The organism is Sandaracinobacteroides sayramensis, assembly GCF_022014495.1.
Lineage (GTDB): Bacteria > Pseudomonadota > Alphaproteobacteria > Sphingomonadales > Sphingomonadaceae > Sandaracinobacteroides > Sandaracinobacteroides sayramense.
On sequence record NZ_JAKLSQ010000017.1, the window covers coordinates 1 to 56,528 of the forward strand.

The window sequence follows — 56,528 nt, forward strand, 5'->3', positions numbered from 1 at the left end:
ACCGCGGACAGGCTCAACACCGCCGTCAGCACGGCGAGGCTGCAGCCGTGCCGCCACATGTGTTTCCTGAACTTCAAAACCTTCACCCCCCGCCGAAAACGCCGCCTCGGCCATGAACCGGACGGCGAACGGTCACACTCGTCGCTAGGTGGACGCATGAGCAGCCAAGGCTGCAACGCAGCGTCCCGATGACCCGACTTGCAATCGGCGACGACGAAGATTCGATCAAGTTTAATTGGGGGTCGAAACGAGATCGGATGCGTTTTGGCCGGGTTTGACCAAAAAGAATTACGCTTCTGTTACGATAATTTGGATTGAATGTCAGAACTCAACTGAGCATATGATGAAAATGACTGACACAGTTACAATCAAAGAAGTTGATTCGGAAAGGGTATTTATTGCGCAAAGCCATATTATTCGCACCATCTACTGATAGTGAGACCATCTATATTTGTGCAAGGGGATGCAGCGTCATGCGCTGCCGGGTCCTACTCCGCCAGTTGCACCGCCCTCGCTCTCGTCTGACTGGGGGATTCCCCATAACGCCGCAGATAGCCGCGCGAGAAACCGGCCGTGTCCGCGAACCCTGCCGCATGGGCGAGATCGGCGACCGAGCGGCTCTCGCGTACGCTTGCGAGCCGCTCGCGCGCCCAGGTGAGGCGCACGTTGCGGATATATTCCTTGACCGTGATGCCCAGGCAGGCCCGGAATCCCTTGCGCAGCGTTCCGCCCGTCACGCCGACCATCGCGGCGAGGCTCTCAACATCGAACGTCCGGCAATGATCGCTGCGGATCAGACGCATCGCATCGCCCACCGCCCGCACCGGCTGGACAATGGCCTCCCGTTCCGGGCTGGCCGCAATGCGCTGCGCCAGCGCCTGGTAGAACGCCGCCTCGGCCGCGAAGCTTGCGGCGCCATGCAACGGAAAGCCGTGGCCGCACAGCACCCCGATCCGGTCGATCGCGCGCTCGAGCTGACGGCAATCGTCCACCGGCGGCAGCAGATTGGCAGCCGCGCCGAGGCGGCGCCCATCGTCGAGCAGCGTGCTGGCAGCGGCATTCAGATCGTCGCGCTTCAGATAGACGATAAGCGCGACCGTGCCGGCCCGCCATGCAACGCTCAGCCGTTCCTGGCCGGCGCACAGAAAGGGCGTCTCGGCCCGGCAGGTCAGTGTTTCCTCGCCCATGGCAAGTCCCGCCGGTCCGTTGAACGACACCAGAAGAAGCGCCCGTGCGCGGGGGATGAGCAGGTCGGTGGTCGTTTCTTTCGCGAAATAGCGCAGGTCGGCGATCAGTTCGCCGACATGGATGCGATAGCGCAACAGGCCGCGGCCGCTGGCGGCGCTGACAACGGAGGCGCGCAAGTTGGCGCCGGACGCGGCGCCGAGGGGCTCGCGCACGAGGACAAGATCGCGCGAGGCCTCCCGTTCCGGCCGCAACGCGAGCGGCGCGGACAGCCTCTGCCTGACCGCGGAACCGTCTTCCCTATAAGCGCCCGACCCGAAATCCATCTCATGCCCCTTCATCTTGAGAGACACCGGCCGCGCAAATCGACGCGACGATTTTCGCATTTTTTCCCGGGCGCGATCACAAACTGCGGAAATTCCGGCGTTTTTGGCGATGACCCGAATAGGTCACGGGAATGACGCAATAGATGTCATTGATCATGACCTTCTCCAGACCGTCCTTTTTCCCGGACCGCGCCTTCGGCCTGTGCTGTTCGCTGGCAATTCATGCCGCGCTCGGCCTGGCCCTGATCTGGCCGTTCACCGGGCCGACGGCCCAGCGCCGGAACGCCGCGCGCGGGGAGAATGTCGTGGTGGTCGAACTGCTTCCCCTGCCGTCCGGCGAGACGGCCAATGCGGGCGGTGACCGGAAAACCATGATGCCGCAGGACAAGCCAAGCAGCACCGCGCTGCCGTCGGACGGGCGCCACGGCCGGGATCGGCAAACCCCGCCCGTCGGCGGGGCATCGCCGGAGAGCGGCCAAACCCCCGGCCAGGGATCCGCTCGCGAGACCGCCGCCCGCGAAGCGACCGAAGGCGTAGCGGCCATGTCGGGCACCTCGCTCCAGTCCTTCCGCTCGCGGCTCCTGCGTCATATCGAGCGCCACCGCCGCTATCCGCCGCAAGCCCAGCTCGCCGAGATCGAGGGCGTCGTTCAGGTTCATTTCGTGATGAACCACAAAGGCGAGGTGCTCGACATCTGGATCGAGATGAGTTCCGGATCGAAGCTGCTCGACGACGAGGCGATCGCCGCGGTCATGCGCGCGCGGCTCCTGCCGCCACCGCCCGCCGATTGGCCCGGCAGCTTCGGCGTGACCCTCCCGATCGGGTTCTCCCTGAAATGAGCGCCCGCGGCGCCAGCATCGACCATGGTCGCCCGGTTGCCGCACCGAGGCCGGTATCGGCGCCGCGCCGGCGCCTGCCGGCAATTGTCGCGCCGTTCCTCGCCCTGCTCTTCATCGCACCCGCGGCCGCCAATGACGACGGATCGCCGGCGGACGTGCAGCGCTACGACATTCCCGCCCAGCAACTCGGCTCCGCGCTCAGCCGCTACACGGCGACCAGCGGCGTCGATTTCGTGCTGGACGAGAGACAGTCCGAAGGCCGCCAGTCATCAGAGGTGATCGGAACCTACACGCCGCCCCAGGCGCTCCATATTCTCCTTCAGGGAACCGGCCTCGTGGCCCGGTTCACCAGCCGCAAATCGGCGGTCATCATGCCGGTCGCCCGCGCCCACGATCCGCTGCCGCCCGCTCCGAACACCGGCGGCATTGGCGCCGGCAACGTGGTCATGCTCGATATGATGCGCGTCACGGCGCCGCGGCTGATCGGCTCGGAAGACCCGTCAGCCAATCTCCGGTTCGTTCAGAGGGTCGCCGCGACAATCCATGCGGCCATCCTCGATGCCGGCCTCGCCGAGCGCGGGGCTGGCGCCAGCCTTCGGATACAGACGCGGATTTCCGAGGACGGCACCCTTCACGATGTCCGGATCGCCAGAGCGAGCGCCGACCCGAAGCGCGACGCCAGCATCGTGGCGCTCCTCGAGGGAAAGCGGCTCGATCTTGTTCCGCCCGCGCGGATGCGCCAACCCCTGCTGTTCGACGTGGCGGGCCGATGAGCGTCGTGACGGCCGCGGCCAACCCCTTTACGCGCGGAGCCGGGCGATGACCGGTTCGACGCGCTCCCATTTGCGCCAGGTGCTCGCCGAGCAGTATCGCCTGTTGCTTCAACGCCTCTCGCAGCGGCTCGGCTCTGACAGCCTTGCCGAAGAAGCGCTGCACGAGACCTGGATCCGTCTCGGGCAGGGCAAGGACATCGATTCCGTTTCCAACGAGCGGGGCTATGTGTTCCGCGCCGCGATGAACGCAGCATTGAACTTGCGGCGTTCCCGCGAGCGGCGCCATCGGGACGAAACGCTCGACATCGCCGAAGAGCAGGCCGACGAAGCCCCGGACGCCGAACGGCACGCGATCGGGAAAGAGGAAATCGCTGCGATCCTGCGCGCGCTCGATGAGCTGTCCGCCCGCCAGCGCGACATCTTCCTGTCCTGCCTTATGGACGGTGAGGAGACCGAACTGGTCGCCAGACGGCACAAGATCAGCGTGCGAACGGTGCAGAGCGACCTGCGAGGCGCCCTCGCGCACTGCGCCATCCGGCTCGGGCGAGGCGATATTCTCGCGGATCGCGGGTTCAAAGTGTCTAGGAAGTAGGAGCAGAGATTTCGTGGCAGGATTGCAGAAGACCATAGCGAATGGGGCAGGATGATCGTGGTTTCGCGTGACGGCATGAATCCTGATTTCGAGCCGGTCCGGTTCGAGGCGCTCGATTGGGCGTCGCGCTTCGCGATCGGCCCGGTCAGCGATGCGGACCGCCTTGAATTCGACGACTGGCGCGCCGCCAGTCCCGCCCATGCCGAAGCGTTCGAAGCGGCCGCGCAGTTCATCGAAGACCTGCGGGCGGCCGATCTGCCGCGCGATCGTGCCCGTTTCGCCAACGACAATGTATCGACAGCCGATGGTGGGGAGGCACGCCTCAACCGCCGGGCATTTCTTGGCGGCAGCGCGGTCGCCGCGAGCATCGCCGCCGGCGTGATCGCAGCGCAATCGCCTCTTGGTCTATGGCCGACGCTGGCAGAACTCCTGGCCGAAGAGCGGACCGGCATGGGCGAGCGCCGCCGTCTCACGCCGATGGCCGGCGTCGAGATCGAGATGAACGCCCGCTCCAGCCTCTCGCACCTCGACAATGGCGTGCGGCTGATCGCCGGCGAGATCTTCGTGGCAGTCGCGGAGCAAGGCGGCCCGTTCCGGGTCGAGGCGAACGGGATGACCTCAATCGCCCGCTCGGCGCAGTTCAACGTCAATGTGCTGGACCATGAGCTTTGCGTGACGTGTCTGGATGGCAGGCTGTCGGCGGAACGGGCCGGGACGAACGTCCGGCTTCAGGCGGGCGAAGCCGTCACCTTCCTGGCCGACGGCACCTTGCAGCAGGCCAAAGCGGATCGCGAGGCTGTCACCGGATGGCGGAGCGGCCTCCTCATGTTCAAGGGCACGCCGCTTGCGTCCGCAATTGGGGAGATCAATCGCTACTATCCCGGACGTCTCGTCCTGCGGGGCAGCACGCTTAACAATTTCCCCATCACAGGCGTGTTCCGGGTGAACCAGATCGAACTGGCGGTGGTCCAGGTTCAGCAATTGACCGGCGTCAGCGCGACCCGGCTTCCCGGCGGGGTCGTGCTCCTGGGCTGAAGCGGCCCGATACAGAAAGCGCGTCAACCGCGAACGTCAGACTAGGCCGCGCGCGCGCTCGGCCCGATGGCGGACGGGACCGTCCTCAATGTCCGCCTTTGCGCGCATGGCTGCCTTTCGCTTGCCGACGTTCGAGCGCGCAGGGGCGAGTGCCGTCCAGCCACGTTACAAGAATATTTCACTTTTTCGCGCCGCGCTGCGGGTCAGCATGTCTCTTGAACGACAGGTAAATGCATGAGGGGCAATTGTGTGCGTTCCGAGCAACGCCGCGCAGCGCCCCTTCGAACGAAGACCAGGGCTGGGGAGCCGGCGCACCGAACGATCACCGACCATTTTCGTGTCGATGTCTCTCAGCGCCATATGGGGGCACCAAAATCTGAATGAGCGGTGCAATTTGGGGCATATGCCGCCAGAATAGCCCGATTATTGGCGATCTTGCGCGTATGCCCCCGAAAGGTTCGGAGCCATTTTTCCCAGATTTCCTTGGTTTCTTCAACCGTTAGCGAACATCTGCGAACGGGAAAATGGTGCCCAGAAGAGGACTCGAACCTCCACGACCTTGCGATCGCCAGCACCTGAAGCTGGTGCGTCTACCAATTCCGCCATCTGGGCACGGGGTAGGCGCGCGTCGTTATGGGGCATCGGCCCGCTTGTCAATGTGAAGTTTGCGCGCAACCCCGAAAATCCGCCCGCCGGCCGCCCTCACGCGCATTGTCAATCGACACCCCCTGCGGCTAGGAGAGCGGCATGCCCATCGCCCCCTCCTCCCAGCCGCGCCTGGTGGCGCTCATCGGCGGCTCCGGCTTCATCGGCACCGCCCTTACCGAAGCCTTCGCCGCCCTCGGCTGGCGAGTCCTCGCCGTCTGCCGCAACCCGGAGAATGCGCGCCACCTGAAGCCGCTGGGCGACCTCGGCCAGATCGGCGCCCGCGCCGGAGACGTGCGCGACGAAGCCGGCCTGCGCACGGCCCTGTCGGGCGCGGACGCGGTCGTGAACCTCGTCGGCATCCTGGAAGAGAAAGGCGGCCAGCGCTTTGCCGACATCCATGTGCGGGGCGCGGCCAATGCCGCCAACGCCGCACTTGCGGCCGGCGCCCGCGCCTTCGTGCAGCTTTCCGCCATCGGCGCCAGCCCGCAAAGCCCGTCGGCCTATTACCGCACCAAGGCCGAGGGAGAGGCAGCCGTCCGCGCCGTCCTGCCCGATGCCGCCATCGTCCGCCCCAGCCTCGTCTTCGGCGCAGGCGACAGCTTCACCAACCGCTTCGCCAGCCTGATCGCCGCGGCGCCGGCAGTCCCGGTCATCGCGCCCGAGACCCGCTTCCAGCCCGTCTATGTGAACGACGTCGCCGCCGCGATCGTCGCCATCGTCGAGCGCCAGTTCATCGGCAACGCCGGCAAGCTGTGGGAACTGGGCGGCCCCGAAATCCTGCGCATGCGCGACCTCGTCGCCTTCATCGCCGAGGCGACGGGCCAGGAAAAGCCGCTGGTCGACACGCCGGACTTCGGCGCCCGCCTGCTTTCCAGCTTCGGCTTCCTGCCCGGCGCGCCGCTGACGCAGGACCAGTATCTGATGCTGAAGGCCGACAACATCCTCTCCGGCCAATATCCCGGCCTCGGCGATCTCGGCATCCCCGGCACGCCGCTGGCGGCGGTGGCCGGGCAGTGGCTCGGCCGCTACCGCACCGGCGGGCGCTTCGCCGTCGCCTGAGCGGGCGCCCTCAGCCAACCGCCGCGCCGCGGCCTCATATCCAGGGATCAAAGATGGACCCGATCGCCATCCTACAGGCCTTCCTGCTCGGCCTGCTCGAAGGGCTCACCGAGTTCCTGCCCGTCTCCTCCACGGGCCACCTCATCCTCGCATCCGAGCTGATGGGCTTCACCGGCGACGGTTCCGTCGCCTTCAAGATCGCCATCCAGCTCGGCGCGATCCTCGCCGTGCTGGTCGCCTATCGGCAGCGTTTCGCCCATATCGCCGCCGGCCTCGTCCGCCGCGATTCCGGCGCCATCGCCTTCACCCGCAACATATTGCTCGGCTTCCTGCCGGCGATGGTGGTGGGCTTCTTCGCCTATTCCAGCATCCGCCAGCTGATCGAAAGCCCGATGACGGTGGCGATCGCCCTCATCGTCGGCGGCATCGCCATCCTGCTGATCGAGAAGCTGGTGCCGCCGCGCATCGAAGGGCAGGTGGAAACCATGCCCTGGCGTACGGCGCTCGGTGTCGGGGTGGTGCAGTGCATCGCCATGGTCCCCGGCGTCTCGCGCTCGGGCGCCACCATCATGGGCGGGCTGCTGATGGGGCTGGATCGCAAGACCGCGGCCGAGTTCAGCTTCTTCCTCGCCGTTCCCACCATGGCCGCCGCCACCGTCTACTCGCTCTACAAGGAACGGCACCTGCTCGACGCCGACGACCTCGGCCTCATCGCCATCGGTTTCGTCACCGCCTTCGTCTCGGCGTTGATGGTGGTGCGCTGGCTGGTGGGCTTCGTCGGCCGGCACGGCTTCGCCCCCTTCGCCTGGTATCGGATCGCGCTCGGGTCTATCGCCCTTGTCTGGCTTCTGCTCAGATAGTCGCAAATCGGAACCATATTTTCACTATTGAGACGCATCTGCAAAAACTGTCGGCCAAAAAAGCAAAATAAAGGTCAGTATTACTGACCAATGCCCTCGCCAGAGGCTTTTCGGCCTGATAATTCCGCCGCGAAATGACTCGCGAACGGGGATAATCCAGTGGCCGGCTCACGCATGCTCAGCTTCATCCATCTCGACCAGGCCTTCCCCGCGAAGCGCCCGGCCCAGGATCGCGCGCAGGATTTCGACGAGATCAGCACCAGCTTCCTCACCGCCAAGGCCGAGGAGCAGGCGTCCCGCTGCTCGCAGTGCGGCGTGCCCTTCTGCCAGGTGCACTGCCCGCTGGAAAACCACATCCCCGACTGGCTGAAGCTCGCCGCCGAAGGCCGCCTGCGCGACGCCTATGAGCTCTCCGCCTCCACCTCCACCATGCCCGAGATCTGCGGCCGCATCTGCCCGCAGGACCGTCTGTGCGAGGGAAGCTGCGTCATCGAGCAGTCCGGCCATGGCTCGGTCACCATCGGCTCGGTGGAAAAGTTTCTCACCGACACCGCCTGGAAGGAAGGCTGGGTCGAGCCGCTGCAACCGCTGGCGGACCGCTCCGGGCAATCGGTCGGGATCATCGGCGCCGGCCCCGCCGGTCTCACCGCCGCCGAGCTTCTGCGCCGTCGTGGCTACAGCGTGCATGTCTACGACCGCCACGACCGCGCCGGCGGCCTCCTCATCTACGGCATCCCCGGCTTCAAGCTGGAGAAGCCGGTCGTCGAGCGCCGGGTGAAGCGGCTGGCGGACGGCGGGGTGAACTTCCACCTCTCCACCGAGATCGGCCGCGACATCTCCTTTGCCGAGCTCCGCCGCCGCCACGACGCGATCCTCGTCGCCACCGGAGTCTATAAGCCCCGCCCGCTCGGCCTTGCGGGCGCGGAGCTGCCCGGCGTGGTGAAGGCGCTCGACTATCTGATCGCCTCCAACCGCGTCGGTCTCGGCGACCAGGTGCCGGCCTATGAGTCGGGCGAGCTGAACGCGCTCGGCCGGCATGTGGTGGTGATCGGCGGCGGCGACACGGCGATGGACTGCGTCCGCACCGCCGTCCGCCAGGGCGCGGCCTCCGTCACCTGCCTCTACCGGCGGGACAAGGCGAACATGCCCGGCTCGGCGCGCGAAGTGCAGAACGCCGAGGAAGAGGGCGTCGAATTCCAGTGGCTGGCCGCCCCCGCCGCCTTCGAGCCCGGCGCCAACGGCCATGTCGCCTCGGTCCGCGCGCTCCGGATGCGCCTCGGCGCGCCGGACGCTTCCGGCCGCCGCGCCCCGGAACCCGAGCCCGGCTCGGACTTCCATCTGCAAGCCGACCTCGTCGTCGAAGCGCTGGGCTTCGACCCCGAGGACCTTCCCGCCGCCTTCCAGCAGCCGGACCTCGCCGTCACCCGCTGGGGCACCTTGAAGGCGCAGGCGGAACGGCTGTCCACCAGCCTTCCGGGTGTGTTCGCCGCAGGAGACATCGTGCGCGGCGCCAGCCTCGTGGTATGGGCGATGCGCGAGGGCCGCGACGTGGCCCGCGCGATGCACGCCTGGCTGCAAGCCCAGGCCCCCGAAACGGCGGCGCAGCCGCACGCGAAGGCCCTGAAGGAACCCGCATGACACGCTTCCAATCCACCCTGAAGGCAGGCACTCTCCCCCTCGCCGCCCTCCTCCTCTCCGCCAGCCTGGCGCTGCCGGCGCAGGCGCAAAGCGCCGAGGCGACGAAGGCGGCGACCGCGCTTGTCGAGGTGCTGATGCCCGCCGCCGCCGCCAAGGCCCAGCTCGACCGGCAGATCCAGCAGATGCGCAGCGGCGCCGGGCTTCGCGCCATGCTGTCGAACGACCCCCGGCTGAAGGCGGAGCTGGCGAAGAACAGCCCGGCCACCACCGCCGGCCTCGCCCGCATCGGCGCCATGCAGGCGGACACCGTCGCCCCCATCATGCGCGAGATGCAGGCGTCGGCCCGGCAGGAGCAGATCGCCTCCTTCGCCCGCAACTTCACCGCCGAGGAGCTGACGCAGATCGCCGCCTTCTACCGCACGCCGGCCGGCGCCAAATTCCTCTCCACCCAGGGCACGGTGGCGCAGGAAGTCGCCAAGGCCAATGCGCAGAAGTTCGGCCCGCGCCTGCAGGCGGCCGAAAAGTCCGTCGCCCCCAAGCTCGACGCGGAGCTTCGCAAGCTGTTCCCGGCGCAGGCGGGCGGCAAATAGCATGCTGCGCACCGCGCTCCTTCTCGGCCTCCTCGCCGCCGCCACTCCGGCGGCGGCGCAGGCCCCGGCTCCCCCGGCCCCCCAGACCGCAGACCCGGAGGCCGCCTTCAACGCCCTGCCCGAGGCCGAGCGGACGGCGAGGCTGGAAGCGGCCGGGCGGATGATGGCATCCGCCGACATGCAGGCGCAGATCCGCAAGTCGCTCGACAGCACCGTCGGCTATCTGATGCCGGTCTTCATGCGCGGCAACGAAGGCAAGCAGGGCGAGGTGGCGGCGATCGTCACCGAGGAGTTCCTCGCCGAGGCGAACAGGATGGTGCCGATGCTGGCCGAACAGGTCCGCCGCCGCCACGCCGAGATCTTCACCGCGGCCGAGCTGGACCAGCTCACCGCTTTCTACAGCTCCCCCATCGGCCGCAAGTTCACCGCCGTCTCGCCCGAGCTTCAGGCCCGGCTGATGCGCGACGGCGGCCCGGTGGGCGAAGCGGCGGCGCGGGCCGCGCTGCCGCGAATCATCGCCCGGCTGAAGGCCGCGCACCTCAACACCCCCACCCGCTCCTGAGCCCCCCGCTCCCAAGCCGCAACGGATACGCTGATGCTGAACCACCCCGCCAACATCCCCTCGCCCGGCGACCGTGAACGCGCCCGCATGGCGGCCGAAGGCCTTTACCGGCCGGAAAGCGAATCGGATGCCTGCGGCGTCGGCCTCGTCGCCGCCATCGACGGCCGGCCCAGCCGGCGGGTGGTGGAAGCGGGCGTGGCGGCGCTGAAGGCGGTCTGGCACCGGGGCGCGGTGGACGCCGACGGCAAGACCGGCGACGGCGCCGGAATCCACCTCGACCTTCCCGTCAGCTTCTTCCACGACTGCATCGACCGGGCCGGCCACACCCCGCGCCCCAACCTGCTGGCGGTCGGCATGGTCTTCCTGCCCCGCACCGATCTCGCGGCGCAGGAAAGCTGCCGCACCATCGTCGAATCCGAAATCATCGCCTTTGGCCACTTCATCTACGGCTGGCGGCAGGTGCCGGTCGACGTCTCGGTGATCGGCGAGAAGGCCGCCAGCCTCCGCCCGGAAATCGAGCAGATCATGATCGCCGGCCCGGAAGACACCTCCGAGGAAAGCCGCGCCGCCTTCGAGAAGGACCTCTACATCCTGCGCCGCCGCATCGAGAAGAAGGTGATCGAAGCCCAGATCCAGGGCTTCTACATCTGCTCGCTCTCCTGCCGCTCGATCATCTACAAGGGCCTGTTCCTGGCCGAGAGCCTGTCCGTCTTCTACCCGGATCTGAGGGACCCGCGCTTCGAAAGCCGCTTCGCCATCTACCACCAGCGCTATTCCACCAACACCTTCCCGCAATGGTGGCTGGCGCAGCCCTTCCGCTGCCTCGCCCACAATGGCGAGATCAACACCATCCGCGGCAACCAGAACTGGATGAAGAGCCACGAGATCAAGATGGCCGCCACCGCCTTCGGCGAGCATTCGGAGGACATCAAGCCGCTGATCCCGGCCGGCAGTTCCGACACGGCAGCGCTCGATGCGGTGTTCGAAGCCATCGTCCGCTCGGGCCGCGACGCGCCGACCGCCAAGACCATGCTCGTGCCCGAAGCCTGGTCGAAAGACGCGGACATGCCGCCCGCCCACAAGGCGATGTATGCCTATTTCGCCAGCGTCATGGAGCCGTGGGACGGCCCGGCCGCCCTCGCCATGACGGACGGCCGCTGGGTCGTCGCCGGCATGGACCGGAACGCGCTGCGCCCGATGCGCTACACGCAGACGGCGGACGGCCTCCTCATCGTCGGCTCGGAATCCGGCATGGTGCAGGTGAACGAGGAAACGGTCACCGCCAAGGGCCGGCTCGGGCCGGGCGAGATGATCGCCGTAGACCTTTCGGAAGGCCGCCTCTACCGCGACCGGGCGCTGAAGGACCTGCTCTCGTCCGCCCAGCCCTATGAGGGCCGCGCCGGCCAGTTCACCACCCTTGCCGACATCGCCGTGCCGGCGAACCTGCCGCCAGCCCCCATCGGCGCCGGCCTCCGCCGCCTGCAGATCGCCGCCGGCCTCACCATGGAGGATATGGAGCTGATCCTCTCCCCCATGGTCGACGACGCGAAAGAGGCGATCGGCTCCATGGGCGACGACACGCCGCTCGCCGTCATCTCCCGCAACGCGCGGTGCATGAGCCATTTCTTCCGGCAGAACTTCAGCCAGGTGACGAACCCGCCCATCGACAGCCTGCGCGAAAGCCGGGTGATGAGCCTGAAGACCCGCTTCGGCAACCATGGCAACATCCTCGATTCCGACGAGACGCAGCAGGGCGTGATGGTGCTGGAAAGCCCGCTCCTCTCCAACACCGAATGGCGCAGCCTGCAGGCGCATTTCCAGCATTCGGCCGCCGAGATCGACTGCACCTTCGACCTCGCCGAAGGCGCGGAAGGGCTGAAAACCGCCATCGCCCGCATCCGCGCCGAGTCCGAGGCCGCCGTCCGCCAGGGCAAGTCGCAGCTTTTCCTGACCGACGAGCACCAGTCGCCGGCGCGCTGCGGCGTCACCATGATCCTCGCCGCCGCCGGCGTGCACACGCATCTGGTGAGGAAGGGCCTGCGCACCTTCGCCTCCATCAACGTCCGCTCGGCCGAATGCCTCGACACCCATTATGTCGCGGTTCTGGTCGGCGCCGGCGCCACCACCGTCAACGCCTGGCTGGCAGAGGCCTCCATCGCCGACCGCCACGCCCGCGGCCTGTTCGGCGACCGGCCGCTCGCCGACTGCATCGCCCGCTACCGGAAGTCGATCGACGACGGGCTGCTGAAGATCATGGCGAAGATGGGCATCTCCGTCCTCTCCAGCTATCGCGGCGGCTATAATTTCGAAGCCGTCGGCCTCTCCCGCGCGCTGGTGGCCGATTTCTTCCCCGGCATGCCGTCGCGCATCTCGGGCGAGGGCTACACCTCGCTTTTCGAGGCCGCGCGCCAGCGCCACGACCGCGCCTTCGATCCCGAAGGCCGGCTCTCGGGCGCCGCCGCGCTCCCCATCGGCGGCTTCTACCGCTACCGCGCCGGCGGCGAGCCGCACGCCTGGGAAGGCCAGCTCATCCACACGCTGCAGGAAGCGGTGGCGACCGACAGCTACGGCCTCTACAAGCGCTTTTCCGAAGGCGTCCGCCGCCTTGCCCCCATCTACCTGCGCGACCTCCTGGAACTGAACTACGCCGCCGAGCCGCTGCCGGTGGAGGAAGTCGAGAGCATCGCCGAAATCCGCAAGCGCTTCGTGACGCCGGGCATGTCCTTGGGCGCCCTCAGCCCGGAAGCGCATGAGACGCTGGCCATCGCCATGAACCGCATCGGCGCCAAGGCCGTCTCCGGCGAAGGCGGCGAGGATTCGATCCGCTTCAAGCCCTATCCCAATGGCGACAACGCCAATTCCAGCATCAAGCAGATCGCGTCGGGCCGCTTCGGGGTAACGGCGGAATATCTCAATGCCTGCAACGAGATAGAGATCAAGGTGGCGCAGGGCGCCAAGCCCGGCGAAGGCGGCCAGCTTCCCGGCTTCAAGGTCACGGAAATGATCGCCCGCCTGCGCCACGCGACGCCGGGCGTCACCCTCATCTCGCCGCCGCCGCACCACGACATCTACTCGATCGAGGATCTGGCCCAGCTCATCTACGACCTGAAGCAGATCAACCCGGAAGCCAAGGTCTGCGTGAAGCTGGTCTCCTCGTCCGGCATCGGCACGGTGGCGGCCGGGGTCGCGAAGGCGCATGCCGACGTGATCCTCGTCTCCGGCAATGTCGGCGGCACCGGCGCCTCGCCGCAGACCAGCATCAAGTTCGCCGGCGCTCCGTGGGAAATGGGCCTCAGCGAAGTCAACCAGGTGCTGACTCTGAACGGCCTCCGGCAGAAGGTGAAGCTGCGCACCGACGGCGGGCTGAAGACCGGCCGCGACATCGTCATCGCCGCCATCCTCGGCGCCGAGGAATATGGCATCGGCACCTTGAGCCTCGTCGCCATGGGCTGCATCATGGTCCGCCAGTGCCATTCCAACACCTGCCCGATCGGCGTCTGCACGCAGGACGAGGCGCTCAGGCAGAAGTTCAGCGGCAGCCCGGAAAAGGTCATCAACCTGATGACCTTCATCGCCGAGGAAACCCGCGACATCCTCGCCCGCCTCGGCGTCCGTTCGCTCGACGAAGTGATCGGCCGCACCGAGCTTCTGCGCCAGGTCAGCCGCGGCGCCGAGCATCTGGACGACCTCGACCTGAACCCGCTGCTGGCCAAGGTCGACGCGCCCGATCACATGCGCCGGTCGGCGAAGGACGCGCCCCGCAACCCGGTCCCCGACAGCCTCGACGCCGAAATCCTGCGCGACGCCGGCCCGGTCTTCGACCATGGCGAGAAGATGCAGCTCACCTATTCGGTGCGCAACACCCACCGCGCCGTCGGCACCCGGCTCTCCGCCAAGATCACCCGCCGCTTCGGCATGCGGGGGCTGGCGCCCGGCCATGTGCATGTCCGCCTGCGCGGCTCCGCCGGCCAGTCGCTCGGCGCCTTCGCGGTGCAGGGCGTCCGCCTCGAAGTCTTCGGCGACGCCAACGACTATGTCGGCAAGGGCCTTTCCGGCGCCATCATCAGCGTCCGGCCGATGGTCTCCTCGCCGCTCGCCAGCCAGCGGAACGCCATCATCGGCAACACCTGCCTCTACGGCGCCACCTCGGGCGAGCTCTACGCGGCGGGTCAGGCCGGCGAGCGCTTCGCCGTGCGCAACTCCGGCGCCACCACCGTCATCGAGGGCTGCGGCGCCAACGGCTGCGAATATATGACCGGCGGCACGGCGGTCATCCTCGGCCCCGTGGGCGACAATTTCGCCGCCGGCATGACGGGCGGCATGGCCTTCGTCCACGATCCGGACGGCCATTTCGAGCGCAAGGCGAATCCGGAAACGGTCGTCTGGCAGCGCATCGAGACCGACCATTGGAGCGACGTCTGCCGCACCCTCATCGAGCGCCACGTCGAGCTCACCGGCAGCGCCTGGGCGCAATCCCTCCTCGCCGACTGGGACCGCACCCGCGCGCGCATCTGGCAGGTCTGCCCGAAGGAAATGCTGACCCGCCTGGCCAACCCGATCACCCAACCGGCCCTGGAGGCCGCCGAGTAACAAACACCCCACCCCTCCTCGTCACCCCGGGCTTGACCCGGGGTCCAGCTTTCCCCTGCCACAGCACCGGAGAGAAACAGCCGGACCCCGGGTCAAGCCCGGGGTGACGAGATTGCGGAGTTGCGCAGGAATCCCCTTGCACGCAGCGGTCGAGGTGGGACCGAACCACCTCTCCGCACCCCCACACCCCACAACCGCTTGACGGCCCTCCCCGCAACCGCCACCCATCGCCGATGCTGCCGATCAACCCGCATCTGGAAGTCCCGCTGCTGGCGCAGCTCATCCAGCTTTCCATCGCGCCGGTCTTCCTGCTGACGGCGATCGGCGCCTTCCTCTCGGCCATTACCACCCGCCTCGGCCGGGTGATAGACCGCGCCCGCGCGCTCGAAACCATCATCGCCAGCGAGGGCGTGGAAAACAACGACACCGCGCTCGCCGAACTCGCCAGCCTCGACAGGCGGATGCTGCTCGCCAACCGCGCCGTCGCGCTTTCGGTTTCCTCGGCGCTCACCGTCTGCGCCCTCATCATCGTGCTCTTCGTCTCGGCGGTCAGCCCGATTCATCTGGAGCAGGTGGTGCCGATCCTCTTCATTCTGGCGCTGCTGCTGCTGACGGCCTCGCTCACCGCCTTCGCGCTGGAAATCCGCATCTCCATCCGCACCGTCCGGGTCCGCGCGGAACTGATCCGCCACATGCCGCAGCCGCGCTTCCCCTTCCCGCGCTGACGCTCACCCCAGAAGCTGCGCCACCGCCTCGACGATCGCATCGGCGTCCAGCCGATATTCGCGGTAAAGGTCGTCCAAAGATCCGGTCTGCCCGAAGCGGTCGGTGCCCAGCGGGTTCACCCGCTGCCCGCGGACGCCGCCCAGCCAGGAAAGCGCCGCCGGCGCCCCGTCGAGCAGCGTCACCAGCCCTGTCCCCGGCGCCAATCCGCCCAGCAGCGTCTCGATGTGCGAAGCCCCTGCCTCGCCCTTCCACCGCCCGGCCCTTGCCCGCGACCAGTCCCGGTGCAGCCTCGCCGGCGATGTCACCTGCAACAGCCCCAGCCCCGGCATATCCTCGGAAAGCTGCGCGTGCGCCTCCAGCGCCTCGGGCATCAGCGCCCCCATCGCCACCAGCGCCACCGGCTCGGCGGCGGCCGGCGCGATCCGCCAATAAGCGCCCTTCAGGCACCCCTCTTTCCAGCCGTCGTCCGCCCGCACCGGCTGCGCAAGGCTCCGCGTCGACAGCCGCAGATACAGGCTGTCGCCGTCCACCGCCTGCATCGCCCGGAAGGCTTCCTCCATCAGCAGCGCCAGCTCGTCGGCATAGGCCGGCTCGTAATGCGTCAGCCCCGGCTGCCCCATGGCGATCAGCGGCGGGTTGATGGACTGGTGCGCCCCGCCTTCCGCCCCCAGCGTCAGGCCGGAAGGGGTGGCCACCAGCAGGAAGCGCGCGTCCTGGTAACAGGCGTAGTTCAGCGCATCGAGCCCGCGGGCGATGAAGGGGTCGTAGACGGTGCCGACCGGGAACAGCCGCTCGCCGAACAGCGGCGCCGCCAGCCCGGCGGCCGCCAGCATCAGGAACAGATTATGCTCGGCGATCCCCAGCTCCACATGCTGGCCGGCGGGATTGCCCTTCCATTTCTGCGGGCTGGGGATTCGCGCGTCGCGGAACACGTCGGGCAGGTCCTGCCGGCGGAACAGCCCGCGCTGGTTCACGAACGCCCCCAGATTGGTGCTGACGGTGACGTCGGGCGAAGTCGTCAGGATTCGCGCCGCCAGCGCGCTGTCGCCCTTGGCCAGCTCGAACAATATCTTCCCGAAGGCCGCCTGCGTCGACTGCTCCGCCCCTTCCGGCACCGGAATCGCCGGCACGGCGACGGCCGCCGCCGGCCGGTCCCCGCCCTTGCGGGCGATGGGGCTCGCCTCCACGAAGGCCTTCAGTTCGGCCGCCGCATTCGCCCCCAGCCCGCCATAAGGCGCCCACTCGGCCCCCTCGGCAATGCCAAGGCTCCGGCGCAACCCGTCGATCTGCGCCGGAGTCATCAGCCCGGCGTGGTTGTCCTTGTGCCCGGCCAGCGGCAGGCCCTGCCCCTTGATGGTATAGGCGATGAACAGCGTGTTGCGCTCGTCCTTCGCGGAGTCGAACGCCTGCGTCAGCGTCTCCAGGCAATGGCCGCCAAGCGTGGTCATCAGCCGCTGCAAACCGTCGTCGTCGTGCGCGGCGACCAGCTTCAGCGCCCGGGCGTCGCCGGCCAGATCGGCGTTCAGCCGCTCGCGCCAGGCGGCCCCGCCCTTGTAGGTCAGCGCGGCATAGTCGGCGTTGGGGCAGGTCTCGATCCAGTCGGCGATCGCCTGCCCGCCGGGCCGGGCGAAGGTCTCGCGCTGCAACCGGCCATGCTTCAGCGTCACCACCCGCCAGCCGCAGGTCTCGAAGATGTCGTCGAAGCGGCGGAACATCCGGTCCGCCGTCGTCGCGTCGAGCGACTGGCGGTTGTAGTCGACGATCCACCAGCAATTGCGGATGTCGTGCTTATAGGCCTCGATCAGCGCTTCGTAGATATTGCCTTCGTCCAGCTCGGCGTCGCCCATCAGCGCGATCATCCGCCCGGCCTCGCCGGCATCCAGCGCACCATGGGCGATCAGCCAGTCCTGCACCAGGCTGGCGAAGGCGGTCACCGCCACCCCCAGCCCCACCGAGCCGGTGGAGAAATCCACCGGAATCCGGTCCTTGGTGCGGCTGGGATAGCTTTGCGCCCCGCCGAAGCCGCGAAAGGCCTGCAACGCCTCCAGGCTCTGCCCGCCCAGCAGATAATGGATGGCGTGCAGCACCGGCCCGGCATGCGGCTTCACCGCCACCCGGTCGTTGGGGCCGAGCGCGTGGAAGTAGAGCGCCGTCATGATGGCGGTGATCGAGGCGCAACTGGCCTGATGCCCGCCCACCTTGATCCCGTCGGCATTCGGGCGGAGATGGTTGGCGTTGTGGATGGTCCAGGCGGACAGCCAGCGCAGCCGCGTGTCCAGCGCTTCGAGAAGGGCGATATCCTGCCCGGCGGAAAGGGTTCGGGTGGCCATGGCCGGATATTAGGCCATGTCCGGCCCGGAGGAAATCGCCCCGATCGCGCCAGCCGCCCGCTTGCCGGCGGGGCGGGGCAGGGCCATAAGCTCGCGCCCATGGAGCATCTCATCGGCTGGCTCGGGCCATGGTATATGCCGCTGAAGGCGGCGCATGTCGTCGTCACCTTCTTCTGGGTGGCGGGCCTCTTCATGCTGCCGCGCTACCTCGTGCACCAGGCCGGAGTCCCCGTCGGCAGCCCGGAGGATCTGAACTGGCGCGAGCGCACGGCGAAGATCCGCCGGATCATCCTCACCCCCGGCCTCGTCGCCACCTGGATTCTCGGCCTCTCGGTCGCCACCAGCTACGGCCTGGCCGGCAGCGGCTGGATCCACGCCAAGATCGCGCTGGTCTTCCTGCTCAGCGGCTATCACGGCTGGATGGTCGCCACGGCGAAGAAGATGGCGCGCGGCGAACGCCCGATTCCCGAACGCCGCCTGCGCTTCCTCAACGAAGTGCCGGCGCTGTTCACCATCCTTATCGTCACGCTGGCGGTGCTGAAGCCCTTCTAGCGCTCCAGGATATTGGCGATCACGAACAGGATCTGCGCGTTCACGAACACGCCGACGCCCATCACCGCCATCGCCAGGCCGGGCCCGACGCCCAGCATCGGCACAAGCTGGCTCCACGGCAGGGAAAGCGCCGGCGCCAGCTCGCCCGGCAAGGGCATCGCCGAACCGTAGCGGCCGATCAGCAAGGAGCCCAGCGCCATCAGTCCGCCCAGAAGCCAGGCCCAGCCCAGAAAACGCACGATAGTCGACATTCAGCCCCTCCCGCTTGCCTGCCGTGGCCGAACTCTAGGCGCGGCACATGCCAAAAGGCAATGCCCACCCGCATCTTGAACACAGGCGCCCCTCGCCCCACATCACGGGCTTGACCGGGCCGCGCGCAAGGCTTACCGCGCGCACTGAAGGCGGCCCGTCCTGGCAACCGCCCCTTGCTTTCCGCCCCCGCTGCCATTTCACCCGGCCGCCCGGCGTCTTCATGCAGAAAGCCGTCATGCATCTCATCGAACTCAAGAAGAAAACCCCCGCGGACCTGGTCGCCATGGCCGAGGAACTGGGAGTCGAGCAGGCTTCCACGCTGCGCAAGCAGGACCTGCTGTTCGGCATCCTGAAGGCGCTGGCCGACAATGGCGAGGAAATCATCGGCACCGGCACCATCGAGGTGCTGGCCGACGGCTTCGGCTTCCTCCGCTCGGCCGAGGCGAACTATCTCGCCGGCCCGGACGACATCTACCTCCAGCCCGGCATGGTCCGCCGCTACGGCATCCGCACCGGCGACACGGTGGAAGGCGAGATCCGCGCCCCCAAGGACGGCGAGCGCTACTTCTCCATGGTGAAGGTGAACCGGATCAATTTCGACGATCCGGAAGTGCTGCGCCATCGCGTCAACTTCGACAACCTGACACCGCTCTACCCGGACGAGAAGCTGAATCTCGACAACGCCGACCCGACCAACAAGGACAAGTCGAGCCGCGTCATCGACATCATCAGCCCGCAGGGCAAGGGCCAGCGGGCGCTGATCGTCGCCCCCCCGCGCGTCGGGAAAACGGTTCTCCTCCAGAACATCGCCAAGGCGATTTCCGCCAACCACCCCGAAGTCTATCTGATCGTTCTCCTCATCGACGAGCGGCCGGAAGAAGTGACGGACATGCAGCGCTCGGTGCAGGGCGAGGTCATCTCCTCCACCTTCGACGAGCCCGCCGCCCGCCACGTGCAGGTGGCCGAGATGGTGATCGAGAAGGCCAAGCGCCTGGTCGAGCACAAGCGCGACGTGGTGATCCTCCTCGACTCGATCACCCGCCTCGCCCGCGCCTACAACTCGGTGGTGCCAAGCTCCGGCAAGGTGCTCTCGGGCGGTGTCGACGCCAACGCCCTGCAGCGGCCGAAGCGTTTCTTCGGCGCCGCGCGCAACATCGAGGAAGGCGGCAGCCTCTCGATCATCGCCACGGCGCTGATCGACACCGGCAGCCGCATGGACGAGCTGATCTTCGAGGAGTTCAAGGGCACGGGCAACTCGGAAATCGTCCTCGACCGCAAGGTGGCCGACAAGCGCATCTTCCCGGCGATCGACGTCGGCAAGTCCGGCACCCGCAAGGAAGAGCTTCTGGTCGACAAGGCGACGCTTTCCAAGATGTGGGTGCTTCGCCGGATCCTCATGCAGATGGGCACCGTCGACGCGATGGAGTTCCTGCTGGACAAGATGAAGGACTCGAAGACCAACGAGGATTTCTTCGGCTCGATGAACCAGTAGCTTCGCCACCGGTTCGGAAAAGCGGGCGGCTGGCCGAGCGGGCGATCCCTTTCGCCCGCTAGTCCCCGGCGGATCGGGCGGCGTCCGGGTTCGAACTCGCCTTAGAGTTGGCGATTATGCAGTTTACCAACCAGCGGCAATTGTGCGGGTCGCCGGCCTGACACCGGACATTTCCAACAGCCGTCACCCCGGGCTTGACCCGGGGCCCAGCTTTTCTGCCGTCGCAGCGCTTGAGGAAGACAGCGGGACCCCGGGTCAAGCCCGGGGTGACGGAGGAGTTTCACAGCCGCCGCTTCCCAGCGGAACCGACGTTCGCCGCCCGGGTTTGCAAACTGCACGATCACCCATAATATCCGATCGAACGAACAAGGCCGATTTCCATTCGACTGTCGGAACAACCCTGGAAGCCGTGGCGGGTTCGACCCTTTTCAGCAATGGCAGCGGAATGCAAACCGGGCTTCGAGCCGGGACAGCGCCGCCTATTGTCCGCGCTGGACGAGGGCTTCGCCTTCTGCGACTGTTTCCCCTCCGAACTCCCAGACAGACAGGGCCTGACATGCGCAGCACCACATTCGCAATCCTCCCGGGCGCCGTCCTCACGGGCCTTTTGCTGGCGGCTCCCGCCGGCGCCCAGGTCGCGCAGACCCTGCCGGGCCGCCCGACCGTTCCCACCCGGCCAACCCCGCCGCCGCAGACGCTGCCCGCCCAGCCCTCCGGGCCGGGCCATAGCTGGGACCAGTCGCACAACCTGCCGCAATATTTCGCCGGCACCACCCGCTGCGAATCGCAGAACCACCGCACCCGCACCTGCCGCGCCCGCACCCAGAACCGGGTGGAAATCGTGCAGGTGCACGGCGGCTCCTGCCAGCGCGGCCGCAGCTTCAGCTACGACGCGAACGGCATCACCGTGTCGGACGGCTGCCGCGCCACCTTCGCTTATGGCTATGGCAATGTCCGCCCCCGGGCCGACAGCGGCCCGAACGCCCTGCCCTGGCTGCTGGCCGGCGCCGGCGCCACGGCGGGCATCGTCGCCATCGCCAACAGCGGCGGCAACGACCAGCCGCAGCAGGAGGCCCGCCCGGCCCCCGTCGCCCCGCCACCGCCGCCCCCGGTCGAGGCCCAGCCCGAGCCCAGGCCCGAACCGAAGCCGGAACTGCCGCAACCGCCGTTCCCGGCCCTGCCGCCCGCCAAGCTGGAGGCGAACATCCAGATGCTGACGCCGGATCAGCAGCGCAGCATGCAGATCTGCCTGTTCGAAGCCGCGCGGCAGACGGGCGTGACCGGCGGCACGCATGTCCGCCTCGATTCCGTGGACGAGATCGTGCAAGGCAATGGCGGCTGGCGCTTCCGCTTCCGCGCCACCGGCACCTGGCCGAACGGCCAGCGCCAGTATAATGCCTTCTGCCGCGCCACCCCCACCCAGATCATAGAATTCACGGCAAGCCGCTGAACAAAGCCTCCTCCCATCGGGGAGGGAGGAGGGCGGCTCGCCAAAGCCCAGGCGGCAGGGGGGGAACAAGCACCCCCTTGCCGCCCCTTCGTTCAAACCCTACCAATCCCCCATGCGCATTCTCCTCACCGCCGCCCTTCTCGTCACCGCCGCCTGCGCCCAGGCCCAGCCGGCGAAGACCGCCGAAACCCCGGAGGCCCGCGCCCAGAGGGTGCTGACGGAAGCCCCGCTCGCCGACGGCCATAACGACTGGCCCTATGCGCTGCGCCTCGGCAACGGCTTCGAGGGCGCGAAGACCGCCGATCTCGACAACCCCGTCACCATCCAGTCCATGAGCAGCTTCGCCACCGGCGGGGCGGTTCGCGGCCACACCTCCATCCCCTGGCTGCGCGAGGGGCGGATGGGAATCCAGCTCTGGTCGGTCTATGTCCCCTCCAGCCTCTCGCCCGAGGAGGCGGTGCAGCAGAGCTTCGAGCAGATCGAGATCGTCAAGACCTTCCCCGCCCGCCGCCCGGAAACCTTCGCGCTCGCCACCACGGCGGCCGAAGCGGAAGCGGCGTGGAAATCCGGCCGCATCGCCAGCCTGATCGGCCTCGAAGGCGCGCACCAGGTGGCGGACGATATCCCGACGCTCCGCCGCGCCTACGCCGCCGGCGCCCGCGCCATGACGCTCACCCACAGCCGCGCCACCGCCCTGTTCGACAGCGCCACCGACGCGCCAAGGCACAATGGCATGGCCCCGGCCGGCGCGGCGATGATCGCCGAGATGAACCGCCTCGGCATGCTCATAGACCTCTCGCACGTCTCGCCGGCCACCATGCACGCCGTGCTCGACGCGTCCACCTCGCCGGTCATCTTCTCCCACTCCAGCGCGAAGGCGATCACCGACCACCCGCGCAACGTGCCGGACGATGTGCTGAAGCGCATGCCGAAGAATGGCGGGATCGTCATGGTCACCTTCGTCCCCGCCTTCATCGACCAGGCCCGCGCCGACTGGCAGAGCCGCCGGGACGAAGCCCGCAAGACGGCCGGGCAGGGCGCAGCGGGTCAGGGCGACGCCGCCAATGCCCGCCTGAAGGAATGGGACGCCGCCAACCCCCGCCCTGTCTCCACGCTCGCCATGGTGGCCGACCATATCGAGCATGTGGCGAAAGTCGCCGGCCACGACCATGTCGGCATCGGCGGCGATTTCGACGGCGTGCCGGACCTGCCCGAAGGCCTCGGGAACGTCTCCACCTATCCGGCCCTCTTCACGGAACTGGCGCGGCGCGGCTGGACGGACGCCAATCTGCGCAAGCTCGCCGGCGAAAACTTCCTACGCGTCCTGAAGGCGAACGAAGCCCGCGCAAAGCCCTGAAAAACCCTCCCCCTGTCAGGGCGAGGGCGACTCGCCAAAGGCGAGCGGGGAGGGGGCGAGCGGGGAGGGGGGAACGAGCCGGCAGGCACAGCCGCCATTCGTCGAAACCCCCCTTGACCCCGGCGGCGCGCTGTCAGACCCATAGGCCCGCGATGCGCTTCATCCTGCCCCTGCTCCTTCTGCTCGCCGCCTGCGGCGGCGCGCCCGCCCCGGCCGAACCGCCGGCGGCGGAAAAGGCCGCGCCGCAACAACTGGCGCAGATCCCGATCTTCCCGCCACCAGACCGCCCCGTCGCGGCAATCAGCGGCAGCGGCGCCTGGTCGGACGAGGACAGCCGCGACGACAGCCGCGAGGCCGAGCGGGTCTTCAAGTTGCTCGGCATCCGCCCCGGCCTCACCGTCGCCGACATCGGCGCCGGCAGCGGCTATTACACCGTCCGCCTCGCCCCGGCGCTGGCGCCCGGCGGCCGGGTGATCGCCAACGACGTCATCCCCGATTATGTGAAGCGCCTGCAACAGCGCACACAAGCCAAGGGCCTCACCAACATAGAATTCGTTCTGGGCGACTCCGGCAACGCCAACCTGCCGCGCGAAAGCGTGGACATCGCGCTGATGGTCCACATGTACCACGAGATCGCCGACCCCTTCAGCCTGCTGTGGCACCTGCACGAAAGCCTGAAACCCGGCGAAACCGCCCAATCCCAGGCCCAATCTCCGGGCGGCCTCGTCGCCATCATAGACGCCGACCGCCCCACCAGCCGCCACGGCACCCCGCCGGACCTCCTGAAATGCGAGCTGAAAGCCACGGGCTACCGCCAGATCGCCTTCCACCGTCTGGAGAACAACAGCTACCTGGCGATCTTCGAACCGGAATCCCGCCCGGACCCGGCGAAGATCCAACCCTGCAAAACCCCCCGAACCTAAAGCCCCTCCCCTGACAGGGGGGTGGGGTGGGGCCGAGCCGCCAGCGCCCACAGTCCCGCTTCGTTCAGCCTCCGGCGGCCAGGGCTTCGCCCTGGACCCAGCAGGGGCGTGACGCCCCTGCACACCCGATCCTCCACGCAGCGCCAAACCGGCCGAGCCATTCAGACAACCAACCTCCCACCCCGTCCCCCCGGGCTTGACCCGGGGTCCAGCTTTCCGCCTCCACCGCCGTGCCCGCCCAGAAGCTGGACCCCGGGTCAAGCCCGGGGGGACGAATGGTTCCGGCGGATGCAACCACCCGAACACAGTCGCGCGCGCAACCGATCCGATTGCCTGCGGCGCTCGAACCACCCAGCGCCGCAGGCCATAAACCCTTCCACCAGCCCAACCCCGCCGCAAACCCCGAGAACCGGGGGTGCAGGGGCGTCACGCCCCTGCTGGGTCCAGGGCAAAGCCCTGGCCGCCGGAGGCAGAAACCCCCTACCGCGCCAAAGCCTCGAACGCCGCCCGTATCCGCCCCACCGTATCCGGATCGTGCGTCGTCTCGCGCATGGCCGCCAGCGACCGCCGCGCGGCGTCCTTGTCGCCGGCTTTCTGCTCCAGCCGCGCGCGCTCCCACCACAGCGCCGGCATCCCGGGCGCCACCAGCGTCAGCCGGCGGTAGAGCGTCAGCGCGCGCGGCTCGTCGCCGGCTTTCAGGGCTCGGCTGGCCTGGTTCATCACCAGCCGCACCAGCGTCTCGCGGTTGTCCATCGGCCTTGTTCCGGGCACGGCGTTTTCCAGCATGCGCCCGTCGTGGAAGGGGTCCAGCATCACCTGCTCGGCCTCCGGGCCGATGGCCACGAACACATGCCCCGGCACGCCGCGCAGGTTCGCCGCCCAGCCGTGCCGGCGGGCGATGGCGACATAGAGGATGGCGAGCGCCACCGGCAGCCCGCGCCGCCGTTCCAGCACGGAGATGAAGTCGGCGTTGCGCGGATGGTCGTAGTCGTCGCAATCGCCGGTGAAGCCCTCCTCCCGCGCCAGCAGCCGGCCCAGGGCTCCGGCTTGCGCGGCGGAGCCGCGAACGGCCCCCGGCAACCGCGCCGCCAGCGAATCGAGCAGCAGCAGCGGCCCGGACAAATCCGGGCGAACGCGATCGGCGGCGGCGATGTCCAGCGCCGCCAAATCCAGCCTTATCTCCGCGTCGTCGTAACAGCCCAGCGTCGCCAGCGGGTCCATGGGGGTGCCTCCTCCGAGTCTTATCTATTGCACCCCTGCAATATGGCGCGGCCAATGCCCGGGCGCCAGCGCAATCAGATCGACCCGCGCGCTCGGCGCCGGCCGCCCGGGCCGAACCGCCTCGGCGGCAAGCTGAACGGCGGCACGCTGCAGGCGCAAGGCCGCCTCCGGCTTCAGCGCGCAAAGCGCCGCCTCCAGGGTCGGCCGCTGCTTCACTTCCACCACCGCCAGCACGTCCCCGCGCCGGGCGACGATGTCGATCTCGATCATCGGCATCCGCCGCCGCCGCGCCACGATCCGCCAGCCCTGCGCCTGCAGCCACAGCGCCGCCCACATCTCGGCCCGCCGCCCCCGCCGCTCGGCGGCCCATCTCGCAGAGGCGCGGCTCACTGCCCGCCCTTCAGCTCCAGCGCCCGCGCATAGACCTCGCCGCGCGGCACCCCCAGCGCCGCCGCTACGCTCGCCGCCGCCTTCCCCGCCGGCAGCGTCTGCAAGGCGGCCTTCAGTGCCTGATCCAGCGCCTCGGCCGAGGAAACCTCCGCCGCCGGCGGCCCCACCAGCAGCACGATCTCCCCCTTGGGTTCTTCGCCAGCAAACCGCGCCGCCAGTTCGTCCAGCGCCCCGCCCACATATTCCTCATGCCGCTTGGTCAACTCCCGCGCGACCGCCGCCTGCCGTGGCCCGAACGCCCGCGCCAAAGCCACCAGCGTCGCCGCCAGACGCGGCCCGCTCTCGTAGAAGATCAGCGTCGCTGGCACGCCCGCCAGCCCGGCGATGGCCTTGTCCCGCGCCGCCGCCTTCGCCGGCAGGAACCCGGCGAACAGGAAGCGGTCGGACGGCAGGCCGGAAATCGAAAGCGCCGCGATCGCCGCGGAAGGCCCCGGCGCCGTCGTCACCGCGATCCCGCGATCCCGCGCCGCCCGCACCAGCTCCATGCCGGGGTCGGACACCAGCGGAGTCCCCGCGTCCGACACCAGCGCCACCGCCGCATGCGCCATCCGCGCCAGCAGCTTCTCCTCCACTTCGGCCGGGCTATGGTCGTGATAGGCCAGCATCGGCCGATCGCTTCCGGCCGCCCGCAGCAGCTTCGCCGTCACCCGCGTATCCTCGCACGCCACCAGATCGGCCTGCCGCAGGAACCGCGCGGCGCGCGGCGACAGGTCCTCGAGGTTGCCGATAGGCCCCGCGACGATATACAGCCCGGGTTCAAGGCGGCCTTCCGGCAGGGGGTCGGATGGCGAAACAGCGGGCGGAGTGGAACGCATGCAGGCACATTGCGAGGCGGACGGCACAAGAGCAAGCGCCCCCACCGGATTCGAGGCCGGATTCGGGCCCGGATTCGGGCGGCGCACATTCGCAACGGGCCTCGCGCTCTCGGTGCTGGCGCTGGCGGCCTGCGCCCCGCGCGCCAAGCCGCCGGTGGCGCCGGTCGCGCCGCCGCCGCCGGTCGAGAAACCCGTCGAGGTGAAGCCCGGCGAAACCCACCGCATCGCCATCCTCGTGCCGCTGACGGGCGCCAACGCCCCGGTCGGGATCAGCCTCGCCAACGCCGCCTCACTGGCGCTGGTCGACACCAACAAGCAGGGCGTCCGCCTCTCCAGCTACGACACCGCCGCGCTCGGCGCCGCCGGCGCCGCCAACCGCGCCATAGCAGACGGCGCGCAGCTCATCCTCGGCCCGCTCCTCTCGGCGGACGCCGCCGCCATCAAGGCGGCAGCGGCCAGCAAGGGCATCACCGTCCTCAGCTTCTCCAACGACGCGGCGATCGCCGGCGGCAATCTCTTCGTGCTCGGCTTCCAGCCGGCGCAATCGGTCGGCCGGGTGGTCGATTATGCCGCTTCGCGCGGCGCGAAGAAGTTCGCCGGCCTCGTGCCGGACGGGGTCTACGGCCAGCGCGCCTCGGTCGCCTTCACGCGCGCCGTCGCGCAGAACAGCGGCCAGGTCGTCGCCCTCACCAACTTCGCCCGCACCCCGGCCGCGCTGCCCGCCGCCGCCCGCAAGGTCACCGATTTCGACGCGCGCCAGAAAGCCGCCACCGCCACCACCCCCACCACAAGGCCGGACGGAACGGTGGCCCCCGCCAGCCGCGCCACGCCCCCCATCGCCTTCGAAGCGCTGCTGGTGGCGGATTCCGGCGCCATCGCCGCCGCCTTCTCGCCGCATCTCGCGAAATTCGGCGCCGCGCCCGGCAGTTACCTGCTGATGGGCACCGAGCTCTGGAACACCGAGCCCGGCCTCGGCAAATCCCCGGCGCTGAAAGGCGCCGTCTTCGCCGCCGTGCCGGACCAGCGCTTCCAGTCCATGTCGCGCCGCTACCAGGCCCGCTTCGGCGGCACCCCGTCCCGCCTCGCCAGCCTCTCCTACGATTCGATGCTGCTCGCCATCAGCGCCGCCGGCGCCCAATGGCAATTGGGCCAGATCTTCCCGCAAGCGGTCCTGGCAGACCAGCAGGGCTTCGCCGGCGTGGACGGCATCTTCCGCTTCAAGGGCAACATCGCCGAACGCGGCCTGGAAGTGCAGCAGGTCACCCCCCAGGGCTTCAGCACGGTCAGCCCGGCCCCCACGGCCTTCTGAACCCAAAAACCCCTTCCTACCAGGGAGGGGTTGGGGTGGGGGCGAGCCGCCAGCGCCCACAGTCCAGCTTGTGCAGCCTCCGGCGGCCAGGGCTTCGCCCTGGACCCAGCAGGGGCGTGACGCCCCTGCACCCCCGATCCTCAACCAAGCGCAAAACCAACCAACTCCACTACCCGTCACCCCGGGCTTGACCCGGGGTCCAACTTTTCCGCCAGCACCGCGTTCAAGGAAGACAGCCGGACCCAGGGTCAAGCCCGCGGTGACGCGAGCGTTTCACAGCCCCCGCTTCCCACCGAAACCGCCGTTCGCAGCGCGGGTTCGCAAACCGCACGATCACCGAAAGAACCTACCCCTTCCACCGCTTCCACATCACCACGCGGTAGAGATAGATCGCAAAGCAAACGAAGATCACCGCGGTCGAAAGCGGCCCGATCACCTTGTCGATCTCCTCGAAGCGGTTGCCCAGATAATAGCCCGCCACCGTCAGCCCCATCGTCCAGATGAAGGTGCCGATGGTGGAATAGATCATGAAGCTGCGCACGTTCATCCGCACCAGCCCGGCCGGCACCGAGATCAGCGAGCGGATGGTCGGCAGCACCCGCCCCACGCCCACGAAGGCGCCGCCATACCGGTGGAACAGCCGCCGCCCCCGGTCGATCTCCTCATGGTCCATGGTCAGCACCCGGCCATAGCGCACCAGGAACTGCTCGAAACGGTCCAGCCCCAGCTTCCAGGCGATCCAGAACCACAGCACATTGCCCGCCATCGCCCCGACCGTGCCGGCAACGATCACCCCGAACAGCGAACCGCCCTGCTGCGCGACGTTGATGCCCGCGATCGGCATGATCACTTCAGAGGGAATCGGCGGGAAAACCGTCTCCATGAACATCAGCAGCGCGACGGCGACATAGCCCCAGTTCTCGATGAACTGCCCGATCCACTCGCTCATGGCTCAGGCGCCCGCCCGCAAGGCTTCCACCTTGCTCCAGAACAGGGCGGGAATGTCGGTGCCGTTGAAACGGTCGATGGCAACGATGCCGGTCGGCGAGGTCACATTGATCTCCGTCAGCTTGCCGGCGATCACGTCGATCCCCACGAACATCAGCCCCAGCCGCTTCAGGTCCGGGCCGATCGCCGCGCAGATCGCCTGCTCCTCCGGGCTCAGGTCGGTCGCATGGGCCGAACCGCCGGCCGCCAGATTGGACCGTATCTCGCCGGCCCTGGGCAGGCGGTTGATAGCCCCCACCGGCTCGCCGTCCAGCAGCACGATCCGCTTGTCGCCCTTGGACACGTCGGGAAGGAAGGCCTGCACCATGAAGGGCTCGCGCCACACCTTGCCGAACAGCTCCACCAGCGCCGGCAGGTTGGAATCGCCCGCCGGCACATGGAACACCGCCGCCCCGCCATTGCCGTAAAGCGGCTTCACCACCACTTCGCCATGCTTCGCGCGAAATTCCTGCGCCGCCTCCAGCGACCGGGTCACCAGGGTCGGCGGCATAAACTCCGCAAAGTTCAAAACGAACAGCTTCTCCGGCGCGTTCCGAACCGAGGCCGGGTCGTTCAGCACCAGCACGCCGGCCGCCTGCGCCCGCTCCAGCACATGCGTCGCGGTGATATAGGCCATGTCGAAGGGCGGGTCCTGCCGCATCAGCACCACGTCGATGCTGTCCGCCATGTCCAGCCGTTCAGGCTCGCCCAGCCAGCGAAAATGCGGCTCCCCCGGCGCCTGCGGGCGCATCGCCGTGACCGGTCGCGCCGTCACCACCACCCGGCCCTCGACCCAGTCGAGCTGGTCGGGCAGATAATGCCAAAGCCGATGCCCCCGCGCCACCGCGCCCAGCATCAGGGCGAAAGTCGAATCCCCCGCCACATTGATTCCCTCAAGCGGGTCCATCTGGACAGCGATTCGAAGCGAAGAGGCCATGGCCGGGCTGATAGGCCCCCAATAGCGACAAACTCAAGAAAGTTCGTAGCTTTGGGCAGCCTCCGGCGGCCAGGGCTTTGCCCTGGACCCAGCAGGGGAATGTTTCCCCTGCACCCCCGATCCTCAACAAAGCGCAAAACCCCCAAAGCCGCTCAGCCACTCAACTCGTCACCCCGGGCTTGACCCGGGGTCCAGCTTCTCCGCCACCATAACGCCGGAGAAACAATCCAGCATTCGCGCGCCAACAATTCCGATTGCCTGCGGCGCCGGGCAAAGCCAGCGCCGCAGGCAATCAAATAGCCAACAAGCGCAACCCCGCCGCAAATCCCGAGAACCGGGGGTGCAGGGGCGTCACGCCCCTGCTGGGGTGAAGGGGCAAAGCCCCTTCAAACTCAGGAATGCAGCCTCCCGTGCCACATCCGCCGAAGCCAAAACGCCCTTACCCCTGCAACCGCTCGATAACCCGGTCCAACTGATCCAGATCGGAGAATTTGATCGTCACCGTCCCACGCTTGCCGCGCGCTTCGATGGCCACCTGCAACCCCAGCGTCTCGCTGATCTGCGATTCCAGCATTTCCAGATCGGCGTCGCGCTGGGCGGGGGCGGATTTGGCGAGCTTGGGGGCGGGGGCGTTGTGGCTCTTGCGGGCAGCTTCCTCGGCCTGCCGCACGGTCAGCCCGCGTGCGGCGATTTCCTTGGCGAGGGAAGCGGGTTCCTTCGCCTGCAACACCGCCTTGGCATGGCCGACCGAGAGCAGCCCCATTTTTACGAGCGCCTGAGCATCGTCCGGCAAGTCCAGCAAACGCAAGAGATTTCCGACATGGCTCCGCGCCTTGCCGGTCACGGCCGCCACCATCTCCTGAGTATGTGAATATTCTTTTACAAGCCTATGATATCCCTCGGCTTCTTCCATGGGATTAAGGTCGGCGCGCTGCACATTCTCGATGATCGCCGCTTCATAGCCATCGGCTTCCGAGAAGGGCCGGATCACCACGGGGATCTCGTGCAACCCGGCAATCTGGCTGGCCCGCCAGCGCCGCTCGCCGGCGACGATTTCGTAGCGCCCCTCGGTCGCCGGACGCACCAGAATCGGCTGCAGAACCCCCTTGATTCGAATGCTGTCGGCCAGTTCGTTCAGCGCCACTTCGTCGAAATGCCGGCGGGGCTGGCGCGGGTTGGCGTCGATCATGCCGACGGGCAGGCTGGAGGCGCCCGCTTTCGGATCGGCGCCGGGCGCCGCCGATCCCATTTCCTCCAGCAGCGCCGAAAGTCCGCGCCCCAATCCCCCCTTTTTCACAGCCATGGTTCCAACCCTTACCCTTTTCAATCCTTCAGGCGGCCCGTGCCGGCTGGGCGATCATTTCCCGCGCCAGCGCCATATAGGCTTCCGATCCCGGGCAGCGCATATCGTAGAGCAGCGCAGGCAAGCCATGGCTGGGCGCTTCGGAAAGCCGCACATTCCTCGGGATCATGGTTTCGAACACCCGCGCGCCCAGGGCGGCCCGCACATCGGCGGCCACCATGTCCGACAGGCGGTTGCGCCTGTCGTGCATCGTCAGCACCACGCCCTCGATGTCCAGCTTCGGATTCTGCCGGGCGCGAACCTGTTCCACCGTCTTCAACAATTGCGAAAGCCCTTCCATCGCATAGAATTCGGTCTGCAACGGAATCAGCACCCCATCGGCCGCCACCAGCGCATTCAGGGTGAGCAGGCTGAGGGAGGGAGGGCAGTCGATGAAGATATAATCGCAGGCCGGCAGCCGCTGGAAAGCCGCCTTCAGGCGACCGGCGGCATTGGGTTCGCCCACCAGTTCCACTTCCGCGCCGGCCAACCCTTCGATGGCCGGCACGATCATCAGGCCGGGCACCAGCGTTTCCTGCGCGGCGCTGCCGGCGAGCAGCGGATCGAACAGGATTTCATAGCTGGAAGGAGAGCGCTTGTCGCGCGGGATGCCGAATCCGGTGGAGGCGTTTCCCTGCGGATCGAAATCGATGATGATCACCCGCTTGCCGCTGGCGGCAAGCGCGGTGGCCAGATTGACGGCGGTGGTCGTCTTGCCGACCCCGCCTTTCTGGTTTGCGATGGCTATGGCTCGCATCACAACCTCTTCAGGTTTCGGACCAGGAGGATTCGCGCCTCCGGATCGGTCAGGCTGTCGCGGGTTTCCAGATCGAAGAGGAAGCGGCGTTCGGCTTCCTCCACTTCCTCGGCCCAGCGGCGGCCCTTGGGAAAGACGAAAAGTCCGCCGGGGCGGACATGGCGGATGGCCCAGTCGAAAAGCTGGTCGAGCGAAGCGGCAGCGCGGGCGGTTGCCACCTGCACTCCCAGCGTCGGCAGCTTCTCGACCCGGCCGCAGACGATGGAAATATTCTCCCGAAGATTGAGCTCGTCGCGGACGGCTTCCAGAAAGCGGGTTTTCTTGGCGATGGAGTCGACCAGCGTGAACCGCCCCCAGCCCATGGCGGCCAGCACCATTCCGGGAAAGCCTCCACCCGCCCCGATGTCGAGCCAGCTCTGCCCTTGCGGCACATGGCGGACGAGTTGCGCCGAATCGGCGAAATGCCGGCCCCAGATATCGGTGAGGGTGGCTGGCCCGACGAGATTCATCTTCTCCTGCCACTCCACAAGCAGTTCCGCATAGCGCGCGAGCTTGTCCATTGTTCCACGTGGAACATCGAACTCGGCCTGAAATTCCTCGGGGCGCATTTGTTCCACGTGGAACAAATGCGGAGGGGAGGGAAGGGGCAAGGCGGATTCATCCACAGCTTCATGAACCGAAACCGTGTCAGGCGTGCGGTTCCGGCGTTCGGCGGCGTTCGAAAATGCTTCAGGCGGCGCGAAGGTCCGTCTTGCGCAGCCAGGCGAGAAGGGCGGTGACCGCAGCCGGCGTCACCCCGCGCACGCGCGAAGCCTGCCCCAGCGTTTCCGGCTGCGCGCTTTGCAGCCGCTCCGCCATTTCGTTCGACAGGCCGGGGATGTCGCGGAAAATTGTTCCACGTGGAACAATCAAAGCCTCATCCTGCCGCATGCGGGCGACATCGGCTTCCTGCCGTTCGAGATAGACGGCATAAGCGGCATCGGTCAGCACAGTCTCGACGACATCCGCCGAAGCGGAAAGATCAGGCGCCAGCCGCTGTAGGATAGACCAGTCGACTCCGGGGAAACGCGCCCAATCCCAAAGCGTGCGGGCGATGCCATCGCCTTTCACTTCGGGAATCGCCGCGGCTGGAATCTTTCGCGCCTTCAATTCCGCCGTCAGCGAATCGACGGCAGCCCGGCGGGCCTGGAAACAGGCCGCGCGCTCGGTGCCGATGCAGCCCAGCGCCAGCCCCTTGCCCGTCAGGCGCAAGTCGCTGTTGTCCGCCCGAAGCCGCAGCCGATATTCGGCGCGCGAGGTGAACATGCGATACGGCTCGGACACGCCATGGGTGACGAGATCGTCCAGCATCACCCCGATATAGCTTTCCGCCCGGTCCGGCACCCAGCGCGCGCCGGCCGCGTTCAGCCCGGCGACCAGCCCCTGCGCGGCCGCTTCCTCATACCCGGTGGTGCCGTTCACCTGACCGGCCAGCCACAGGCCGGGCAGCGCCTTCAATTGCAGCGTCTGGTCGAGCGCGCGGGGGTCGATATGGTCATACTCCACCGCATAGCCCGGCTGCACGATCCGGGCGCGCTCGAGCCCGGGAATGGAGCGGACGATCGCTGCCTGCACATCTTCCGGCAGGCTGGTGGAAATGCCGTTCGGGTAGATGAGGGGATCGTCCAGCCCTTCCGGCTCCAGAAAAATCTGATGCCCGTCCCGGTCGCCGAAGCGCATCACCTTGTCTTCGATAGACGGGCAGTAACGCGGGCCGACCCCCTCGATCCGGCCGGCATACATCGGCGAACGGCCAATGTTACGGCGGATCGTCTCATGCGTTTCCGGCGTGGTGCGGGTGATGTAGCAATCCACCTGCGGGGTGGTGGTCACCTTAGTCAGCGTGGAAAAGAAGGCTGGCTCGGAATCCCCGGCCTGCGCTTCCAGGTTGGACCAGTCGATGCTGCGCGCGTCGAGACGCGGCGGCGTGCCGGTCTTCAACCGCCCCATCGGCAGGCCGAGCGCCCGAAGCCGGACCGCCAGCGCCGAAGCGCCGGATTCGCCGACCCGCCCCCCCGCCAGCTGCCGCTCGCCGATGTGCATCACCCCGCCCAGAAAAGTGCCGGTCGTCAGCACGACGGCGCCAGCCCGCAATTCGCCGCGCGAAGTGACGACGCCGGCGCAGCGGCCATGCTCCACCAGCAGGTCGGTGACTTCCGCCTCCACCACTTCCACGCCGCTCTGCCCGACCAGTGCACGGATGGCGGCAGCGTAAAGTCGCCGATCCGCCTGCGCGCGCGGCCCCTGGACCGCCGGCCCACGGCTGCGATTCAACAGACGAAACTGGATGCCGGCCCGGTCCGCCGCGCGGCCCATGATGCCGTCCATCGCGTCGATCTCCCGGACCAGATGCCCCTTGCCCAGGCCGCCGATCGCCGGGTTGCAGCTCATCTGCCCGATGTTGTCCCGCCGGTAGGTGACCAGCGCGACACGCGCGCCAAGACGCGCAGCGGCGCAGGCCGCCTCGGCGCCGGCATGGCCGCCGCCAACGACAAGGACATCATGGTGGGTCACGTGAGGGCCATAGCAGATTGTTCCACGTGGAACAAAGGGGTGGGTGTGGGGGCGCGGCGGGGTTTTGCCTCCGGCGGCCAGGGCTTTGCCCTGGACCCAGCAGGGGCGTGACGCCCCTGCACCCCCGGTTCTCGGGGTGTGCGGCGGGGTTGGGCTGGTGGGGTGGTTTATGGCCTGCGGCGCTGGGTGGTTTTAGCGCCGCAGGCAATCGAATCGGTTGCGGACGCGGCTGTGTTCGGGGGTTTGAGCGACCATAGCCATTCGTCACCCCGGGCTTGACCCGGGGTCCAGCTTCTGGGCGGGCACGGCGGTGGAGGCGGAAAGCTGGACCCCGGGTCAAGCCCGGGGGGACAGGTGGTGGAGTTGGTTGCCTGAACGGCTCGGCCGGTCTGGCGCTGCGTCGAGAATAGGGGGTGCAGGGGAAACATTCCCCTGCTGGGTCCAGGGCAAGGCCCTGGCCGCCGGAGGCTCCCCAGGTTGGACGGTGGGCGCTGGCGGTTTGCTCCACTCCAACCCCTCCGTGCAAGGGCGGCTTTGATTGTTCCACGTGGAACAATTTGGGTTATTTCAGGCGAAACAGCTACTTGCCTATGCAGAAGCGGCTGAAGATGGCGCCGAGGACGGCTTCCGGGTCTATCCGGCCGGTCAGGCGGCCGAGGGCGTGGGCGGCGCTTCGGAGGGATTCGGCGGCGAGGACCGGGTCCTTCTGCGTCTGGGCTTCGCGGGCGTAGAGGAGGGTTTCGGCGATGAGCTGGCGCTGGCGTTCGGTGCTGACGAGCGGGGGTTCGCCGGTGGGGATTTGGGTGGCGGCCCATTGGGTGAGCCAGGATTCGAGTTCGGCGAGGCCGGCGCCTGTGCGGGCGGAGAGGTGGAAGCGGCCGTCGTGGCGGCCGGGGGGGAGGCCGGTTTCGTCGATCTTGTTGCGGATGTTGCCGCCCTCTCCGAGGTCGAGGAGGAGGTCGGCGGAACTGGCGCGGGCGCGGGCGCGGGCTATGCCTTCCGCCTCTATGGGGTCGGCGGTTTCGCGCAGGCCGGCGGTGTCGAGGAGGGTGGCGGGGCGGCCGGCGAGATCGACGTGGATTTCGAGGACGTCGCGGGTGGTGCCGGCGTGGGGGGTGACGATGGCCACGTCGCGGCGGGCGAGGGCGTTCATCAGGCTGGACTTGCCGGCGTTGGGCGGGCCGACGATGGCGATGGTGAGGCCGTGGCGAATCCGCTCGGCGAGTGGGGCGGCGTTCAGGGCGGTTTCGAGGCTGGCGACGAGCTGGGCCAATTGGCGGTTGGCGGGGCGCTCGGGGGTTTCGGCCACGTCGGATTCGTCGGCGAAATCGAAATCGGCTTCCATGTCGGCGAGGATGTCTATGAGTTGGCTGCGCCAATGCTCGGCCTCGGCGCGCAGGCGGCCGCCGCTGTTGGCCAGCGCCAGTTCGCGCTGGGCGTCGGTTTCGGCGGCCAGCAGGTCGGAAAGGGCTTCGGCCTGGGTAAGGTCCATGCGGCCGTGGAGGAAGGCGCGGCGGGTGAATTCGCCGGCTTCGGCCGGGCGGGAGCCGAGGTCCGTCAGCGCGCGGAGCAGGGCGGAGACGACGGCGGGGCTGCCGTGACAGTGCAATTCGGCGACATCCTCCCCGGTGAAGCTGTTCGGGCCGGGGAAGGTGATAATTAATGCCTTATCAAGGAGTTGCTGCGTTTTTGGGTGGAGAATGCTGCGCAGCATCGCGGTTCGGGGAGGGGGCAGACGACGGGTGCCGGTGAGGTTGCGCACCATATCGAACACGCCTTCGCCGCTGAGGCGGATGACGGCCACGCCTGACGGGAGGGGGCCGGTGGAGAGGGCGTGTATGGCCTGCATGGTGTGGTTTTACGGTTTCCGGTGGCTGGCGGGAATCGAAATCCGGTTTTCGGCGACTTTTCGGCGTCTGGGGCTGGCCGGGGTTTGGGGAATGCTATTGGATAGGTTCATAATCCCGGCTTAAGCGCCATCTTCTCTTCCTGTGTAATTGCCAATGGAGGCCTGCCTTGGATCCCTTCCTTCTTGTCGAGCGCGACGGCCCGGTGGTCACGGCGACGCTCAATCGCCCGCAGCAGCGCAACGCGCTTTCGGAAGCGGAGCATTTCGCCGAGATTGAGGATTTCTGCCGCAAGGTGGACAGCGACCGCGGGATTCGCGCCGTGGTGCTGACCGGGGCGGGGTCGGCCTTCTGCGCCGGCGGCGACGTGAAGAAGATGCGCGATCGCACCGGCATGTTCTCCGGCTCCCCCTATGGGCTTCGGAACGGCTATCGCATGGGTATCCAGTTGATACCCAAGGCTTTTTATGAGCTGGAGACTCCGGTGGTGGCGGCGATCAACGGGCCGGCGATCGGGGCGGGGCTGGATCTCGCCTGCATGTGCGACGTGCGGATCGCCGCCGACACGGCGCTGTTCGCGGAAAGCTTCGTGAAGCTGGGAATCGTGCCCGGCGACGGCGGCGCCTGGCTGCTGCCGCGAATCATCGGCCTATCGCGCGCCAGCCTGATGACGCTGACCGGCGACAGCATCGACGCGCGGCAGGCGCTGGAATATGGGCTGGTGAGTTCGGTGGTGCCGGCCGGCGAGCTGCTGGGCGCCGCGCGGGAAATCGCCGGGCGGATCGCCGCCAACCCCGGGCCGGCGGTGCGGCTGGCGAAGCGGCTGCTGCGCGAGGGGCAGGACATGAAGCTGGGGCCGTTGCTGGAGCTTTCGGCCGCCTATCAGGCGCTGGCGCACAATGAAGAAGAGCATCATGAGGCCGTGGCCGCCTTCCTGGAGAGGCGTCCGCCCCGGTTCGATTAGGGTGGGGATTCCTGTTGGCCTTCGTCATTCCGGGCTTGACCCGGGGTTCGGCTTTCTTTGTCGAGCGCGGGGCGGGCGGAAAAGCTGGACCTCGGGTCAAGCCCGGGGTGACGGGGAAATGCGGGGCGGCGGGAAAATGGGGGGCGACGGGGAAATGCGGCGAGGGCTGGTATGGGTTTCCGGCCTGGCGTTGGGCTGCTGAAGGGGGTGCGGCTCAGAGGTTGCGGGCGGGGAGTTCGCGTGGCGGCTTTCCGCTGTCGCAGATGTCGTGGAGGAAGGCGCGGGTTTCGGGCAGGCTGTTCTGGCGGTCGAATTCGCTGAGCTTGCCTTCCGATTCCAGGGCGAGGAAGCTGGCGAGCAGTTCGCGCCAGAGGCGGCAGGCGCCCTCAGTGTCCCCCAGATTGTAGAGGTTGGTGGCGCTGGTGCGCAGCGCGGCGTTGCGCGAGCGGCGGGCGCCGGGGGCGTCGCCGGCCAGCGCCACCAGCCTGTCATGGGCTTGCAGCACCTGCGCCGTGGCGGCCTTGCTGGCGGCGGCGTCGCGCCGGTCGGCGTGGATCTGCGCCAGCACTTCGCCGGCGATCGCCTGCATCTGGATTCCGCTGGCGTCGTTCGGATCCTGCGCCGCCATGCGGTCGGCGATGGCGACCGATTCCTCGATGGACGCGCGGGCCTCGGCGTCGCGCTTGTTGGTGCGGTGAACGACGGCCGCATACCAGAGCGAGATGGCGAGCTTGCGCATGATGGCCGGATCGCCCGGCTTTTCGGCCAGCAGCGAGCGGTTGATGGCGATCGCCCGGTCGAGCGTGGCGCGGGCTTCCGCCGGCATGTCTAGCTTGTGCTGCGGTTCGGCGAGGAGGCGGAGGTTGGCGCTGCGGGCGGAGCGCACGCCGGCGTCCTGCTGGAGGTCGGCGGGGAGGCCGGCGAGGAAGTCCTCGGCCTTCTGGTGCAGGGACAGCGCGCCCTTATAGTCGTTGTTCCAACCGTAGCTGTCGCCCTGGGCCTGCAGCGCCGTCGCCATCAGCCGGGCGGCTTCCGGCGTGCGAGTGGCGAAGGGGGCGATGGCCTTCTCCGCCTGCTCCGCTTCGGCTCGGGCGGCGATTTCGTTGTTGTTGTTGTAGAGGTTGGCGCCAGCCTGCGCGAGGCGGAGCGTGGCATAGGCGGTGGCGAGCGCCTGGTCGTCCGGCGTCGCCTCATAGGCCGGGGTGAGGAGGGCGTCGGCGCGGGCGAGCAGGGCATTGGCGTCGGCGTAGCGGCCGAGCGATTGCGACTGGCCGCCGCCCGTCACTTCCGCGAGGCGGACGAAGCCGCGACCGGCCTCGGCCCGGACGTCGGCCGGGGCGTTTTCCATGGCCGCGAGCGCGTCGAGATAGGCGATGGCGGTTTTCGCCAGCGTTTCCCGCGCGTTAGTGGCGCCGGGCACCTTGCTGACGGAATCGTAGACATCGAACAGCAGGGCGTTGGCGATGGCGCGGGTCTGTTCGAAGCGGGCCTCGGCCTCGGCTTCGGCGCGGCGGGCCTGGGCGTTGGCGAAGCTGACTCCGACGAGGCCGCCGGCGAGCGCGAGGAAGGCGAGCGCGGCCGCGGCGACGGCGGCCTTGTTGCGGGCGGCGAATTTGCGGATGCGATAGGTTTCTCCGCCGTTCATCGCAGCGACCGGCTGGCCGGAGCGGAGCGCGGCGAGATCCGCCGCCAGCGCGTCGGCGCTGGGGTAGGCGGGGGTTTCGGCGGTGGCGGCGGCAACGATGGCGGCGAGTTCGGGGCTGGGCCTGGGGCCGGCTTTCGGGCCGGATTCTGGACCGGAATCTGGGATCAGGCGCTTGATGAGGCGGCCGAGGGCGGCGATGTCGACCGCCGTGCTGGCGCCCTCCATATCCGCCGGCCGGGCGATTCCGAAGTCTATGAGCTTCGGCGTGCCGTCCGCCTGCACCAGCACGTTCAGGGGGGTGATGTCGCGGTGGATGATGAGGCGCTGGTGGGCGTAGGCGACGGCGCGCGCCGTCGTCTCGAGGAGGGCGAGACGGGCGCCGGTGTCGAGGTTGCGGGCGGTGGCCCAGCGGTCGATCGGCTCGCCCTCGATCAGCTCCATGACGATGTAGGGCGAGCCGCCGGGCGTCTCGCCGCCGTCCAGCAGGCGGGCGATGTTCGGGTGCTGCAGGGCGGCGAGCGTCTGCCGTTCGGCGCGGAAGCGCTGGGCCAGCACGTCCGACAGCAGGCCGGGCTTGATGAGCTTGATGGCGGTTTCGTGCCGGAAGTCGCCGGTGTCGCGGGTGCCGCGATAGACGGCGCCCATGCCGCCGCGGCCGATGAGGGCGGTGATCCGATACTGGCCGATGCGCTCGGGCAGGGGAGAGGGGCCAGAAAGGCCGAGTGCGGCGCCGCCGGTGCGCAGCGAGGCGATCCGGTCCGCCTCCAGCAGTTCGGCGAGCCGGGCCTTGACCGCGGCGTCGGCCGTGCGGCCGGCGATCCAGCTTTCGCGCGCGGTCTCGGGGACGTCCAGCAGATCGTCGAAGAGGATGAGGGCGACCCGTTCGATGGCGTTGCGGTCGGTCGGGGGATCGCCGACGGGCGTCTCAGCCATCGATGGGGTTTTCCAGCGCGTCGGCGAGCCAGGCGCGGGCGGTGCGCCAGCGGCGCTTGAGCGTGGCTTCCGACAGGCCGGTGACTTCGGCGATGTCCCCCAATGGCATTCCGCCGAAGTAGCGCATTTCGATAATGTCCGCGAGCTGCATGTCGATCACCCCCAGACGCCTGAGCGCGGTTTCGAGGGCAATCAGGTCAACCCGTTGCTCGCCGTCTATGTCGGCGTTCAGTTCCATCTTCAGATGCGCGCGCTTGTCCGTGCGCTTCTGCCGGGCGTGGTCGACGAGGATGTTGCGCATCAGCCGGGCGGCGAGCGCGATGACATGGGCGCGGTCCGCCAGGTCTATGCGGCCGAGGCGGACGAGGCGGAGGATGGCGTCGTTCACCAGATCGCCGGACGAGAAGGAGACGTTGCGCTCGCGCCGGAGCTGGGCGGAGGCGATCATCTTCAGCTCCGGGAGGAGAAGCTCCACCAGCTCGTCGCGCGCGGCCATGTCCCCTCCGCGCCAGTCGCGGATAAGATCGTTCACCCGGTTTTCCGCCATATGGTGCATGGAATGACCGACCCCGTTGCCCCAGTCTTCGGACTGCCCTTCATATGGGACTAGGGAGCGGTTCGCGGCTTGGCAAGAAAATGCATGGTGAATCGACCGGGTGAGCCGTTTTCCCGGTTTTTTGCCGCTATGTCTGTTGCGGGGCGATGGTGGGCATGCCCCTGAACAGGGAGAGACAGATGTTTCGGACAGGGTTGGCGGTTTCGGCCGCGCTTCTGATGGCCGCGCCGGCGTTCGCCGCGCCGGTGGATCTTTCGGACTGGACCCAGGAAGGCGGCGGCAACTGGGTGCTGAGCGCCGACAGGAACAGCGTCGAGCAGACCTGGAATGTCGTGCCCGGCGTGTTCTACGGGCCGGGCAATGCGCAGGGGAAGAAGCTTTCCGGCACGATCAAGGTGAACACCTCCAGCGACGACGACATGATCGGCTTCGTGCTGGGCTATGACGCCGGCGAGATCAACGCCGGGCCGGGCGGCGCGGACTTCCTGCTGATCGACTGGAAGCAATATGACCAGGGCGGCTTCTACGGCGGCACGGCGAAGGCCGGCCTCGCCATTTCGCATGTGACGCGCGGCCTCACCGACGACGCCGGCGCCTGGCTGCACAACCCAGATTTCGGCGTGACCGAACTGGCGCGCGGGGCGACGCTGGGCTCCACCGGCTGGGTGGATTATCAGGAGTATAGTTTCGACCTGGAGTTCACCGCCAGCAATGTGAAGGTGTATGTGAACGGCATCCTGGAACTGGACGTGGACGGCAGCTTCACCGACGGGGCGTTCGGTTTCTACAACTATTCCCAGCAGAATGTGATCTACGCTGGCATCCGCGAGGATGTGCTGCCGCCCGATCCGACCCCGGGCGTGCCCGAGCCGGCGACCTGGGCGATGCTGATCCTGGGCTTCGGCGCCGTGGGCCTTTCCGCCCGCCGCCGGCGCGCGGTGCGCGCCAGCAATTGAGTTGGGGCAACCGATTTTCGGATTTCTCGGGGGCTGACTGGGGCGTCGCGCGCAGGAACGCGGCGCCCCTTTCTATGGAGCCGGGCCCTGTTGGGCCACTTCAGCCGGCGGCTGGCTGACAGGCGTAGGGGAGTTTCCGCCTGAGGCGGGCGAGAGCCTCTGCGGACGGTTCCACTTCCATCACCGCGCGCACCGGGCCTCCCGGCAGCGCGGCGCGCATGAAGGAAACCGCTGAAGGGCGGGGCGAATCCCCGCCGCTTTCAGTCGCGCTTTTCGGCGGGCCTGGCGGCGCCGGGGTTCATGGCCGTCAGCATCAGCTTCTGCCAGGCTTCCAGCCCCTCGGTCACGCCGGGGACGCCGCTCGTCCACTGCTTCATCAGCTTCTGCCAGTCGTCCGAAGAGGGGCCTTCGAAGGCGAAGCTCTTCATGCGCTCCACCCAGGCCTCGTGCAGCGGCGTCAGGTCCGGAAGGCCGAGGAAGGCGCGGGCTTCGGCGGGCGTGGCCTCGATTTCGACTTCGAACTTCATGGGCGGGGTCCTCCTTCGCTGCGCAGACTGACGTTGCAATGTTGCAGCTTTGCGAGGGCGCCGCAATCGCCCACTCCGCGGCGCTTGCGGGGGTGGGGGATGTGCGGCATTCCCCTGAAGTAAAGGAGAAACAGATGCGATTTGCCGCTTTGCTGGCCTCTGCCCTGACCCTGTCCGTGCCGGCCGCCGCCGGGCCGGCCGAAGATCGCTGGATGGCGCATGTGAAGGTGCTGGCGGACGACGATATGGAAGGGCGGCTGGCGGGAAGTGCCGGCTATGACCGGGCCGCCGCCTATGTCGCCGCCGAATATCGGAAGCTGGGGCTGCTGCCGGGGGGAAGCAACGGCTTCTACCAGCCGGTGCCGCTGAAGGAGCAGAGCCTCGATCTGCCGGCTTCGCGGCTGGCGCTGGTGGGGGCGGCCGGCGAGCTGCCCCTGGCGCTGGGCGAGCAGGTGCTGCCGGGCACTCGCGTGCCGCAGTTGCCGGAGGCGTTCGAGGCGCCGCTGGTGTTTCTGGGCAATGGGCTGCACCTGCCGGAAGCCGGGCATGACGATTTCGCCGGGCTGGATCTGAAGGGCCGGATCGTGGTGACGCTGGGTGGCGGACCGAGGGCCCTGTCCGGCGCGCTGAAGAGCCATGCGCGCTCGGCCGAATTCTGGCCGGCGCTGGAGCGGGCCGGGGCGATCGGCGTGGTGACGCTGGCCGACCCCCGGCAGATGGACATTCCCTGGGAGCGGCAGAAGCTGTTCGCCGCCACGCCGGGCATGCGGCTGGCGGACCCGGCGCTGAACGACGCGAAGCGGCCCTTCTTCACCGCCAGCTTCTCGCCCGCTGAGGCCGAGCTGCTGTTCCGCGAATCCGGGCACAGTTTCGCCGATTTGCTGGCGATCGCCGACAAGGGCGGCGCCTTGCCGCGCCTCGAGCTGAAGCAGAAGCTGAAAGGGCGGATCGTGGCGCATGACCGGGCGTTCAGTTCTCCCAACGTGGTGGGGCTGTTGCCGGGGCGCGATCCGAAGCTGAAAGGCGAATATGTGGTGCTGACCGCGCACCTCGACCATATCGGCGTCGACAGGCCGGTGAAGGGCGACGCCATCTACAATGGCGCGATGGACAATGCGTCCGGCATCGCCTCCATGATCGAAAGCGGGCGGGCGCTGAAGGCGGCGCGGCCCGGACGATCGGTGCTGCTGGTGGCGGTGACGGCGGAGGAGAAAGGGTTGCTGGGCAGCCGCTATTTCGCCGAGCGGCCGACGGTGCCGGCGGGCGCGATCGTCGCCAACCTCAACATGGACATGTATCTGCCGCTGTGGCCCTTCACCCATGTGACGGCGCTGGGGGCGGAAGAATCGACGCTGGGGCCGCTGTCGGCCGAGGTGGCGGCGAAGCTGGGGGTGATGCAGGTGCCCGACGACGCCCCGGAGCGGAACCTGTTCGTGCGATCCGACCAATACAGCTTCGTGCGGACAGGCGTGCCGGCGCTGGCGCTGAAGTTCGCCGCCTCCACGCCCGAACAGCAGGCGATCCAGAAGGCCTGGCTGACGGAGCGCTACCACGCGCCCTCCGACGACCTGAAGCAGCCGATCGAGCCGGGCTATGCGACGGCCTTCAACCGCTATCTGGTGAAGCTGATCGAAGCGGTGGCGAACGCGCCGGAACGGCCGGGCTGGCGGGAGGGGAGCTTTTTCCAGCGATTCGAGCGGAAGGTGGGGGAGTAGGCTGGGGGATGGTTCGAAGGGGCTTTGCCTCCGGCGGCCAGGGCTTTGCCCTGGACCCAGCAGGGGCGTGACGCCCCTGCACCCCCGGTTCTCGGGGTGTGCGGCGGGGTTGGGCTGGTGGAAGGGTTTATGGCCTGCGGCGCTGACTGGTTCGAGCGCCGCAGGCAATTGAAACCGGTTGCGGGCGCGGCTGTGTTCGGGGGTTTGATCGGCTGGGCCATTCGTCGCCCCGGGCTTGACCCGGGGTCTGGCTTTGTTTCTCCGGCGTTGGGCGGGCGAAAAAGCTGGACCCCGGGTCAAGCCCGGGGTGACGGGTGAGGGAGTTGGTTGGTTTTGCGCTTGGTTGAGAATCGGGGGTGCAGGGGAAACATTCCCCTGCTGGGTCCAGGGCAAAGCCCTGGCCGCCGGAGGCTGCACAAGCTGGACGGTGGGCGCTAGCGGCTCGCTACCACCCCAACCCCTCCCCCTGAAGGGAGAGGGAGTTTCAGGTGAAGAGGGCTGTCAGTGCTGCGCCTGCGGCCGCGCCTGCTATCAGCCATGGCCAGCGGCTGGGGGGGGTTTCCGCCAACGGCGGCAGGGGTGGCAGCGGCGGGGCGGCGCTTTCGGCTGGGAGCTGGCGCACGGCGCGGCGGGCGAGGCCGGGTAGCCTGCCGAGCAGGCGGAGATTGGCGACGAGGCTGTCGGCCGCCTTCGCCTCCGGGCCGAGTTCGTCGCGAATCCAGCTTTTCACATAGGGGGCGGCGACGTCCCACATGTTCACCCGGGGGTCGAGCCCGAGCGCCACGCCTTCCACCATCACCATCGTCTTCTGCAGCAGCAGCAGGTGCGGTTGCACCGCCATGTCGAACTGGCGGGTGATGGCGAAGAGCCCGTCCAGCAGGTTGGCGACCGAGATGTCGCCGGCGCTGCGGCCGCGAATCGGCTCGCCCACGGCACGCAGCGCGGTGGCGAAGGCGCCGATGTCGTGGTGGGGCGGCACATAGCCGGCCTCGAAATGGATTTCGGCCACCCGCCGGTAGTTGCCGGTGATGAGGCCGTAGAGGATTTCCGCGAGATAGACCCGGGCGCGGCGGTCCAGCCGGCCCATGATGCCGAAGTCGATCAGCACCAGATCGCCCTCCGGCGTGAGCAGTATGTTCCCCTGGTGCAGGTCGGCGTGGAAGAAGCCCTCTCCGATCGCCTGCGCGAGGAAGCCCCGCACCAGCGCCGCCGCCAGCGCGTGCCGGTCGGCGCCGGTCGCCTCGACGGCGGCGCGGTCCGTCAGCTTGACGCCCTCCACCCACTCCAGCGCCAGGGTGCGGCGGGTGGTCTGTTCCCAGACGACGGCGGGCACGCGGATTCGCGGAGCGCCGCGCACCGCCTCCGCCAGTTCCGAGGCGTTGCCGGCCTCGCGCCGGAGGTCGAGCTCGGCGTTGGTCCACTGGCGGAAGGTCTCGATGACGACGCGCGGCTTCAGCCGCTCGAACTCGCCGCCCAGTCGCTCCAGATGCGCCGCCGCCCAGGCGTAGCTGGAAAGCGCGCGCTGGAACTGCTGCTCCACGCCGGGGCGGAGGATCTTCAGCGCCACCGTCCGCCCGTCCAGCGTCTCGGCCTTGTGCACCTGCGCGATGGAGGCGGCGCCGATCGGCGCCTGCTCGATGTGGCGGAAGTGGGCGCGCCAGCCGCCGGAGAGCGCGGCGTTCAGCTCCGCTTCTATTTGCGGCCATGGGGCTGGGGAGAGATCGTCCTGAAGCTTGCGCAGGTCGGCCGCCGCCGCCTCGCCGACGAGATCCGGCCGCGTCGCGAGCGCCTGCCCGAGCTTCACCGCCGCCGGGCCGCAATGCTTGAGGCCGCCGGCGTAGTCGGGGGTTTCCGGGGCGTTGGAGCCCAGGCGCAGGAGGCGGGCGGCGAGGCGGGCCGGCGGGGGGACGTCCGGGTTGCTCTCGAACGGGCGCAGCGCGCCGTGGCGGGCGAGGCGGCGGATGTCTCCGGCGAGACGCCAGGCGTGGGTGGCGCCGGTCATTGCAGGGCTCTGCCCTGCACCCGGAAGGGGTCTTTAGACCCCTTCACCCCATTTTGTTTACGGCAATCGGGCGGCCGCCGAGCTGACACTGGATATTTCCAACACCCGTCACCCCGGGCTTGACCCGGGGTCTCGCTGTCTTCCTCGAACGCGGCGCCGGCGGAAAAGCTGGACCCCGGGTCAAGCCCGGGGTGACGATTGGGTGTTACAGTCGCCGCTTCCCACCGGAACCACCGTTCGCAGCGTGGGTTTGCAAACCGCACAATCGCCTTTTGTTTGGGGGGGTGAGGTATGGGAAGCCCGCGCTTCTGGCTGGCGCCGCAGGCCATAGGACTTCCGGCGTGGGTGATCTGGCGCTGCATCCGAATCAGCCCCACCGAACGCTTTCCGGGGTGCAGGGGCCTACAGGCCCCTGCCGGGGTGAAGGGGCAGAGCCCCTTCCCTTCCCCGCCATCAATATTTCCACCCGCTGTGAATCGCCACCGCTCCGCCGAGGATTGGGCGCGCCTTCACCTGCCGGAAGCCGGCCTCCTCGATCATGCGGGCGAAATTTCCCATGTCCGGGAAGCGTTTGATGGATTCGGCGAGGTAGCGATAGGCTTCCTCGTCGTCGGCGACGACCGCGCCCACCTTGGGGACGAGGTTCAGGGTGTAGAGGTCGTAGAGCTTCGCGAATCCGGGCCACTCGCTGGCGGAGAATTCCAGGCAGTAGAAGCGGCCGCCCCATTTCAGCGTGCGGCGGATGTCGCGTAGCGCCTTCGGGATGTCGGTGACGTTGCGGATGCCGAAGGCGATGGTTACGGCGTCGAAGCTCCGGTCGGCGAAGGGCATTTCCTCGGCGTTGGCTTCCACGAAATCGAGGTGGCCGAGGCCGCGCTTCTCCGCCCGCTCGCGGCCGACGCCGAGCATGCCGGGGTTGATGTCGGCCACCGTGACATGGGCGCCGCGCGCGGCGATGCGGAAGGCGATGTCTCCGGTGCCGCCGGCAAGGTCGAGGATGTTCTCGTGCGGCTGCGGCTTCAGCAGGCGGACGAACTCGTCTTTCCACAGGCGGTGGAGGCCGCCCGACATCAGGTCGTTCATGATGTCGTAGCGCGAGGCGACTCGGTGGAAGATATCGCCCACCGCGCGGGTCTTTTCCTCGGGCGCCACATCGCGGAAACCCAGTGAAACCAGTTGTTCGCTGTCAGCCATGCGCCACCCCTAGCGCGAAGCGATATGCAGTGCCACTTCCACGGCCGCATAAGGAATTTCCGGCCACAAGAGAGACAGCATGCCTGAACTGCCCGAAGTCGAAACCGTGGTGCGCGGCCTTTCGCTGCTGCTGGTGAATCGCCGGCTGGCGCGGGTGATCGCCCGCCGCCCGGACCTGCGCTGGCCGCTGCCCGACGATCTCGGCCAGCGCCTGTCCGGCGCCACCGTCACTGCCCTCCGCCGACGCGCCAAATATGGCCTGATGGAAACCGACCGCAGCGATACGCTGATCTTCCACCTCGGCATGTCCGGCAAGTTCCACCAGCTGCAGGGCGAGCCCGGCGTTCACGACCATGTGCTGTTCGAGCTGGACGGCCTGACGCTTGCCTACAACGACCACCGCCGATTCGGCTCCATGCACCTCGCGCCCACGGCCGAAGCCGGCCGGCACCGGCTGCTCGCCGGGCTGGGGCCGGAGCCGATGTCGGGCGATTTCTCGGGCGAATATCTCGCGGCCCGCGCACAAGGGCGGGCCACATCGATCAAGGCGCTGCTGCTGGACCAGCAAGTGGTGGCGGGCATCGGCAATATCTACGCCTCCGAAGCGCTGTTCGAGGCGCGAATCGATCCCGCCCGACAGGCGGGGCAAATCTCCGCCACCCGGCTGACCCGGTTGGCGGACGCCGTGAAACGGGTGCTGGCAGCCGCCATCGAGGCCGGCGGATCAACCCTGCGCGATCATGCGCAGGTTTCGGGCGAGCTCGGCTATTTCCAGCACAGCTTCCGCGTCTATGGCCGGGAGGCCGGCGATTGCCCGGCCTGTGGCGGACCGATCCGGCGGCGCGTGCAGGCGGGGCGGTCGACCTTTGATTGCCCCTGCTGCCAGTGCTGAATGTAAAGCTTGCTTGACGAGAAGTCACCTTTGCATGTAAAGCTTCCTTCACATTGCAAGGAGAAGCGCCGTGCACAGTTCATCCGCCCAACAGCGATACAATCGCCGCGTCCTGTGGCTCGCCATCGCTTATGCCACGCTGTTGCTGCCCACCGCCTATCTGCTGAAGCTGCAGCTGGTTTCCGGGCCGCTTGCCGTGCTGCTGGCGGCGCTGCCGGCGATTCCCTTCTGCGGCTTCTTCTGGATGATGGGGCGCTATCTTTCGGAAGAGACAGACGAATATGTGCGCATGGTGCAGGTACGGTTGTTGCTGGCCGTCACCGGCCTGCTGCTGGCGGCTATGACGCTGTGGGGGTTTCTGGAGCTGTTCGGCTTCGTGCCGCATATTGCGGCCAGCTGGTGGCCCGTGCTCTGGGTGGTGGGATGCAGCACGGCCGCCTGTATCCAGCGGCTGCGCGCCCGGACGGATCAGTGATCAACCGGCTGAAGGCGCTGCGCGCCGAACGCGGCTGGAGCCAGCAGGAACTGGCCGAACGGCTGGATATCTCGCGACAGAGCGTGATCGCCATCGAGACCGGCCGTTACGACCCGTCGCTGCCCCTGGCCTTCCGCATCGCCGAGTTGTTCCAGCTTTCGATCGAGGACATCTTCACCAGTCCGTCGGCAGCCGGGAGGGTGCAATCTTGACTGGCCATCCCCTCGAGGCTATGAGCGCCGCCTTTCCGGATGGCTTTGCCTGGCCGGTGGCTTTTTTTGATTCTTCGAAGGTGACTGGACGAGATGGCGAACACTCCGCAGGCCGAAAAGCGCATTCGTCGCAACGAGCGGCGCGCGGCTGTCAACAAGGCGCGTCTTTCGCGGATTCGCACGCATGTGAAGAAGGTCGAGTCGGCCATCGCCGCGGGCGACAAGGTTGCGGCGGAAGCGGCGCTGAAGGCGGCGCAGCCCGAGATGGCGCGGGGCGTGGCCAAGGGCGTGATTCACAAGAACACCGCTTCGCGCAAATATTCGCGGCTGTCGAAGCGGGTGTCCGCGCTCGGCTGAGCGATTCGGGCCGCCCTGGCTCTGCCGGGCGGCTTTTCCATCGAGGCCGGGTTTCGGGCGGCGGTTGCGCCGCCTTTCTTGTGCGCTCGATGCGCGCCGGCAGGCCGAGCGGGTGTTTCAGAGGCTTTAGGCGGCTTGCCGCGACTGTGGGGCGACCGGTCGTGCGGGACTGCGCCCCATTGTCACATTTCTCCCCCCGGAATCGGCCTGGAGATTCGGCTGTGTCAGCCGATTCGCGAATTTGCAATGAGAACGTCACAATTTTTCCCTTAATTTTCTGTATCTTATAGAAAATAGCTGGGAAATCCGCCGCTTGGGCTGTCAATCGAATTATTTTCAGTTCCGTGAATTTTGCGGCCTTGTGCCCGCCCGCCTAGGCTGTTTTAGTCCCCGCACACAGCCGGTCCGACCGGCCTGAGAGAGGGAAAGGGGCGAGTCGCCCCGGACGCTTTCGAGGGTGAGAGACCGGCAGTTCAAGAGAGTCGCGCACGGGCCGTGGGTAACCGGGTTCAGGCGCCTTGGCCGGCTTGCGGGAAGTCTTCCCGCGAGAGGGCCTTGTTTGTGGGCGAAAGCCCGTTCCTATGTGGGGAGGTCGTGAGACTGATGGGGCCAGAATCGGATCGCAGCCAGTTTCGGACGCTCCCGAAGGGGATCGTGCGCCGGTCGTCCGGCGCGCGCCTGCGGGCCGCCCGGCTGCGATCATCGGGCTTTCCCCGGCCCTTTTCCTGGCCCTCCCGCCTCTTCCTCGCAAAGCCCGATCTGCCCGCAGGGGTGACCAAGGGCTGACCGGCCCGCCATCGCCCTTGCGCTCCGGCGCCTTCCCGCGCCACCAGTTCCTCCAGTTCCCGGCAGATCCCAACCCATGCAGCCTTTCCCGCCCGCCCAGACTTCCATGCCCGCGGAGCCCCTGCGCCAGCAGGGCGCCAGCCGCGCCGATTCGGCCGGAGGATTGAACGCCGATGCGCTGCGGACCTGGGGGCTGGTGCGCGCGCATCTGCTGTCGGACGTGGGCGAGAAGACCTTCAACAGCTGGCTGAAGCCGTTGCAGCTGCTGTCGGTGAGCGGCGGCGAGGTGCGGCTGGCGGTGCCGTCGCGCTTCATGGCCGACTGGGTGAAGAATCACTTCGCCGACCGGCTGCGCCATGCCTTCGCCGCGCACATCCCCGGAATCCGCAACGTGGCGATCGAAGTGGGGGCGATCGAAGTGGGGGCGGGCGCCGCCATCGTCTCCGAAGAGGCCCCCGAAGCCGCCCCGGCGGAAGCGGATGCCGGCGAGCCGGTGAACTTCGAGCCGCGCTACAGCTTCGACAGCTTCGTGGTCGGCAAATCGAACGAGCTGGCCTTCAACGCCGGTCAGGCAATGGCGTCCGCCGTCACCTCCGGCAAGGCCGCCGGCTTCAACCCGCTGTTCCTGCATGGCCCGACCGGGCTCGGCAAGACCCACCTGATGCACGCCATCGGCTCGCAGGTGCTGGCCGCGAACCCGAAGGCCAAGGTCGTCTATCTGTCGGCCGAGCGCTTCATGGTGGAGTTCCTGGCGGCGCTGCGCGCCCGCGACACCATCAGCTTCAAGCGGCGCCTGCGCTCCGCCGACCTGCTGATGGTGGACGATGTGCAGTTCATCGCCGGCAAGGATTCGACGCAGGAGGAATTCTTCCACACGATGAACGAGATCATCTCCGCCGGCCGCTGGCTGGTGATCTCGGCCGACCGCTCGCCGCAGAATCTGGAAGGCATCGAGTCGCGAATCCTCTCCCGCCTCGCCTGGGGGCTGGTGGCGGACATCAACCCCGCCGACTTCGAGCTGCGCTACAACATCCTGAAGACCAAGCTCTCCGCCATGCCCGGCACCGATGTGCCGGACGATGTGGTGCAGTTCCTGGCGCGCAAGATCGTCGCCAACGTCCGCGAGCTGGAAGGGGCGCTGAACCGCGTCATCGCCTATGGCAACCTCGTCGGCCGCAAGCTGGACCTGGACTTCACCCGCGAAGTGCTGGCCGACGTGCTGCGCGCCCACTCGCGCAAGCTGACCATCGACGAGATCCAGCGCCGCGTCGCCGACCATTATGCGCTGAAGATCAACGACCTGATCTCCCCCCGGCGCGCGCGCGAGGTGGCAAGGCCGCGGCAGGTGGCGATGTATCTGGCGAAGATGCTGACGCCGCGATCGCTGCCCGAAATCGGCCGGCGGTTCGGCGGGCGCGACCATACCACCGTGATGCACGCGGTGAAGCGGATCGAAGAACTGCGCGCGACCGACCATGAACTGGATCGGGATATCAACCAGTTGCGGCGGGCTTTGGATTCCTGAGCCGGGTTGGCGGGGGCGGGGTTTTTGCCTCCGGCGGCCAGGGCTTTGCCCTGGACCCAGCAGGGAAATGATTTCCCTGCACCCTCTTTTGGTTTGCCTGGGTGGATCGATTGCGGCGCTGTGCCGGTGAAGGGATTGATTGCCTGCGGCGCTTTGGAACTACGCAATTCGTCACCCCGGGCTTGACCCGGGGTCCAGCTGTTTTTGCCCGCCATTCGGGCATGATCGGCGAACCTTAGCGCGCGCGGAAGCTGGACCCCGGGTCAAGCCCGGGGTGACGGTGGAGATGGCGGTTGAAAATCCACAAGCTCGGCGCCGCAGGCAATAAACACTCGACCTTCAGCCCAAACTTGCCGCGTTTAACCGAGAATCGGGGGTGCAGGGGCGTCACGCCCCTGCTGGGTCCAGGGCAAAGCCCTGGCCGCCGGAGGCGTGCCCCGCTGACGCGCGGGCCCTGCCCTTGCCCTCCCCCCTGCCGACCCGGTAGGGAGGCCCGTTTTCAAGCAAGGAGTTTCCCGTGTCCGCCCTTATCCGCCTTACCCTTCCCGATGGCTCGGTGCGCGAAGTCGCCGCCGGGACTACCGCGGGGGATGTGGCGCGGGCGATCGGGCCGGGGCTGGCGAAGGCGGCGCTGGCGGCGCGTGTCGATGGGGAGGTGCTCGATCTGGAGCGCCCTATAAACGCCGACGCCAAGCTGGCGATCGTGACGGCGAAAGACGAGGCCGACGCGCTGGAGCTGGTGCGGCACGATTTCGCGCATGTGCTGGCGGAGGCGGTGCAGGCGCTGTATCCGGGGACGCAGATCACCTTCGGGCCGGCGACGGACGACGGCTTTTATTACGATCTGGCGCCGCCGGCCGGGCGGGGGCCGTTCACCGACGAGGAGCTTCCGGGGATCGAGGCGGAGATGCGGCGGATCATCGCCGCCGACAAGCCGCTGCGCCGGGAAGAGTGGAGCCGGGACGCGCTGATCGAGAAGTGGCAGGCGCAAGGGGAAAGCTTCAAGGCCGAGTGGGCGGTGGAGCTGCCCGAGGGCGAGGCGCTTTCCGTCTACTGGTCCGGCGACGACTGGATGGACATGTGCCGGGGGCCGCATCTGCCCTCCACCGGCAAGCTGGACCCGGCGGCGTTCAAGCTGACGCGGGTGTCGGGGGCTTACTGGCGCGGGGATCAGCGCAATCCGCAATTGTCGCGCATTTACGGCACCGGCTGGCTGAACCGGAAGCAGCTGGACGCGCATCTGACGATGCTGGAGGAGGCCGCGAAGCGCGACCACCGCAAGCTCGGCGCGGAAATGGACCTGTTCCATTTGCAGTCCGAAGCGCATGGCAGCGTGTTCTGGCACCCCAAGGGCTATATGATCTGGCGGCAGCTGGAAGCCTATATGCGCCGCCGGCTGGACGCGGCCGGCTATGTGGAGGTGAAGACTCCGCAGGTGATGGACGCGAAGCAGTGGGAGCAAAGCGGCCACTGGGGCAAGTATCGCGAGAATATGTTCGTGATCCCGGACGAGGTGCCGAACACCGGGGACGAGGGGCCGATCGTTTCCGACGCCGCCGACTGGATGGCGCTGAAACCGATGAACTGCCCGGCGCATGTGCTGATCTTCCGGCAGGGGATCAAAAGCTACCGCGACCTGCCCTTGCGGATGGCGGAGTTCGGCTGCTGCCACCGCAACGAGCCGCATGGCGCGCTGCACGGAATCATGCGGGTGCGGCAGTTCACGCAGGACGACGCGCATATCTTCTGCCGCGAGGACCAGCTTGTGGGCGAGGTGGCGGGGTTCATCGACCTGCTGAATTCCGTCTACCATGACCTCGGCTTCGACGATTATGCGGTGAAGCTGGCCTTGCGGCCGGAGAAGCGCTTCGGCTCCGAGGAGATGTGGGACAAGTCGGAGGAGGAGCTGCGCCGGGCGGTGATGGCCTCCAACCTGCCGCAGGCGATCAAGGACGGCTTCGAGGAGCTGCCGGGCGAGGGCGCCTTTTATGCGCCGAAGCTGGAGTTCCACCTGACGGACGCCATCGGCCGCACCTGGCAGGTAGGAACCATCCAGTCCGACCGGGTGCTGCCCGAGCGGCTGGACGCGAGCTATGTCGGCGAGGATGGCGAGCGGCACCGGCCGATCATGCTGCACCGGGCGATCCTGGGGACGTTCGAACGCTTCCTGGGGATATTGATCGAGCACCATGCCGGGCGCTTCCCGCTGTGGCTGGCGCCGGTGCAGGTGGTGGTGGCGACGATCGTTTCCGACGCGGACGCCTATGCCGAAGGGCTGGTGGCGAAGCTGCAGGCGGCGGGAATCCGCGCCGAGGCCGATCTTCGCAACGAGAAGATCAACTATAAGGTGCGGGAGCATTCGCTGGCCAAGGTGCCGGTGCTGCTGGTGGTCGGCCGCCGCGAGGCGGACGAGGGCACGGTGGCGGTGCGGCGGCTGGGCGAGGAGCGGCAGCAGGTGGCTGCCTTCGACGCGATATTGGCGGAACTGCGCGAGGATGTGCGGCCGCCCGACCTGAGGAGCTGAACATGCTGGAGCCGCGCCGCCTGACCGAGAGCTTTTCCGCCGCGCCGCAGATCGCGGTGGAGGATGTGGCGGCGATCAAGGCGGCGGGCTTCGGCTTCATCGTGAACAACCGGCCCGACGGCGAGGCGGCGGACCAGCCTTCGGGCGCCGAGATCGAGGAAGCGGCGCTGGCGGCGGGGCTGGGCTATTGCGCCATTCCCGTCGACCACAGCGGTTTCTCGGTGGAGCAGGTGGCGGCGCTTTCGGCGCTGATGGTGTCGCCGCGGCCGGTGCTGGCCTATTGCCGATCCGGCACGCGCTCCACCATGCTGTGGGCGCTGGCGTCCGCGAGCCGGGGCGAGGACCCGGATACGCTGATCGACCAGGCGCTGGCGGCGGGCTATGATGTGCGGGCATTGCGACCGGCGATGGAGCAGCTGCGCGGAGAAGGGTGACCTATGTCAGGACGGTTGCGAGACGAACCCGTGGTCAGATATTGCGACACGCCGCCCGATGCGCGGCAGCCGCATATGAATGTGCTGGTGCTGCAGGGTGGCGGGGCGCTGGGCGCCTATCATCTGGGCGTCTGCGAGGAACTGGCGGCGATGGATGTCGCCCCGGACTGGGTCTGCGGCATTTCGATCGGCGCCATCAACGCCGCGCTGATCGCCGGCAACCGGCCGGGCGAGCGGCTGCCGGCGCTGGTGGCCTTCTGGGAAAGGGTTTCCGCCGGGCTGGCGCCGGCTTTCGCCATTCCCGACGGACCGATGCGCGAGCTGTGGTCGGAAGGGGCGGCGGCCTGGATCGCGACGACCGGGGTGCGTGGCTTCTTCCAGCCGCGCTTCCCGCCCTCGAAACTGCAGCCCAAGGGCACGCTCGGCGCCATCAGCTATTACGACACCGAGCCGCTCCGCCAGACGCTCGACGAGCTGATCGACTGGGATTATCTGAACGACGGGCCGATGCGGATGGCGGTGGGCGCCGTCAGCGTGACCACCGGGCGGATGCATTTCTTCGATTCGAAGGGCGGGCGGGACCATGTGCGGATCGACGCGCGGCATGTGATGGCCTCTGGCGCGCTGCCGCCCGGCTTCCCGCCGGTGGAGATCGGCGACGACTGGTATTGGGATGGCGGAATCGCCTCCAACGCGCCGCTGCAGCATGTGCTGGACGAAGGCACCGAGTTCGACAAGAATATCTTCCAGGTGGACCTGTTCCCGGCCGAGGGGCCTTTCCCGGAATCGCTGCTGGACGCCGAGACGCGGGCGCAGGACATCCGCTATGCCAGCCGCACGCGGCTGAACACCAATCTGGAAACCGGACTGTCGCCGGCGCGGCAGGTGGTGCGGCGGGTGCTGGACAGTTGCAGCCCCGACCTGGCCCTGCTGAGCGCGCAGGAACTGCGGACCCTGCGGGAATTCGCCTGCGAGCAGCATATCGAGATCGCGCAGATCATCTATCGGCAGAAGGCTTATGGCGGCAAGGCGCGCGGCTATGAGTTCAGCCGGCCGACGATGGAAGCGCATCGGGCCGCCGGGCGGCGGGATGCCTCGCGGGCGCTTTCGGTGCGCGACTGGCGGCTGCGGCCGGCGGTGAACGGCGTGCATTGCATCGATGTGGGCGCGGACGACCCCATATCGCAGCCGAAGCCGAACCGGTAGCGGCCTTCGCATGGGGTTGAGGACGGAGCGCCGGGGCGCGGTCGGCCGGCTGCTGATCGACCGGGCTTCGAAGCGCAACGCCTTCACCCAGGCGATGTGGGAAGAGCTGCCCGTGGCGCTGGACCGGCTGCTGGCGGATTCGGCGGTGCGGGTGATCCTGATGGCCTCGGCCGGGGGCGGCGCCTTTTCGGCGGGCGCCGATATCGCCGAGTTCGCGGCTGGCGCGCGCGATCCGGCCTGGCGGGCGCGCAACCAGACAGCCATCGCCGAAGCGCAGCGGCGGCTGGCGCGGGCCGGAAAACCGGTGATCGCCGCGATCGAAGGCGATTGCGTCGGCGGCGGCTGCGGGCTGGCGATCGCCTGCGACCTGCGGGTGGCGGGGCCGGAGGCGCGGTTCGGGATCACGCCGGCGAAGCTCGGCCTGGTCTATTCGCTGCACGACACCAAGCTGCTGGTCGATCTGGTGGGGCCTTCGCAGGCGAAGCGCATCCTGTTCACCGCGCAGCTTCTGCCGGCGGCGGAAGCGCTGCGGATCGGGCTGGCGGATGTTCTGGCGGACGATCCGCTGGCGGAAGCGGAAGCGCTGGCGGAGGCGATCGCCGGGGTTTCCTCGCACAGCGTCCGCGAATCGAAGCTTATGGTCCGGCGGATTCTGGACGGGCAGGTGGAGGATGACGCTGAGACCGAGGCGCTGTTCGGCGACGCCTTCGCCGGGGCGGATTTCGCCGAAGGGGTGGATGCCTTTCTGAACCGGCGGGCAGCGCGCTTTTCCTGATGGGACGCGATTCTGCGCCGGCGGGAAGCTGGACGCGGGGTGACGGCTATGCCCGGCGCTGCGTCGAGAACAGGGGGTGCAGGGGAATCATTCCCCTGCCGGGGTGAAGGGGCAGAGCCCCTTCGGACTTTCGGAGAAAAGACGCTTCAGGGGCGGCGGCCGATGGCTGCCGCCCCTGTTCCCCTCCCCGGGATCAGCGATAGAAGATGTGCTGGCCGACGGTGGCCACCCGGCGGAGCTTCCAGCCGGGATTCACGCGCGTGGCGTGGAAGTGCGTGGCATCCGGCACGATTTCCTGCCAGCTGCCCGAAATGGCGATGAGGGCGACCGCCCGGGCGATCTCCCAGGCGCGGGCGTTGGTGGGCGTGGGAAGCGGCGCGCCGGCCTTCACGAAGCCGAACTGCCTGGGCGCCTTCACCACGGCGCAGATGTCGCGGCCGAAGCGGCCGTCTTCCACGCGGTTCAGGATCACCTGCGCCACGGCGAGCTGGCCGTCGAGCGGTTCGCCCTTGGCTTCGAAATAGACGGCGGTGGCGAGGCAGTTGGACTGGCTGTCCATCTTGCCGGCTTCCATTTCGCGGACTCCGGCCACCAGATTCGTCAGGCTGCCGGCTTCCGGCAGGATCATGCCTAGCTCGGGCTCGGGAAAGTCGTGAGCCAGTTCCACGAAAGGCGCGGGCTCCGGAAGGGCCTCGGCGCCGGGGGATTCGATTTCGTTCAGAAATTGAAGGTCGCCATTGGGGGCTTCGCCGGCGGCCAGCAGCAGCACAGCGGCGGCCAGGAGGGCGGCAGCCCGAACGGGATTGCGCATCAGATACTCGTCGCTCGCGGTTCCTGGGGCTGCGGATGCGGG

Annotated in this window: 48 protein-coding genes and 1 tRNA gene; 29 read left to right on the forward strand and 20 right to left on the reverse strand. The window is 68.0% G+C overall.

Annotated elements, in window-relative coordinates:
• Positions 1 to 488: 488 nt before the first annotated feature.
• On the reverse strand, positions 489 to 1,511 hold the full coding sequence (locus L6Q21_RS12635; RefSeq protein ID WP_237831127.1) for a helix-turn-helix transcriptional regulator: 1,023 nt from the start codon (positions 1,509 to 1,511) through the stop codon (positions 489 to 491).
• Positions 1,512 to 1,654: 143 nt separating this feature from the next.
• On the opposite strand from L6Q21_RS12635, the gene L6Q21_RS12640 reads away from it, so the two are divergent.
• From L6Q21_RS12640 to L6Q21_RS12655, 4 genes are all read left to right on the forward strand, one after another.
• Positions 1,655 to 2,350 (forward strand): energy transducer TonB, encoded by a 696-nt coding sequence (locus L6Q21_RS12640; protein ID WP_237831128.1) that lies wholly within the window; start codon positions 1,655 to 1,657, stop codon positions 2,348 to 2,350.
• A complete protein-coding gene (locus L6Q21_RS12645; protein WP_237831129.1) occupies positions 2,347 to 3,123 on the forward strand; it encodes an STN domain-containing protein in 777 nt (258 codons plus the stop codon). The genes L6Q21_RS12640 and L6Q21_RS12645 overlap by 4 nt, the downstream gene beginning before the upstream one ends.
• A 46-nt stretch (positions 3,124 to 3,169) precedes the next feature.
• On the forward strand, positions 3,170 to 3,715 hold the full coding sequence (locus L6Q21_RS12650; protein WP_237831130.1) for an RNA polymerase sigma factor: 546 nt from the start codon (positions 3,170 to 3,172) through the stop codon (positions 3,713 to 3,715).
• Between the two features lie 75 nt (positions 3,716 to 3,790).
• Positions 3,791 to 4,750, forward strand: a complete 960-nt coding sequence (locus L6Q21_RS12655) for a FecR family protein (protein ID WP_237831131.1) — start codon at positions 3,791 to 3,793, stop codon at positions 4,748 to 4,750.
• 525 nt (positions 4,751 to 5,275) lie between these two features.
• Here the strand turns inward: L6Q21_RS12655 and L6Q21_RS12660 are convergent.
• Positions 5,276 to 5,362 (reverse strand) — tRNA-Leu (locus L6Q21_RS12660).
• 135 nt (positions 5,363 to 5,497) lie between these two features.
• Between L6Q21_RS12660 and L6Q21_RS12665 the strand changes: the two genes are divergently transcribed.
• From L6Q21_RS12665 to L6Q21_RS12695, 7 genes are all read left to right on the forward strand, one after another.
• Positions 5,498 to 6,457 carry a complex I NDUFA9 subunit family protein gene (locus L6Q21_RS12665; protein WP_237831132.1) on the forward strand — a complete coding sequence of 320 codons (960 nt, stop codon included), beginning with the start codon at positions 5,498 to 5,500 and terminating at the stop codon, positions 6,455 to 6,457.
• Between the two features lie 53 nt (positions 6,458 to 6,510).
• Entirely contained in the window at positions 6,511 to 7,317 is an 807-nt protein-coding gene (locus L6Q21_RS12670; protein WP_237831133.1) for an undecaprenyl-diphosphate phosphatase, read from the forward strand.
• A gap of 159 nt (positions 7,318 to 7,476) precedes the next feature.
• Positions 7,477 to 8,955: an NAD(P)-dependent oxidoreductase gene (locus L6Q21_RS12675; RefSeq protein WP_237831134.1), complete on the forward strand. Its 1,479-nt coding sequence runs from the start codon at positions 7,477 to 7,479 to the stop codon at positions 8,953 to 8,955.
• Positions 8,952 to 9,545, forward strand: coding sequence for a DUF2059 domain-containing protein (locus L6Q21_RS12680; RefSeq protein WP_237831135.1), 594 nt, complete (start codon positions 8,952 to 8,954; stop codon positions 9,543 to 9,545). The genes L6Q21_RS12675 and L6Q21_RS12680 overlap by 4 nt, the downstream gene beginning before the upstream one ends.
• Before the next feature lies 1 nt (position 9,546).
• A complete protein-coding gene (locus L6Q21_RS12685; protein ID WP_237831136.1) occupies positions 9,547 to 10,107 on the forward strand; it encodes a DUF2059 domain-containing protein in 561 nt (186 codons plus the stop codon).
• 33 nt (positions 10,108 to 10,140) lie between these two features.
• Positions 10,141 to 14,697, forward strand: a complete 4,557-nt coding sequence (gene gltB / locus L6Q21_RS12690; RefSeq protein ID WP_237831137.1) for a glutamate synthase large subunit — start codon at positions 10,141 to 10,143, stop codon at positions 14,695 to 14,697.
• Positions 14,698 to 14,930: 233 nt separating this feature from the next.
• Positions 14,931 to 15,422, forward strand: coding sequence for a DUF2721 domain-containing protein (locus L6Q21_RS12695; RefSeq protein WP_237831138.1), 492 nt, complete (start codon positions 14,931 to 14,933; stop codon positions 15,420 to 15,422).
• A 3-nt stretch (positions 15,423 to 15,425) separates the two neighbouring features.
• Here the strand turns inward: L6Q21_RS12695 and L6Q21_RS12700 are convergent, their stop codons facing one another.
• The gene (locus tag L6Q21_RS12700) at positions 15,426 to 17,753 is read right to left on the reverse strand and encodes a transketolase (protein ID WP_237831139.1); all 2,328 of its coding nucleotides are present in this window, start codon (positions 17,751 to 17,753) and stop codon (positions 15,426 to 15,428) included.
• 99 nt (positions 17,754 to 17,852) lie between these two features.
• Here L6Q21_RS12700 and L6Q21_RS12705 point away from each other — a divergent pair, with 99 nt between their 5' ends.
• A complete protein-coding gene (locus L6Q21_RS12705; protein WP_237831140.1) occupies positions 17,853 to 18,305 on the forward strand; it encodes a CopD family protein in 453 nt (150 codons plus the stop codon).
• On the opposite strand, the gene L6Q21_RS12710 is transcribed toward L6Q21_RS12705, so the two are convergent.
• Positions 18,302 to 18,556 carry a hypothetical protein gene (locus L6Q21_RS12710; RefSeq protein WP_237831141.1) on the reverse strand — a complete coding sequence of 85 codons (255 nt, stop codon included), beginning with the start codon at positions 18,554 to 18,556 and terminating at the stop codon, positions 18,302 to 18,304. The two genes, L6Q21_RS12705 and L6Q21_RS12710, sit on opposite strands and share 4 nt — an antisense overlap.
• 236 nt (positions 18,557 to 18,792) lie before the next feature.
• Between L6Q21_RS12710 and rho the strand changes: the two genes are divergently transcribed.
• The 4 genes from rho to L6Q21_RS12730 all read left to right on the forward strand — a co-directional run bounded on the left by rho (position 18,793) and on the right by L6Q21_RS12730 (position 23,779).
• A complete protein-coding gene (gene rho, locus L6Q21_RS12715) occupies positions 18,793 to 20,049 on the forward strand; it encodes a transcription termination factor Rho (RefSeq protein WP_237831180.1) in 1,257 nt (418 codons plus the stop codon).
• Positions 20,050 to 20,605: 556 nt separating this feature from the next.
• On the forward strand, positions 20,606 to 21,499 hold the full coding sequence (locus L6Q21_RS12720; protein ID WP_237831142.1) for a DUF3011 domain-containing protein: 894 nt from the start codon (positions 20,606 to 20,608) through the stop codon (positions 21,497 to 21,499).
• 112 nt (positions 21,500 to 21,611) lie between these two features.
• Positions 21,612 to 22,856, forward strand: coding sequence for a dipeptidase (locus tag L6Q21_RS12725; RefSeq protein WP_237831143.1), 1,245 nt, complete (start codon positions 21,612 to 21,614; stop codon positions 22,854 to 22,856).
• Positions 22,857 to 23,008: 152 nt separating this feature from the next.
• Positions 23,009 to 23,779, forward strand: coding sequence for a class I SAM-dependent methyltransferase (locus tag L6Q21_RS12730; protein WP_237831144.1), 771 nt, complete (start codon positions 23,009 to 23,011; stop codon positions 23,777 to 23,779).
• A gap of 480 nt (positions 23,780 to 24,259) precedes the next feature.
• Here the strand turns inward: L6Q21_RS12730 and L6Q21_RS12735 are convergent, their stop codons facing one another.
• From L6Q21_RS12735 to rsmI, 3 genes are read right to left on the reverse strand one after another with little or no spacing between them, the layout of a single operon-like run.
• Positions 24,260 to 25,000 carry a transglutaminase family protein gene (locus L6Q21_RS12735; protein WP_237831145.1) on the reverse strand — a complete coding sequence of 247 codons (741 nt, stop codon included), beginning with the start codon at positions 24,998 to 25,000 and terminating at the stop codon, positions 24,260 to 24,262.
• Positions 25,001 to 25,024: 24 nt separating this feature from the next.
• On the reverse strand, positions 25,025 to 25,390 hold the full coding sequence (locus L6Q21_RS12740) for a YraN family protein (protein ID WP_237831146.1): 366 nt from the start codon (positions 25,388 to 25,390) through the stop codon (positions 25,025 to 25,027).
• Entirely contained in the window at positions 25,387 to 26,265 is an 879-nt protein-coding gene (rsmI, locus tag L6Q21_RS12745) for a 16S rRNA (cytidine(1402)-2'-O)-methyltransferase (RefSeq protein ID WP_237831147.1), read from the reverse strand. The genes L6Q21_RS12740 and rsmI overlap by 4 nt, the downstream gene beginning before the upstream one ends.
• On the opposite strand from rsmI, the gene L6Q21_RS12750 reads away from it, so the two are divergent.
• Positions 26,264 to 27,574 carry a penicillin-binding protein activator gene (locus L6Q21_RS12750; protein WP_237831148.1) on the forward strand — a complete coding sequence of 437 codons (1,311 nt, stop codon included), beginning with the start codon at positions 26,264 to 26,266 and terminating at the stop codon, positions 27,572 to 27,574. The two genes, rsmI and L6Q21_RS12750, sit on opposite strands and share 2 nt — an antisense overlap.
• 346 nt (positions 27,575 to 27,920) lie before the next feature.
• Here the strand turns inward: L6Q21_RS12750 and L6Q21_RS12755 are convergent, their stop codons facing one another.
• The 7 genes from L6Q21_RS12755 to mnmE all read right to left on the reverse strand — a co-directional run bounded on the left by L6Q21_RS12755 (position 27,921) and on the right by mnmE (position 35,999).
• A complete protein-coding gene (locus tag L6Q21_RS12755) occupies positions 27,921 to 28,523 on the reverse strand; it encodes a DedA family protein (RefSeq protein WP_237831149.1) in 603 nt (200 codons plus the stop codon).
• Between the two features lie 3 nt (positions 28,524 to 28,526).
• Positions 28,527 to 29,498 (reverse strand): glutathione synthase, encoded by a 972-nt coding sequence (gene gshB, locus L6Q21_RS12760; RefSeq protein ID WP_237831150.1) that lies wholly within the window; start codon positions 29,496 to 29,498, stop codon positions 28,527 to 28,529.
• Between the two features lie 439 nt (positions 29,499 to 29,937).
• Complete coding sequence (locus L6Q21_RS12765; RefSeq protein ID WP_237831151.1) at positions 29,938 to 30,801, reverse strand: ParB/RepB/Spo0J family partition protein; 864 nt, start codon at positions 30,799 to 30,801, stop codon at positions 29,938 to 29,940.
• Between the two features lie 28 nt (positions 30,802 to 30,829).
• Positions 30,830 to 31,597 carry a ParA family protein gene (locus L6Q21_RS12770; RefSeq protein ID WP_255696892.1) on the reverse strand — a complete coding sequence of 256 codons (768 nt, stop codon included), beginning with the start codon at positions 31,595 to 31,597 and terminating at the stop codon, positions 30,830 to 30,832.
• Positions 31,597 to 32,205: a 16S rRNA (guanine(527)-N(7))-methyltransferase RsmG gene (gene rsmG / locus L6Q21_RS12775; protein WP_237831153.1), complete on the reverse strand. Its 609-nt coding sequence runs from the start codon at positions 32,203 to 32,205 to the stop codon at positions 31,597 to 31,599. Before rsmG ends, L6Q21_RS12770 begins: the two co-directional genes overlap by 1 nt.
• A 121-nt stretch (positions 32,206 to 32,326) precedes the next feature.
• On the reverse strand, positions 32,327 to 34,150 hold the full coding sequence (gene mnmG, locus L6Q21_RS12780) for a tRNA uridine-5-carboxymethylaminomethyl(34) synthesis enzyme MnmG (protein ID WP_237831154.1): 1,824 nt from the start codon (positions 34,148 to 34,150) through the stop codon (positions 32,327 to 32,329).
• Positions 34,151 to 34,730: 580 nt separating this feature from the next.
• Positions 34,731 to 35,999: a tRNA uridine-5-carboxymethylaminomethyl(34) synthesis GTPase MnmE gene (mnmE, locus tag L6Q21_RS12785; protein WP_237831155.1), complete on the reverse strand. Its 1,269-nt coding sequence runs from the start codon at positions 35,997 to 35,999 to the stop codon at positions 34,731 to 34,733.
• 167 nt (positions 36,000 to 36,166) lie between these two features.
• Here mnmE and L6Q21_RS12790 point away from each other — a divergent pair, with 167 nt between their 5' ends.
• Positions 36,167 to 36,961, forward strand: a complete 795-nt coding sequence (locus L6Q21_RS12790; RefSeq protein WP_237831156.1) for a crotonase/enoyl-CoA hydratase family protein — start codon at positions 36,167 to 36,169, stop codon at positions 36,959 to 36,961.
• A gap of 214 nt (positions 36,962 to 37,175) precedes the next feature.
• On the opposite strand, the gene L6Q21_RS12795 is transcribed toward L6Q21_RS12790, so the two are convergent.
• Both L6Q21_RS12795 and L6Q21_RS12800 read right to left on the reverse strand, forming a co-directional pair.
• Positions 37,176 to 39,539, reverse strand: a complete 2,364-nt coding sequence (locus tag L6Q21_RS12795) for a serine/threonine-protein kinase (RefSeq protein WP_237831157.1) — start codon at positions 39,537 to 39,539, stop codon at positions 37,176 to 37,178.
• Complete coding sequence (locus L6Q21_RS12800) at positions 39,532 to 40,086, reverse strand: ECF-type sigma factor (RefSeq protein ID WP_237831158.1); 555 nt, start codon at positions 40,084 to 40,086, stop codon at positions 39,532 to 39,534. The genes L6Q21_RS12795 and L6Q21_RS12800 overlap by 8 nt, the downstream gene beginning before the upstream one ends.
• A gap of 227 nt (positions 40,087 to 40,313) precedes the next feature.
• Between L6Q21_RS12800 and L6Q21_RS12805 the strand changes: the two genes are divergently transcribed.
• Positions 40,314 to 41,051, forward strand: a complete 738-nt coding sequence (locus tag L6Q21_RS12805) for a PEPxxWA-CTERM sorting domain-containing protein (protein ID WP_237831159.1) — start codon at positions 40,314 to 40,316, stop codon at positions 41,049 to 41,051.
• 260 nt (positions 41,052 to 41,311) lie between these two features.
• Here L6Q21_RS12805 and L6Q21_RS12810 read toward each other — a convergent pair whose 3' ends face one another.
• Entirely contained in the window at positions 41,312 to 41,578 is a 267-nt protein-coding gene (locus L6Q21_RS12810) for a DUF6489 family protein (RefSeq protein WP_237831160.1), read from the reverse strand.
• A gap of 134 nt (positions 41,579 to 41,712) precedes the next feature.
• Between L6Q21_RS12810 and L6Q21_RS12815 the strand changes: the two genes are divergently transcribed.
• Positions 41,713 to 43,293, forward strand: coding sequence for a M28 family metallopeptidase (locus L6Q21_RS12815; protein WP_237831161.1), 1,581 nt, complete (start codon positions 41,713 to 41,715; stop codon positions 43,291 to 43,293).
• A 484-nt stretch (positions 43,294 to 43,777) separates the two neighbouring features.
• Here the strand turns inward: L6Q21_RS12815 and ubiB are convergent, their stop codons facing one another.
• Together ubiB and ubiE are read right to left on the reverse strand one after the other, a co-directional pair.
• Entirely contained in the window at positions 43,778 to 45,295 is a 1,518-nt protein-coding gene (gene ubiB / locus L6Q21_RS12820; RefSeq protein WP_237831162.1) for a 2-polyprenylphenol 6-hydroxylase, read from the reverse strand.
• 453 nt (positions 45,296 to 45,748) lie between these two features.
• Positions 45,749 to 46,489, reverse strand: coding sequence for a bifunctional demethylmenaquinone methyltransferase/2-methoxy-6-polyprenyl-1,4-benzoquinol methylase UbiE (gene ubiE / locus L6Q21_RS12825; protein ID WP_237831163.1), 741 nt, complete (start codon positions 46,487 to 46,489; stop codon positions 45,749 to 45,751).
• 79 nt (positions 46,490 to 46,568) lie between these two features.
• Here ubiE and mutM point away from each other — a divergent pair, with 79 nt between their 5' ends.
• From mutM to L6Q21_RS12870, 9 genes are all read left to right on the forward strand, one after another.
• Positions 46,569 to 47,381 carry a bifunctional DNA-formamidopyrimidine glycosylase/DNA-(apurinic or apyrimidinic site) lyase gene (gene mutM / locus L6Q21_RS12830; protein ID WP_237831164.1) on the forward strand — a complete coding sequence of 271 codons (813 nt, stop codon included), beginning with the start codon at positions 46,569 to 46,571 and terminating at the stop codon, positions 47,379 to 47,381.
• Positions 47,382 to 47,451: 70 nt separating this feature from the next.
• A complete protein-coding gene (locus tag L6Q21_RS12835) occupies positions 47,452 to 47,856 on the forward strand; it encodes a hypothetical protein (RefSeq protein WP_237831165.1) in 405 nt (134 codons plus the stop codon).
• Positions 47,853 to 48,068 (forward strand): helix-turn-helix transcriptional regulator, encoded by a 216-nt coding sequence (locus tag L6Q21_RS12840; protein ID WP_237831166.1) that lies wholly within the window; start codon positions 47,853 to 47,855, stop codon positions 48,066 to 48,068. The genes L6Q21_RS12835 and L6Q21_RS12840 overlap by 4 nt, the downstream gene beginning before the upstream one ends.
• Positions 48,069 to 48,161: 93 nt before the next feature.
• A complete protein-coding gene (rpsT, locus tag L6Q21_RS12845) occupies positions 48,162 to 48,425 on the forward strand; it encodes a 30S ribosomal protein S20 (protein WP_237831167.1) in 264 nt (87 codons plus the stop codon).
• 892 nt (positions 48,426 to 49,317) lie between these two features.
• A complete protein-coding gene (dnaA, locus tag L6Q21_RS12850; RefSeq protein ID WP_237831168.1) occupies positions 49,318 to 50,736 on the forward strand; it encodes a chromosomal replication initiator protein DnaA in 1,419 nt (472 codons plus the stop codon).
• 517 nt (positions 50,737 to 51,253) lie between these two features.
• Complete coding sequence (gene thrS, locus L6Q21_RS12855; protein WP_237831169.1) at positions 51,254 to 53,260, forward strand: threonine--tRNA ligase; 2,007 nt, start codon at positions 51,254 to 51,256, stop codon at positions 53,258 to 53,260.
• Positions 53,261 to 53,262: 2 nt separating this feature from the next.
• Positions 53,263 to 53,694, forward strand: coding sequence for a protein tyrosine phosphatase family protein (locus L6Q21_RS12860; protein ID WP_237831170.1), 432 nt, complete (start codon positions 53,263 to 53,265; stop codon positions 53,692 to 53,694).
• A gap of 30 nt (positions 53,695 to 53,724) precedes the next feature.
• On the forward strand, positions 53,725 to 54,900 hold the full coding sequence (locus tag L6Q21_RS12865) for a patatin-like phospholipase family protein (protein ID WP_237831171.1): 1,176 nt from the start codon (positions 53,725 to 53,727) through the stop codon (positions 54,898 to 54,900).
• A 10-nt stretch (positions 54,901 to 54,910) separates the two neighbouring features.
• On the forward strand, positions 54,911 to 55,675 hold the full coding sequence (locus L6Q21_RS12870; protein ID WP_237831172.1) for an enoyl-CoA hydratase/isomerase family protein: 765 nt from the start codon (positions 54,911 to 54,913) through the stop codon (positions 55,673 to 55,675).
• A 193-nt stretch (positions 55,676 to 55,868) separates the two neighbouring features.
• On the opposite strand, the gene L6Q21_RS12875 is transcribed toward L6Q21_RS12870, so the two are convergent.
• On the reverse strand, positions 55,869 to 56,486 hold the full coding sequence (locus tag L6Q21_RS12875) for a cell wall hydrolase (protein WP_237831173.1): 618 nt from the start codon (positions 56,484 to 56,486) through the stop codon (positions 55,869 to 55,871).
• Positions 56,487 to 56,528 lie beyond the last annotated feature (42 nt).

Bases quoted from the DNA above. Each gene is read 5' to 3' on its own strand.
- gshB (WP_237831150.1), bottom strand. From the start codon at position 29,498: ATGGCCTCTTCGCTTCGAATCGCTGTCCAGATGGACCCGCTTGAGGGA.
- L6Q21_RS12710 (WP_237831141.1), bottom strand. From the start codon at position 18,556: ATGTCGACTATCGTGCGTTTTCTGGGCTGGGCCTGGCTTCTGGGCGGA.
- L6Q21_RS12810 (WP_237831160.1), bottom strand. From the start codon at position 41,578: ATGAAGTTCGAAGTCGAAATCGAGGCCACGCCCGCCGAAGCCCGCGCC.
- L6Q21_RS12860 (WP_237831170.1), top strand. From the start codon at position 53,263: ATGCTGGAGCCGCGCCGCCTGACCGAGAGCTTTTCCGCCGCGCCGCAG.
- L6Q21_RS12645 (WP_237831129.1), top strand. From the start codon at position 2,347: ATGAGCGCCCGCGGCGCCAGCATCGACCATGGTCGCCCGGTTGCCGCA.
- L6Q21_RS12685 (WP_237831136.1), top strand. From the start codon at position 9,547: ATGCTGCGCACCGCGCTCCTTCTCGGCCTCCTCGCCGCCGCCACTCCG.
- L6Q21_RS12795 (WP_237831157.1), bottom strand. From the start codon at position 39,539: ATGGCTGAGACGCCCGTCGGCGATCCCCCGACCGACCGCAACGCCATC.
- L6Q21_RS12700 (WP_237831139.1), bottom strand. From the start codon at position 17,753: ATGGCCACCCGAACCCTTTCCGCCGGGCAGGATATCGCCCTTCTCGAA.
- rho (WP_237831180.1), top strand. From the start codon at position 18,793: ATGCATCTCATCGAACTCAAGAAGAAAACCCCCGCGGACCTGGTCGCC.
- L6Q21_RS12680 (WP_237831135.1), top strand. From the start codon at position 8,952: ATGACACGCTTCCAATCCACCCTGAAGGCAGGCACTCTCCCCCTCGCC.
- L6Q21_RS12650 (WP_237831130.1), top strand. From the start codon at position 3,170: ATGACCGGTTCGACGCGCTCCCATTTGCGCCAGGTGCTCGCCGAGCAG.
- gltB (WP_237831137.1), top strand. From the start codon at position 10,141: ATGCTGAACCACCCCGCCAACATCCCCTCGCCCGGCGACCGTGAACGC.
- L6Q21_RS12770 (WP_255696892.1), bottom strand. From the start codon at position 31,597: ATGCGAGCCATAGCCATCGCAAACCAGAAAGGCGGGGTCGGCAAGACG.
- L6Q21_RS12870 (WP_237831172.1), top strand. From the start codon at position 54,911: ATGGGGTTGAGGACGGAGCGCCGGGGCGCGGTCGGCCGGCTGCTGATC.
- L6Q21_RS12640 (WP_237831128.1), top strand. From the start codon at position 1,655: ATGTCATTGATCATGACCTTCTCCAGACCGTCCTTTTTCCCGGACCGC.
- L6Q21_RS12720 (WP_237831142.1), top strand. From the start codon at position 20,606: ATGCGCAGCACCACATTCGCAATCCTCCCGGGCGCCGTCCTCACGGGC.
- L6Q21_RS12725 (WP_237831143.1), top strand. From the start codon at position 21,612: ATGCGCATTCTCCTCACCGCCGCCCTTCTCGTCACCGCCGCCTGCGCC.
- rpsT (WP_237831167.1), top strand. From the start codon at position 48,162: ATGGCGAACACTCCGCAGGCCGAAAAGCGCATTCGTCGCAACGAGCGG.
- L6Q21_RS12815 (WP_237831161.1), top strand. From the start codon at position 41,713: ATGCGATTTGCCGCTTTGCTGGCCTCTGCCCTGACCCTGTCCGTGCCG.
- rsmG (WP_237831153.1), bottom strand. From the start codon at position 32,205: ATGCGCCCCGAGGAATTTCAGGCCGAGTTCGATGTTCCACGTGGAACA.
- L6Q21_RS12735 (WP_237831145.1), bottom strand. From the start codon at position 25,000: ATGGACCCGCTGGCGACGCTGGGCTGTTACGACGACGCGGAGATAAGG.
- dnaA (WP_237831168.1), top strand. From the start codon at position 49,318: ATGCCCGCGGAGCCCCTGCGCCAGCAGGGCGCCAGCCGCGCCGATTCG.
- rsmI (WP_237831147.1), bottom strand. From the start codon at position 26,265: ATGCGTTCCACTCCGCCCGCTGTTTCGCCATCCGACCCCCTGCCGGAA.
- L6Q21_RS12670 (WP_237831133.1), top strand. From the start codon at position 6,511: ATGGACCCGATCGCCATCCTACAGGCCTTCCTGCTCGGCCTGCTCGAA.
- L6Q21_RS12705 (WP_237831140.1), top strand. From the start codon at position 17,853: ATGGAGCATCTCATCGGCTGGCTCGGGCCATGGTATATGCCGCTGAAG.
- L6Q21_RS12730 (WP_237831144.1), top strand. From the start codon at position 23,009: ATGCGCTTCATCCTGCCCCTGCTCCTTCTGCTCGCCGCCTGCGGCGGC.
- mutM (WP_237831164.1), top strand. From the start codon at position 46,569: ATGCCTGAACTGCCCGAAGTCGAAACCGTGGTGCGCGGCCTTTCGCTG.
- L6Q21_RS12750 (WP_237831148.1), top strand. From the start codon at position 26,264: ATGCAGGCACATTGCGAGGCGGACGGCACAAGAGCAAGCGCCCCCACC.
- L6Q21_RS12805 (WP_237831159.1), top strand. From the start codon at position 40,314: ATGGCCGCGCCGGCGTTCGCCGCGCCGGTGGATCTTTCGGACTGGACC.
- L6Q21_RS12665 (WP_237831132.1), top strand. From the start codon at position 5,498: ATGCCCATCGCCCCCTCCTCCCAGCCGCGCCTGGTGGCGCTCATCGGC.
- ubiE (WP_237831163.1), bottom strand. From the start codon at position 46,489: ATGGCTGACAGCGAACAACTGGTTTCACTGGGTTTCCGCGATGTGGCG.
- L6Q21_RS12695 (WP_237831138.1), top strand. From the start codon at position 14,931: ATGCTGCCGATCAACCCGCATCTGGAAGTCCCGCTGCTGGCGCAGCTC.
- L6Q21_RS12800 (WP_237831158.1), bottom strand. From the start codon at position 40,086: ATGGCGGAAAACCGGGTGAACGATCTTATCCGCGACTGGCGCGGAGGG.
- L6Q21_RS12765 (WP_237831151.1), bottom strand. From the start codon at position 30,801: ATGGCTGTGAAAAAGGGGGGATTGGGGCGCGGACTTTCGGCGCTGCTG.
- L6Q21_RS12655 (WP_237831131.1), top strand. From the start codon at position 3,791: ATGAATCCTGATTTCGAGCCGGTCCGGTTCGAGGCGCTCGATTGGGCG.
- L6Q21_RS12635 (WP_237831127.1), bottom strand. From the start codon at position 1,511: ATGGATTTCGGGTCGGGCGCTTATAGGGAAGACGGTTCCGCGGTCAGG.
- mnmE (WP_237831155.1), bottom strand. From the start codon at position 35,999: ATGCAGGCCATACACGCCCTCTCCACCGGCCCCCTCCCGTCAGGCGTG.
- ubiB (WP_237831162.1), bottom strand. From the start codon at position 45,295: ATGACCGGCGCCACCCACGCCTGGCGTCTCGCCGGAGACATCCGCCGC.
- L6Q21_RS12875 (WP_237831173.1), bottom strand. From the start codon at position 56,486: ATGCGCAATCCCGTTCGGGCTGCCGCCCTCCTGGCCGCCGCTGTGCTG.
- L6Q21_RS12755 (WP_237831149.1), bottom strand. From the start codon at position 28,523: ATGAGCGAGTGGATCGGGCAGTTCATCGAGAACTGGGGCTATGTCGCC.